Origin of the sequence: Paraburkholderia sp. BL23I1N1, from assembly GCF_003610295.1 — a bacterium.
GTDB lineage: Bacteria > Pseudomonadota > Gammaproteobacteria > Burkholderiales > Burkholderiaceae > Paraburkholderia.
Genome location: NZ_RAPV01000001.1, coordinates 6,608,031 through 6,664,848, shown reverse-complemented (window position 1 = coordinate 6,664,848; position 56,818 = coordinate 6,608,031). Strand labels below are relative to the sequence as shown.

General features: G+C 63.1%; 52 protein-coding genes and 2 pseudogenes (2 of these 54 only partly in view). 44 read left to right on the top strand and 10 right to left on the bottom strand.

The features are described from left to right. Window positions 1–7 carry the beginning of a heavy-metal-associated domain-containing protein gene (locus B0G76_RS31115; RefSeq protein ID WP_120295872.1) on the bottom strand. 191 nt of this gene lie to the left of the window's left edge, so the window shows 7 of its 198 coding nt (coding positions 1–7); its start codon is at window positions 5–7; its stop codon lies beyond the left edge, outside the window. 303 nt (window positions 8–310) lie between these two features. Here B0G76_RS31115 and B0G76_RS31110 point away from each other — a divergent pair, with 303 nt between their 5' ends. From B0G76_RS31110 to B0G76_RS31075, 9 genes are all read left to right on the top strand, one after another. After that, entirely contained in the window at window positions 311–1,279 is a 969-nt protein-coding gene (locus B0G76_RS31110) for a hypothetical protein (RefSeq protein ID WP_120295871.1), read from the top strand. Between the two features lie 201 nt (window positions 1,280–1,480). Further along, window positions 1,481–1,585 carry a potassium ABC transporter ATPase gene (locus tag B0G76_RS43365; RefSeq protein ID WP_220700782.1) on the top strand — a complete coding sequence of 35 codons (105 nt, stop codon included), beginning with the start codon at window positions 1,481–1,483 and terminating at the stop codon, window positions 1,583–1,585. Further along, complete coding sequence (gene kdpF, locus B0G76_RS31105; RefSeq protein WP_028193906.1) at window positions 1,582–1,677, top strand: K(+)-transporting ATPase subunit F; 96 nt, start codon at window positions 1,582–1,584, stop codon at window positions 1,675–1,677. Before B0G76_RS43365 ends, kdpF begins: the two co-directional genes overlap by 4 nt. Beyond that, window positions 1,674–3,482 carry a potassium-transporting ATPase subunit KdpA gene (gene kdpA, locus B0G76_RS31100; RefSeq protein WP_120295870.1) on the top strand — a complete coding sequence of 603 codons (1,809 nt, stop codon included), beginning with the start codon at window positions 1,674–1,676 and terminating at the stop codon, window positions 3,480–3,482. Before kdpF ends, kdpA begins: the two co-directional genes overlap by 4 nt. 13 nt (window positions 3,483–3,495) lie before the next feature. Further along, window positions 3,496–5,631, top strand: coding sequence for a potassium-transporting ATPase subunit KdpB (gene kdpB / locus B0G76_RS31095; protein ID WP_120295869.1), 2,136 nt, complete (start codon window positions 3,496–3,498; stop codon window positions 5,629–5,631). Between the two features lie 18 nt (window positions 5,632–5,649). Beyond that, window positions 5,650–6,231 carry a potassium-transporting ATPase subunit KdpC gene (gene kdpC / locus B0G76_RS31090; protein WP_120295868.1) on the top strand — a complete coding sequence of 194 codons (582 nt, stop codon included), beginning with the start codon at window positions 5,650–5,652 and terminating at the stop codon, window positions 6,229–6,231. A gap of 111 nt (window positions 6,232–6,342) precedes the next feature. Beyond that, entirely contained in the window at window positions 6,343–7,041 is a 699-nt protein-coding gene (locus B0G76_RS31085; RefSeq protein WP_120295867.1) for a response regulator, read from the top strand. Window positions 7,042–7,254: 213 nt separating this feature from the next. Further along, complete coding sequence (locus B0G76_RS31080; RefSeq protein WP_259460779.1) at window positions 7,255–7,584, top strand: hypothetical protein; 330 nt, start codon at window positions 7,255–7,257, stop codon at window positions 7,582–7,584. 120 nt (window positions 7,585–7,704) lie between these two features. Further along, window positions 7,705–8,121 carry a universal stress protein gene (locus tag B0G76_RS31075; protein WP_120296931.1) on the top strand — a complete coding sequence of 139 codons (417 nt, stop codon included), beginning with the start codon at window positions 7,705–7,707 and terminating at the stop codon, window positions 8,119–8,121. 43 nt (window positions 8,122–8,164) lie between these two features. Here B0G76_RS31075 and B0G76_RS31070 read toward each other — a convergent pair whose 3' ends face one another. Then, window positions 8,165–8,788: an ABC transporter ATP-binding protein gene (locus B0G76_RS31070; RefSeq protein ID WP_120295865.1), complete on the bottom strand. Its 624-nt coding sequence runs from the start codon at window positions 8,786–8,788 to the stop codon at window positions 8,165–8,167. 343 nt (window positions 8,789–9,131) lie between these two features. Here B0G76_RS31070 and B0G76_RS31065 point away from each other — a divergent pair, with 343 nt between their 5' ends. Then, a complete protein-coding gene (locus B0G76_RS31065) occupies window positions 9,132–10,454 on the top strand; it encodes an MFS transporter (protein ID WP_120295864.1) in 1,323 nt (440 codons plus the stop codon). Here B0G76_RS31065 and B0G76_RS31060 read toward each other — a convergent pair. Further along, window positions 10,372–11,493 carry an AraC family transcriptional regulator gene (locus B0G76_RS31060; protein WP_120295863.1) on the bottom strand — a complete coding sequence of 374 codons (1,122 nt, stop codon included), beginning with the start codon at window positions 11,491–11,493 and terminating at the stop codon, window positions 10,372–10,374. The two genes, B0G76_RS31065 and B0G76_RS31060, sit on opposite strands and share 83 nt — an antisense overlap. Window positions 11,494–11,627: 134 nt before the next feature. Here B0G76_RS31060 and B0G76_RS44280 point away from each other — a divergent pair, with 134 nt between their 5' ends. Together B0G76_RS44280 and B0G76_RS31050 are read left to right on the top strand one after the other, a co-directional pair. Next, window positions 11,628–12,071 (top strand): hypothetical protein, encoded by a 444-nt coding sequence (locus tag B0G76_RS44280; protein ID WP_259460778.1) that lies wholly within the window; start codon window positions 11,628–11,630, stop codon window positions 12,069–12,071. 561 nt (window positions 12,072–12,632) lie between these two features. Beyond that, entirely contained in the window at window positions 12,633–14,537 is a 1,905-nt protein-coding gene (locus B0G76_RS31050) for an AAA family ATPase (protein ID WP_120295862.1), read from the top strand. A 94-nt stretch (window positions 14,538–14,631) separates the two neighbouring features. Here the strand turns inward: B0G76_RS31050 and B0G76_RS31045 are convergent, their stop codons facing one another. Continuing rightward, window positions 14,632–15,426: a sulfite exporter TauE/SafE family protein gene (locus tag B0G76_RS31045; RefSeq protein WP_120295861.1), complete on the bottom strand. Its 795-nt coding sequence runs from the start codon at window positions 15,424–15,426 to the stop codon at window positions 14,632–14,634. A 189-nt stretch (window positions 15,427–15,615) separates the two neighbouring features. Next, window positions 15,616–16,800: an acyltransferase gene (locus tag B0G76_RS31040; RefSeq protein WP_120296929.1), complete on the bottom strand. Its 1,185-nt coding sequence runs from the start codon at window positions 16,798–16,800 to the stop codon at window positions 15,616–15,618. A 379-nt stretch (window positions 16,801–17,179) separates the two neighbouring features. On the opposite strand from B0G76_RS31040, the gene B0G76_RS31035 reads away from it, so the two are divergent. The 8 genes and pseudogenes from B0G76_RS31035 to B0G76_RS31000 all read left to right on the top strand — a co-directional run bounded on the left by B0G76_RS31035 (window position 17,180) and on the right by B0G76_RS31000 (window position 25,357). Beyond that, a complete protein-coding gene (locus B0G76_RS31035; RefSeq protein WP_120295860.1) occupies window positions 17,180–18,286 on the top strand; it encodes an OpgC domain-containing protein in 1,107 nt (368 codons plus the stop codon). Then, window positions 18,283–19,963 (top strand): annotated as a pseudogene (locus B0G76_RS31030) (tannase/feruloyl esterase family alpha/beta hydrolase). The gene B0G76_RS31035 and the pseudogene B0G76_RS31030 overlap by 4 nt, the downstream one beginning before the upstream one ends. A 139-nt stretch (window positions 19,964–20,102) precedes the next feature. Continuing rightward, window positions 20,103–21,029, top strand: coding sequence for an ABC transporter ATP-binding protein (locus B0G76_RS31025; RefSeq protein WP_120296928.1), 927 nt, complete (start codon window positions 20,103–20,105; stop codon window positions 21,027–21,029). Next, window positions 21,026–21,787 carry an ABC transporter permease gene (locus B0G76_RS31020; protein WP_120295859.1) on the top strand — a complete coding sequence of 254 codons (762 nt, stop codon included), beginning with the start codon at window positions 21,026–21,028 and terminating at the stop codon, window positions 21,785–21,787. The genes B0G76_RS31025 and B0G76_RS31020 overlap by 4 nt, the downstream gene beginning before the upstream one ends. A gap of 310 nt (window positions 21,788–22,097) precedes the next feature. Continuing rightward, the gene (locus B0G76_RS31015; protein WP_120295858.1) at window positions 22,098–23,132 is read left to right on the top strand and encodes an ABC transporter substrate-binding protein; all 1,035 of its coding nucleotides are present in this window, start codon (window positions 22,098–22,100) and stop codon (window positions 23,130–23,132) included. After that, entirely contained in the window at window positions 23,113–23,961 is an 849-nt protein-coding gene (locus B0G76_RS31010) for an ABC transporter permease (RefSeq protein ID WP_120295857.1), read from the top strand. The genes B0G76_RS31015 and B0G76_RS31010 overlap by 20 nt, the downstream gene beginning before the upstream one ends. Next, entirely contained in the window at window positions 23,949–24,812 is an 864-nt protein-coding gene (locus B0G76_RS31005) for an ABC transporter ATP-binding protein (RefSeq protein ID WP_120295856.1), read from the top strand. The genes B0G76_RS31010 and B0G76_RS31005 overlap by 13 nt, the downstream gene beginning before the upstream one ends. Window positions 24,813–25,066: 254 nt before the next feature. Then, window positions 25,067–25,357: a hypothetical protein gene (locus tag B0G76_RS31000; protein ID WP_120295855.1), complete on the top strand. Its 291-nt coding sequence runs from the start codon at window positions 25,067–25,069 to the stop codon at window positions 25,355–25,357. A gap of 75 nt (window positions 25,358–25,432) precedes the next feature. On the opposite strand, the gene B0G76_RS30995 is transcribed toward B0G76_RS31000, so the two are convergent. The 4 genes and pseudogenes from B0G76_RS30995 to B0G76_RS30980 all read right to left on the bottom strand — a co-directional run bounded on the left by B0G76_RS30995 (window position 25,433) and on the right by B0G76_RS30980 (window position 29,375). Continuing rightward, a complete protein-coding gene (locus B0G76_RS30995; protein ID WP_120295854.1) occupies window positions 25,433–26,293 on the bottom strand; it encodes an SDR family NAD(P)-dependent oxidoreductase in 861 nt (286 codons plus the stop codon). Between the two features lie 163 nt (window positions 26,294–26,456). After that, a pseudogene (gene ribBA / locus B0G76_RS30990) lies at window positions 26,457–27,533 on the bottom strand (bifunctional 3,4-dihydroxy-2-butanone-4-phosphate synthase/GTP cyclohydrolase II); the annotation flags it as partial. 67 nt (window positions 27,534–27,600) lie between these two features. Continuing rightward, complete coding sequence (locus tag B0G76_RS30985) at window positions 27,601–28,404, bottom strand: enoyl-CoA hydratase/isomerase family protein (RefSeq protein WP_120295852.1); 804 nt, start codon at window positions 28,402–28,404, stop codon at window positions 27,601–27,603. A 20-nt stretch (window positions 28,405–28,424) separates the two neighbouring features. Then, window positions 28,425–29,375 (bottom strand): alpha/beta hydrolase, encoded by a 951-nt coding sequence (locus B0G76_RS30980; protein ID WP_120295851.1) that lies wholly within the window; start codon window positions 29,373–29,375, stop codon window positions 28,425–28,427. Window positions 29,376–29,672: 297 nt separating this feature from the next. Here B0G76_RS30980 and B0G76_RS30975 point away from each other — a divergent pair, with 297 nt between their 5' ends. Next, window positions 29,673–30,854 carry a helix-turn-helix transcriptional regulator gene (locus tag B0G76_RS30975; protein ID WP_120296927.1) on the top strand — a complete coding sequence of 394 codons (1,182 nt, stop codon included), beginning with the start codon at window positions 29,673–29,675 and terminating at the stop codon, window positions 30,852–30,854. Window positions 30,855–30,937: 83 nt separating this feature from the next. Here B0G76_RS30975 and B0G76_RS30970 read toward each other — a convergent pair whose 3' ends face one another. Further along, window positions 30,938–31,288, bottom strand: a complete 351-nt coding sequence (locus B0G76_RS30970) for a VOC family protein (protein ID WP_120295850.1) — start codon at window positions 31,286–31,288, stop codon at window positions 30,938–30,940. Between the two features lie 307 nt (window positions 31,289–31,595). Between B0G76_RS30970 and B0G76_RS30965 the strand changes: the two genes are divergently transcribed. The 23 genes from B0G76_RS30965 to B0G76_RS30855 form a co-directional block, all read left to right on the top strand. After that, a complete protein-coding gene (locus B0G76_RS30965; RefSeq protein ID WP_120296926.1) occupies window positions 31,596–32,750 on the top strand; it encodes an LLM class flavin-dependent oxidoreductase in 1,155 nt (384 codons plus the stop codon). 147 nt (window positions 32,751–32,897) lie between these two features. Beyond that, on the top strand, window positions 32,898–34,091 hold the full coding sequence (locus B0G76_RS30960) for an acyl-CoA dehydrogenase family protein (RefSeq protein ID WP_120295849.1): 1,194 nt from the start codon (window positions 32,898–32,900) through the stop codon (window positions 34,089–34,091). Window positions 34,092–34,102: 11 nt separating this feature from the next. After that, a complete protein-coding gene (locus B0G76_RS30955; protein WP_120296925.1) occupies window positions 34,103–35,878 on the top strand; it encodes an FAD-dependent oxidoreductase in 1,776 nt (591 codons plus the stop codon). Further along, a complete protein-coding gene (locus B0G76_RS30950) occupies window positions 35,875–36,393 on the top strand; it encodes a flavin reductase family protein (protein WP_120295848.1) in 519 nt (172 codons plus the stop codon). The genes B0G76_RS30955 and B0G76_RS30950 overlap by 4 nt, the downstream gene beginning before the upstream one ends. A 16-nt stretch (window positions 36,394–36,409) precedes the next feature. Beyond that, window positions 36,410–38,107 (top strand): FAD-binding protein, encoded by a 1,698-nt coding sequence (locus B0G76_RS30945; RefSeq protein WP_120295847.1) that lies wholly within the window; start codon window positions 36,410–36,412, stop codon window positions 38,105–38,107. 20 nt (window positions 38,108–38,127) lie between these two features. After that, window positions 38,128–38,892 carry a glucose 1-dehydrogenase gene (locus B0G76_RS30940; RefSeq protein WP_120295846.1) on the top strand — a complete coding sequence of 255 codons (765 nt, stop codon included), beginning with the start codon at window positions 38,128–38,130 and terminating at the stop codon, window positions 38,890–38,892. 11 nt (window positions 38,893–38,903) lie between these two features. Continuing rightward, the gene (locus tag B0G76_RS30935; RefSeq protein ID WP_120295845.1) at window positions 38,904–40,049 is read left to right on the top strand and encodes a ferredoxin--NADP reductase; all 1,146 of its coding nucleotides are present in this window, start codon (window positions 38,904–38,906) and stop codon (window positions 40,047–40,049) included. 67 nt (window positions 40,050–40,116) lie between these two features. Continuing rightward, window positions 40,117–41,766, top strand: a complete 1,650-nt coding sequence (locus tag B0G76_RS30930; RefSeq protein WP_120295844.1) for a FadD3 family acyl-CoA ligase — start codon at window positions 40,117–40,119, stop codon at window positions 41,764–41,766. A 76-nt stretch (window positions 41,767–41,842) separates the two neighbouring features. Continuing rightward, on the top strand, window positions 41,843–42,739 hold the full coding sequence (locus B0G76_RS30925) for a VOC family protein (RefSeq protein WP_120295843.1): 897 nt from the start codon (window positions 41,843–41,845) through the stop codon (window positions 42,737–42,739). Between the two features lie 75 nt (window positions 42,740–42,814). Then, window positions 42,815–43,699: a CoA transferase subunit A gene (locus B0G76_RS30920; protein WP_120295842.1), complete on the top strand. Its 885-nt coding sequence runs from the start codon at window positions 42,815–42,817 to the stop codon at window positions 43,697–43,699. 10 nt (window positions 43,700–43,709) lie between these two features. Continuing rightward, window positions 43,710–44,507, top strand: a complete 798-nt coding sequence (locus tag B0G76_RS30915; protein ID WP_120295841.1) for a CoA-transferase subunit beta — start codon at window positions 43,710–43,712, stop codon at window positions 44,505–44,507. Between the two features lie 8 nt (window positions 44,508–44,515). Continuing rightward, window positions 44,516–45,421: an enoyl-CoA hydratase gene (locus B0G76_RS30910; RefSeq protein WP_259460777.1), complete on the top strand. Its 906-nt coding sequence runs from the start codon at window positions 44,516–44,518 to the stop codon at window positions 45,419–45,421. Beyond that, the gene (locus B0G76_RS30905; RefSeq protein ID WP_120295840.1) at window positions 45,418–46,500 is read left to right on the top strand and encodes a nitronate monooxygenase family protein; all 1,083 of its coding nucleotides are present in this window, start codon (window positions 45,418–45,420) and stop codon (window positions 46,498–46,500) included. Before B0G76_RS30910 ends, B0G76_RS30905 begins: the two co-directional genes overlap by 4 nt. A 156-nt stretch (window positions 46,501–46,656) precedes the next feature. Next, entirely contained in the window at window positions 46,657–47,475 is an 819-nt protein-coding gene (locus tag B0G76_RS30900; RefSeq protein WP_120295839.1) for an enoyl-CoA hydratase family protein, read from the top strand. After that, window positions 47,472–48,653 (top strand): acyl-CoA dehydrogenase family protein, encoded by a 1,182-nt coding sequence (locus B0G76_RS30895; protein WP_120295838.1) that lies wholly within the window; start codon window positions 47,472–47,474, stop codon window positions 48,651–48,653. The genes B0G76_RS30900 and B0G76_RS30895 overlap by 4 nt, the downstream gene beginning before the upstream one ends. Before the next feature lie 72 nt (window positions 48,654–48,725). Continuing rightward, the gene (locus B0G76_RS30890) at window positions 48,726–49,787 is read left to right on the top strand and encodes an acyl-CoA dehydrogenase family protein (protein WP_120295837.1); all 1,062 of its coding nucleotides are present in this window, start codon (window positions 48,726–48,728) and stop codon (window positions 49,785–49,787) included. Then, entirely contained in the window at window positions 49,787–50,938 is a 1,152-nt protein-coding gene (locus B0G76_RS30885) for an acetyl-CoA C-acetyltransferase (RefSeq protein ID WP_120295836.1), read from the top strand. Before B0G76_RS30890 ends, B0G76_RS30885 begins: the two co-directional genes overlap by 1 nt. Window positions 50,939–50,975: 37 nt before the next feature. Continuing rightward, on the top strand, window positions 50,976–51,851 hold the full coding sequence (locus tag B0G76_RS30880) for an SDR family oxidoreductase (RefSeq protein ID WP_120295835.1): 876 nt from the start codon (window positions 50,976–50,978) through the stop codon (window positions 51,849–51,851). Window positions 51,852–51,855: 4 nt separating this feature from the next. Continuing rightward, window positions 51,856–53,166 carry an acyl-CoA dehydrogenase family protein gene (locus B0G76_RS30875; RefSeq protein ID WP_120296924.1) on the top strand — a complete coding sequence of 437 codons (1,311 nt, stop codon included), beginning with the start codon at window positions 51,856–51,858 and terminating at the stop codon, window positions 53,164–53,166. Next, a complete protein-coding gene (locus B0G76_RS30870) occupies window positions 53,166–54,374 on the top strand; it encodes an acyl-CoA dehydrogenase family protein (RefSeq protein ID WP_120295834.1) in 1,209 nt (402 codons plus the stop codon). The genes B0G76_RS30875 and B0G76_RS30870 overlap by 1 nt, the downstream gene beginning before the upstream one ends. Continuing rightward, the gene (locus tag B0G76_RS30865; protein WP_120295833.1) at window positions 54,371–55,174 is read left to right on the top strand and encodes an SDR family oxidoreductase; all 804 of its coding nucleotides are present in this window, start codon (window positions 54,371–54,373) and stop codon (window positions 55,172–55,174) included. Before B0G76_RS30870 ends, B0G76_RS30865 begins: the two co-directional genes overlap by 4 nt. Beyond that, on the top strand, window positions 55,174–55,680 hold the full coding sequence (locus tag B0G76_RS30860; RefSeq protein WP_259460776.1) for a MaoC family dehydratase: 507 nt from the start codon (window positions 55,174–55,176) through the stop codon (window positions 55,678–55,680). The genes B0G76_RS30865 and B0G76_RS30860 overlap by 1 nt, the downstream gene beginning before the upstream one ends. Window positions 55,681–55,720: 40 nt before the next feature. Beyond that, window positions 55,721–56,818: the 5' portion of an acetyl-CoA C-acyltransferase gene (locus B0G76_RS30855; RefSeq protein WP_120295832.1), read on the top strand. 108 nt of this gene lie beyond the right edge of the window; only the first 1,098 of its 1,206 coding nucleotides appear in the window; the start codon lies at window positions 55,721–55,723; its stop codon lies off the right edge, out of view.

Sequence of the window (56,818 nt, the reverse complement as noted above, 5' to 3'; positions counted from 1 at the left end):
ATTTCATTTTCTGCCTCCAATGAGAAATCAGAACTTCAGCATGGAGCTTCCCACGGCGGGAAGGTCAAGCATATAGATCAATGTTTATGCAGTCGCTAACCGTAGCCTGGGTCATCAGGTGCCGAACCTGATCGGCGTGCGCAGCCAGGGGAAAGCTTACCGATCCTTTGTGCGCTAGCTCACCAAGACGAGCCAAACTTTACGTGACCGGATTTTTTGAGGTGCTATGCTGGGCCGTCCCTTCCGTCGCAGAAAACAGAGGTGCGAGGGCGTGCCATTTCAAAGAATACCTAATTAATTAGGAGTCGGCATGTTGAGAAAGGTGGTCGATCGGGCGAAGCAGATCCGACGCAGCGAAGGGTTCAAGCATTCCGTGGCCATGCCGCGCCGGATTTCACTTCATGCCAAACAACGTTTTAACAGGGGCGTTTTTTCCATCGAGATTCAGGAGAACTCCGGTTTTTTCTCCGTGATGCAGATGGTCCTGTTTATTCTGATGTATTGCGAAGAGAAATGCCTTACCCCGTGCATTAGCGCGCGCGGTGGGCTATATGGCGACGCCGAAGGGAAACTGAACTGGTTCTCGACTTTCTTCGAACCCGTGCACACCGCCTCGGTTGCCGCGATCACCCATAAGGTGAGAACGTCGACCGTTCGCGACCTGGTCCAGCTCGGCTTTCGTCAGCGCTATGAGGCCCGGCTTCGGCTTGCAAGCGCGAGCGAACTCTTCTTCGCGCACTATCGGCCGGCCGCGCATATTTACGAAGAAGTCGACGCGATCTGCCGGCAACTTGGGCTCGGCGCGTCGACCCTTGGCGCGCATTTCAGAGGGACGGACAAGTCGCTCGAAGCCATTCCGGTTTCATGGGGAAGTTTTTGCCGGGAGGTGGAATCCACGCTCGCGGAGAACCCGCACCTCACCACGATCTTCGTTTCGAGCGACGAACAGGCGTTTATCGATTTTTTTACCGCCTGGCCGTTCAACAAGCCGGTCGGGGTAGCTCCGGCAAAACACCTCGCATGTGGCAGCACGCCCATTCACTTCAGCGGCTATCCAGGACTCGAAATCGGCCGCGAGGCGCTGATTTCCAGCCTGCTGCTCGCCAATTGCGGGTTCCTCGTGAAGACGCCATCCTATCTGTCGGCATGGTCGAAGATTTTCAATCCCTCCCTTCCGGTGAAGCTCGTCTCGCCTCCGCGCCCGGACGCATTCTGGTTTCCCGATAGCCGCCTCTGGCTCGAACAGGCTGCGCAAGATAAGGCGGCTCGAGCTGCTTGAACTGCTTGAGCGACGTTTCGTTTCAAACGGCAGTACGAACACCTGAACATCTCCCAGCAAGACCATGCGCGCCGCGCCGGCCTGGCGGGTTCCTGCACCACGCCCCTCGTTTTTACGAAATCCCGCGAAGTATTAACGCTGTGTTTACGCGGATTTTCCTAAGTTTCACGGTGCAGGAGTCCCCCTGTGGGAGACCGGACCATGGATCTGCTTTACCTCATCGCAATCATTGCCTTCGGCGGTCTCGTCGTGGCCTTCGTCATGGGCTGCGACAAGCTTCGCCGCGCGCCGGGAGGCCGTCCATGACGACCTGGATGACCTGGCTCGCAGCGGCCTCAACGCTGATTCTGTTCGCTTACCTCGTGTATGCCTTGCTGCGCGCGGAGGCTCTCGAATGAACTTCAACAACCTGTTTCAGCCCGGCCTTTACATCGTCGTACTGATCGCGCTCGCCATCCCGCTCGGCCGTTACATGACCGGCGTAGTGGACGGCTCTTCGGTCGTCGTGCGCCGGATAGGGCGGCCGATCGAAACCGTGCTCTACAAGCTCGCCGGGGTCGACCCCAGCGCCGAAATGTCATGGAAGCACTATGCGCTGGCCGTGCTGGCGTTCAATACGCTCGGTGTGCTCGCGGTGTATGGATTTCTGCGTTTGCAGCAATGGCTGCCCGCGAACCCGCAGGGCTTCGGACCCATGACGCCCGACGCCGCCTTCAACACCGCAATCAGCTTCGCGACCAACACGAACTGGCAGGACTACACGCCGGAATCGACCGTCAGCTATCTGACGCAGATGGCCGCGCTGACGGTGCAAAACTTCTTCTCCGCTGCCACCGGCATTGCCGTCGTGGTCGCGCTGATTCGCGGTTTCGCGCGGCATACAACGGCGACGATCGGCAATTTCTGGGTCGATCTGACGCGTATCACGCTGTATATCCTCGCGCCGCTCGCGACGGTCATCGCGCTCGTCTTTATTAGCCAGGGCGTGATCCAGAACTTCAAGTCATACGAAGACGTGCCCACGCTGCAGGTGACGACGTATCAAACGCCGAAGACCGACGCCCAGGGCAATCCCGTCAAGGATGCCAAAGGCAATCCGGTGATGGTGGACAACAAGGCCGGCAAGCAGACCATCGCGATGGGGCCGGTTGCGTCGCAGGAAGCGATCAAGATGCTCGGCACCAACGGCGGCGGCTTTTTCAACGCCAATTCCGCGCATCCGTATGAGAACCCGACGCCATTCGCCAACTTCGTTCAGATGATCGCGATGCTCGTCATTCCCGCTTCGTTGTGCCTGGTGTTCGGCCGGATGGTGGGCGACCAGCGTCAGGGCTATGCGGTGCTTGCCGCAATGACGATTGCTTTCGCCGTTGCCTGCTGGGGCGAAATTTCGTCGGAGCAGAACGGCAATCCACTGTATACGTCGCTGCATGTCGATCAAACGGCATCGGCCATGCAACCCGGCGGCAACATGGAAGGCAAGGAAACCCGCTTCGGCATCGCGCAGTCCGGGATATTCACCGTGGCGACCACCGCCGCATCGTGTGGCGCGGTGCTCAACACGCACGATTCGTTGACGCCGATGGGCGGCTTCGTTCCGCTCCTGCTGATCGAGCTGGGTGAAGTGATCTTCGGCGGCGTTGGCTCGGGTCTGTACGGCATGCTCGTGTTCGCCTTGCTCGCGGTGTTCGTAGCGGGCCTGATGATCGGGCGAACGCCGGAATATATCGGCAAGAAGATCGAATCGTACGAGATGAAGATGGTGTCGATTGCCGTGCTGCTCACACCGCTGCTTGTGCTGGTCGGCGCGTCGATCGCCGTGCTGACGGCGGCGGGTGTGGCGGGTGTCGCCAATCCCGGGCCGCACAGTTTCTCCGAAATTCTCTACGCGTACAGTTCGGCCGCGAATAACAACGGCAGTGCGTTCGCGGGCCTCTCAGTCAATACGCCGTTCTACAACAGCACGCTGGCCGCCGCCATGTGGTTCGGCCGCTTCGGATCGATTGTGCCGGTGCTGGCGATCGCCGGATCGCTGGCCGCCAAGAAACGCATTTCCGCTACCGCCGGCACGCTGCCGATGCACGGCCCGTTGTTCGTCGTGCTGCTGCTCGGCACCGTGGTGCTGGTCGGCGCATTGACGTACGTGCCTGCATTGGCGCTCGGCCCTGTCGTCGAGCATCTGATCATGGTCGCGGGACATTGACTGAGAGGACAGCATGACTAACGGACTCCAACCACCGGTTCATCAGCCGGGCAACATCGGTCAGGCACGCAACGCCGCGCGCTCGATGTTCGACCCGGCGATTGCCCGGCCGGCGCTCGTCGATTCGTTCAGGAAGCTCGCACCACGCCATCAGCTGCGTAACCCGGTGATGTTCTGCGTCTACATCGGCAGCATTCTGACGACCATACTCTGGATTGCCGCGCTTGGCGGTCAGGCCGAAGCGCCCGCCGGTTTCATTCTCGCGATCGCGCTCTGGTTGTGGTTTACCGTGCTGTTCGCCAACTTCGCGGAGGCGCTCGCCGAGGGCCGCTCGAAAGCGCAGGCGGCTTCGCTGCGCGGCGCGAAGCACAACGTGATGGCGAAGCTGCTGCAGGGAGCGCATCCCAAGTCGCCGATCCGCGTCACGACAGCGACCGAACTGCGTAAAGGCGATGTCGTGCTGGTCGAAACCGGCGACGTGATCCCGGCCGACGGCGAGGTGATCGAAGGTGTCGCCTCGGTCGACGAATCGGCGATTACGGGCGAGTCCGCGCCGGTGATCCGCGAGTCGGGCGGCGATTTTTCGTCGGTGACGGGTGGCACGCGCGTGCTGTCGGACTGGATTGTCGTGCGGGTCAGCGTGAACCCGGGCGAGGCCTTTCTCGACCGCATGATCGCGATGGTGGAAGGCGCGAAGCGTCAGAAAACGCCGAACGAAATCGCGTTGACGATTCTGCTGGTCGCGCTGACGCTCGTGCTGCTGTTCGCCACCGCGACGCTGTTGCCGTTCTCGATGTTTTCGGTCGAAGCTGCGAAAGCAGGGCACGTCGTCACGATTACCGCATTGGTCGCGCTGCTGGTGTGCCTGATTCCGACCACCATCGGTGGCTTGCTTTCAGCCATCGGTGTGGCCGGCATGAGCCGGATGATGCAGGCGAACGTGATCGCCACCTCGGGCCGCGCCGTGGAAGCCGCTGGTGACGTCGACGTGTTATTGCTCGACAAGACCGGCACGATCACGCTCGGCAATCGCCAGGCGTCGTCTTTCACGCCGGCGCCGGGCGTCACGGAGGAACTGCTCGCCGACGCCGCACAGTTGTCTTCACTTGCCGACGAAACACCGGAAGGGCGCAGCATTGTGGTTCTCGCCAAGCAGCGCTTCAATATCCGCGAACGCGACATGCACGAGTTGCAGGCCACTTTCCTGGCGTTTAGCGCGCAGTCGCGCATGAGCGGTGTCGACCTGCCCGATCGCGAGATTCGCAAGGGCGCGTCCGATGCGATCAAACATTATGTCGAGGCGCACGGCGGTCGCTTCCCCGCGGAGTTGACGACCGCGGTGACGGAAATCGCCCGGCGCGGCAGTACACCGCTGGTTGTCGCGCAGCACATCCGTGGCGAGAGCGCTGCGCGCTGCATGGGCGTGATCGAGTTGAAGGACATTGTCAAGGGCGGCATCAAGGAACGCTTCGCCGAACTGCGCAAGATGGGCATCAAGACCATCATGGTGACCGGCGACAACCGGCTGACAGCCGCCGCGATTGCAGCGGAAGCCGGCGTCGACGATTTCCTCGCCGAAGCCACGCCGGAAGCGAAGCTCGCCACGATCCGCGCGCACCAGGCCGAAGGGCGCCTGGTTGCGATGACCGGCGACGGCACCAATGACGCCCCCGCGCTCGCGCAAGCGGACGTGGCGGTCGCGATGAACACCGGCACGCAGGCCGCGAAAGAAGCCGGCAACATGGTCGACCTCGATTCGAATCCGACCAAGCTGATCGAGATCGTCGAAATCGGCAAGCAGATGCTGATGACACGCGGCTCGCTCACCACGTTCTCGATCGCCAACGACGTCGCCAAGTACTTCGCCATCATCCCGGCGGCTTTCGCGACGACCTATCCGCAACTGCGTGTGCTCGACGTGATGCATCTGAGCTCGCCGTCGTCCGCGATTCTGTCGGCGGTGATTTTCAACGCGCTGATTATCGTTGCGCTGATCCCGCTTGCGCTCAAGGGCGTGAAATACCGGCCGCTTGGCGCGGCGTCGCTATTGCGCCGCAATCTGCTGGTCTACGGGCTGGGCGGGATACTGCTGCCGTTCCCGTTCATCAAGCTGATCGATATGGTGCTGAACGTGTTCGGCTGGGTTTGAGCCAATAGAGTGAACATCATGAAAACGCTGCTTCGTCCGCTATTGGTCCTGTTCATCCTGATGACAGTAGTCACCGGAGTGATCTACCCGATCGTTGTGACCGCAATCGGCCATACGGCCTTCGCGCACCAGGCGAACGGCAGTCTGCTCGAACGGAACGGCAAGGTGGCCGGCTCCGCGCTGATCGGCCAGCAGTTCGATGCGCCGTTCTATTTCTGGGGACGCCTGTCGGCCACCAGGCCCCAGCCCTATAACGCGCAGAACTCAGGGGGGGCGAACCTCGGTCCGACCAACCCCGCGCTCGCCGACGAAATCAAAGGCCGTCTCGATGCCTTGAAGGCGGCGGGTAACGACATGTCGCAACTGGTGCCAGTGGATCTGGCGACGTCGTCGGGCAGCGGGCTCGATCCGGAGATCAGTCCCGCGGCTGCGGCCTGTCAGGCGGAGCGCGTGGCGAAGGCCCGCGGCCTGCCGGTCGATCAGGTCACCAATCTGATTGCGAGTAACACGTCGGGGCGGCAGTTCGGCATTTTCGGCGAGGCACGCGTGAACGTGTTGAAGCTCAACGTGGCTTTGGACGATCTCAAGCCGATGCATTGACCCTGGTGTTCTACCGGCGCGCGCATGAAGCGCGCTTGTCCAGCAATCTATGGAGACCCCGCCTGAACGTTGGCCGCGACCTCAGCGGGGTGCTGCCGACGTGGCGCATTCATGAGCGACCCCACCGTAACAGTCGTTGTGATCGACGCTGACAAGGCCATCCGCCGCTTCATTCGTACGTGCCTCGAAGAAGCCGGTATGAGCGTCTTCGAAGCGCAGACCGGCGCGCAAGGGCTGGCGCACGCTGCCACGCGGCTGGCGGATCTCGTCATTGTCGATCTGAGTTTGCCGGACATGGACGGCATCGAGGTAATCCGTGAGTTGCGGGTTTGGTCCGCCATGCCGGTCATCGTCCTGTCGGCGCGAAGCCGCGAGGAAGACAAGGTCGCCGCGCTCGACGCCGGCGCCGACGACTACCTCACCAAGCCGTTCGGACTCCCTGAACTCAGTGCGCGGATACGCGCGCATTTGCGCCGGCAGACGGGTGGCGGCAGGGTCGGCGTACCTCAGGTCCAGTTCGGCCTCGTCACGATCGATCTCGGCGAGAGGCGGGTTGTGCGCGGCAGCCGGATTGTCCATCTCAGCCCCACCGAATATCGCCTTCTCTCCGTGCTGGTGCGCCATCCTGGGCGCGTATTGACGCATGAACAACTGCTCGGCGAAGTATTGGGCCCCTTGCAAACCGACAACCACCACTACCTGCGAATTTACATGGGGCATCTGCGGCACAAGCTCGAACGCGATCCGGCGCATCCTGAACACATCGTCACCGAAGCGGGAGTGGGCTACCGGCTGGTTGGCGTGCGCTGATTTTCACGGAATTTTTATGTCGACGGCGGCAATTGTTTCCCGGCCTTTATGGTGCCGTTCGTATAGTTTGAATCTGGCGTTCCGCCGCAAGAAAAGTTCGCGATTGGCTGGAGAGTGTATGGCATTCAAACAAACAAAGGGCAACGTGGCCGTCGAGGCCTGCGCGTTTCCCGTTCCGGGTTTCGACCTCCCATGACGCCCTCGAAACCCGCCATGATATTCAGAGGGATGTGCAAGGTCGTCGCCATCGCCTTCGTCACCAATCAGGTGCTCACGACTATTTTTACGTACGTCGCGCAGCAACTCGATGCAGCGCTGCCTCATGAAACGATCTGGCTCTTCAGTTGCGTGACATGCGGGCTGCTCACGCTGTGGCTGCAATCCGATGCGCGGCGCGCGTTCGGTTTCGCGCGTGAGAAGGGTTTTGTGAAAACGGTTGGCGACGGGAAGCAGGATTTGCAGATTGCCGAGGATTGCCCGAAGCGGTGGCTGGTGATTTTGCATATCGAACTGAATCCTGCCGCGATACAGGCATCATCGTGAGTGCGCTTTGCGCCGTTACGGAATGTGTCTGCACGCAGCAAAAAACAGCGGTGTTTTTTACGTAACGTTAACGCCGCATCGCCTAAGCTAAAAGTACAGAGTACCTGCATGGAGTTTTCGATGATACGAATGCTGATTCCTGTTCTCGACCACGGCGGCGCGGTAGAAGCCGCGCGCTACGCGGCCTTCATGTTCCTGGAGCGCGGCGTCACTGAAGTCGAATTGCTCGAAGTACTCGAGCCCGTCGATCAGGGGCGCGCGGCAGCCTTCCACACCCGAAGCTCACTGGTGCGAATGGAAAAGAACGCCATGCTAAAAGCGCTGATCGATGCTCGCACCGTTCTCGAAGAAGCCGGCGTGCCGTACCACTGGAAGCGGGTATTCGGGCATCCCGCGAAAGCGATTGCTGCCTACGCGGCAACGACCCAGCCCGATGTCATGGTGATCGACGCGAGCCGTATGAGCCTGTTTAGAAGACTGGCGATGTTCGCCGCGCTGTCAAGTCGAACGCCCACGCCCGTGACCATGGTTCATTGAATCTTCCTACGGTTTATCGGCAAGTACGGCGCGCAAATGCCTTCTAGCCGCGCATACCCAGATCCGCAAAATCGATGGTTCGCGCCCCGCATGCTTGCGTAAACGCGGAGTCGTAGCTCGAGAAAAAGACCGTGCGGGTTTCAGCCAGCGTTTTAAACAGATCGACCAGCACCGCGCGCGCCGAGGCGTCGAGTCCGCCGACCGGTTCGTCCGCGATCGCAACTTTCGTCTCGCCGAGTACAGCGCCGGTCAGGAAGAATTTCTTGCGGGTGCCAAACGACATCTGCTCGAAGCGCTTGTCGAGATGCGGTTCGAGGCCGAAGCGATTGGCAAGATCGAGCGTATCGCTGTCGACCACCGTCTTTCTTTCCGACGCCACACGATCCAGATACGCACGACCCGTCTGGTCCGGATACGTCATGCAGTCTTCCGGCACGTACGTAAGCACGGATTTCGCCTCATGCGGCGCGCTGCGCAGCGAATGACCGCCGAGCCACACCTCGCCGGCGTCGGGGTCGATCGTGCCAGCCAGGATGCCAAGCAAGGTCGACTTGCCGCTGCCGGATTCATCGTTGAGCGCCACGCACCCCGCTGCCGTGTCGTAATGCAGTCCCTGAAAGATGATGCGGTCGTTATAGCGCTTGGCGAGGTTCTCGAATCGAAGCATGGCGTGCGGAGTGTGTCAGTCGAAGAAGGCGCCGTGCGACGCTCGCGCCGAGTGCGATCAGCACGATGCCGGGCGGCGAACATTCTTCGGGAAGTTGGCGGTCTGGAAGTGTAGCAGCGCGCTCAGATGCTTTCCCAGGCGTCTAACAACGACGGCATTCGCCGTCCACCTACGCAACACGAACTCTGCGTGCCCAGTGTAAAGTTGCGTCTCTTTGCGCCGTTAAAGAATAGAACGGCGAAACGAGCTGCAAACAGAGCTGCAAACAGAGCTGCAAACAGAGCGGCGCCCCCATCCTGCCAACTCCCTGAATACCTCGACGCTCCTTCGTCGACCGCAATCCATGCAAACTGCTGCCCCGAAAGCGGCTCAACCGTCCCCCGCAGAACTCAGGCGTATCGTCACGGCCATTGTTATCGGTAACGGTTTCGTGGCGTATGACTTCACCGTCTACAGCTTTTCCGCCGTCATCATCGGCAATCTGTTCTTTCCATCGAGTAATCCCGCGTCTTCGCTGTTGCTCTCGCTTGCCACCTTCGGCGCGGGCTTCGTGATGCGCCCGCTTGGCGCGATCATGATCGGCCATATCGCCGACAGTCGGGGCCGCAAGGCCGGCCTCACGGTATCGCTCATCCTCATGACCGTGGGTACATGGCTGATCGCGTGCCTGCCGGGCTATGCGTCGATCGGCCCTGCGGCGGCGGTGTTGATGGTGCTCGCGCGCCTGATGCAGGGGCTCGCGGCAGGCGGGGAGATCGGGCCGGCGTCGGCTTCGCTGATGGAGTCGATTGCCTACCGGCACCGGTGTTTCATGGTGAGCTGGCGCGGCGCGAGCCAGGGAGCGGCCGCCTTCGCCGCCGCACTGGTCGGGGCGAGCACGACGGCGCTGCTGTCGCCCACTGCGATGCATGACTGGGGATGGCGCGTTCCGTTCGTGCTAGGCGGGCTGATTGGGCCGGTTGGCTGGTATTTGCGCCGCCGGATGCCGGTGGACGCGCCGCTGCAGCGGGCGAGTTTCAGCCCGAAATTCGGCCCGCGGCGCATCTTTACCGAGCACCCGCGTGCCTTCGTCTGTGGCCTCCTGATGATGGCGGCGCCTTCAGTGGGCATCTACCTCACTGTCTTCTACATGCCGGCCTATCTGGTTCGCACGCTGCATCGGCCGGCGGCAATCAGTCTTTTGACGGCTTGCCTGTCCGGCCTCGTGATCCTCGTGGTGACGCCGCTCGTGGCGCGCGCGGCCGACCGTTGCGCCAGCCGCAAGACGCTGCAATACGTGGCGCTCGCGGCCTCGCTCGCGGCCGCATGGCCGGCATTCTGGGCGCTGACCCATGGCGTGGGCGATGTCGCCGCGCTGATTATCATCACGGCGTATGTGGCGCTTGCAGTCAACAACGCCGGCCCGAGTTCGGTGCTGATGATGGAAGCCTTTCCAGCGCATCGGCGTGCCGCCGGAATTTCAGTGATTTACAGCTTCGGCGTTGTTCTGTTCGGTGGATTTTCGCCGTTCCTCGTGACGTGGCTGATCACCTGGACGGGCGATCCGATGATTCCCGCGTGGTATCTGATGGCCGCGACCCTGCTCACGCTTGTTGCGCTGAAGGCATTTCCCGAGGCCAAAGCGCCGGATGCGCGCCTTGCCGGTGCCCCGCAGCCGCCGACGTAAGCTTCTCCGCATGTCGGTACTGCAGGTCCAATGCGCGCATCCGCATATCCTGCGGGCTCATGTCGAAAGCACGGCGAAATGCGCGGGTGAAATCGGATGCGCTCTGGAAACCGAGTCCGTAGGCGATTTCCGTCACCTGGAGATGCGGGAAACGGACTAGCTCGTCCGCCGCTTCCCGCAACCGGCGATTGCGGATGTAGGCGCCAAGCCCGCCGTCATGCTCGAACCAGCGATAGATCGTGGCGCGTTTGAGCTGTAACGCCTGCACCACGCTGGTCGGCGTGAGGTCGCCCTGGTGCAGATTGGCATCGATGTAGCGCCGCACCTGTCCCATTACGGCAGCCTGCAGCGCCGCCCGGCTCGCGCCTGCCAGGCGCGCCTCCTTGCGGAAGGTGGCGATCAGCAACTGGGCGCCGGCATGCAATGCGTCTGCCGCGGCGTCCGGGCCGAGCGTGGGGATTTCTCTCGCGACCGCCACCAGGTGGTCGAGCACGAGGCCGGTCAGCGGCGAACCCTGCTGGATAATCCGGCCGTGAAGCGCGGCGCCGTCGCCCAATGCCTCGTCCACGATCGTGGACGGCACGAACAGGCTCAGAAGCCGGCATTCGGGGCGCTCGGCCCGGAACGGCTGGTTCAGATCGAACGCGACGATGCCCTGCACCGAGCCCGTCGCACTGCGTTTCTTGCGCATCCCCGTCACATGGCCGACTTCGCCTTCCACGAACAGTTGGAAGACGTAGTCGCGCCGCGAGTCGGTCGAGACGCGCGCCACCGACCGTTCCAGCAGCATGGCGTCGGTGCTGCAGTCCGTAAACACCATCCCGCCGACCGCATACAGGTCGATCTCACCGCGAAATCCCCTGGCGATCCGTTCCTTCGACGGCGGCGCGTCGACCACGTGGCCCACGCGCTGGCGCCAGGCCAGAAATTGTTCCTCGGCTGTGAGCGCATGCGTGCTGAAGCGGCTCGCGGAAATGACGGAGCGCGATTCGGCTGCGGCTGCAGCGGCCAGGTGCGGCGGCAATGTGCGCTGATTCATGGATGGGTTGCTGCGAACGGGGGACGCGGTTCTGGTGAAGTAGCGATGGTAACCAGATATTTAAGATGCCGTCGTCCGAACTGAGACGTACGGTAAAGCGTATCAAAAAAGCTGCGGTATCGTCGGATGATTAGATGCAGATCGCTTTCGTCGACTGGCCAATAAATCCGTTCAAAACAGGCCCCGTTCTGGAAAACGCAACTGCGCGCAAAAAGAGCGCTGCCTGGCAGTCGCGGTGCAATGGGTGCGAGGCCCAGGTTTTTGTCGGTGGCCAATTTACGGGGTATCGAAAGATGAGCGGCACGAACAAACAACCGACCGCCCAGCGCGGCGGGAGGCGTCCGGCCAGTCTGGTGGATAGCCAACTGGAGCATCTTGAGAACATGGTTCAGTACGTGACGCGTGGGGACGCGGTGAGCGTGCTGGTTCCGCTAGACCATGAGTATTGGGAAAAACGCATTCGCGTGCTGGAAGAAACTTACGAGTTGATTGCCAGCCAACGCAAACGCGTCATCAAGCTTCTCGACCAGCTCGGGAGTGAAGCGCAGGTGAAGCCGGGGCAGCGCACCGCTGCCTGAGTCTGAATCTGTCGAAGGAAAGGTTGCGAGGATCGGGGGTAGTGGCGGGAGAGTAGACCGGTGCCATCAGGTACCGGCAATAAAAAAGTAGGACCTGAGAGTGCGGCGAGTAGCGGACGGGCCCATAGAGGCCCGCCGCTCGGCTGCGAAACCGTTGGGCGTCTTCGCATATTCCACGATTTTTTCCGCGATTTACCGCAATTCTGAGCGCGTTTTAATAGGGCGCAAGTCCTTTCACGTCTGCAGAATACGCAGCGAATAGAGCGCTGCTAAACTGTGCGCCGGAGCAGCGGGCATCGTTTCAAGGCGCCGATCGCTCCCCCAAATTCGACGATGTCAACCGCCGGATAGACGGTAGAAACAGGCCTTTTCTGCACGATGGAAAGCGCGGCCACCCGGCATACTGGCCGGTGTGCGCGCTGCTAAAAGGGACGAATGATTGGGTGTCCTTCTTTCCACGCATGCATGGTGTCGCGTCAGCCGATTCCCTCCCGCCAGCCTCTACCACCTCATTTTGACCTGTATCGAGGGCCTGCCTTGGCCTGTTTTTGGAAGTAACTCATGAAGCCGGGAAAGAACTCGCTTGAGAAAAGACGTGCACGCAAGATCGCCGTTGGGGGCGGTGCTGTACTCATCGCGGTGTTGCTCGCGTTGAGCCTGTGGTTTTATCAGCAGCATGAGGAGCAGGCGAACCCGGCGCTGACCGGTATCGCCAGTCAGATGCGCCACGATCCCTCGGCGTGGGCGCGCGACGAAAAAGACGCGTCGCAAATGTTGCGCGACATTCAGGACGCCAACGTGGCCGCGATCGGCGTGAGTCCCAACGCGATTCTGGTGTCGACGCGCGACGGCGCGAAGTACTTCGTCACCGACCATAACGCGACGTTTTCACACGCACTGCTGCTTGGCGAACCCAAAGCCGGCCAGGCCGCGCCCTATCAACTCGTATGGCTGCCCGACGCCGATATCCGCACTGGCGCGTCGCGTTGGGTTCCGCTATTCGGCTTCGTGCGCGACACGATCGGCCTGCTGTTGCCGCTGCTGCTGATCGGCGGCATGGTGTGGTTCATGCGCCGCGAGATGAGAGGCGGCGCGTCGCTTCTCAGCAAGGCGCCCACGCTGAGTTTCGATGACGTGATCGGCGCGGGTGAAGCAAAGGCGGCGCTCGCCGACATCCGCGGCTATCTGGCCGATCCGAAACAATTCACGTCGATGGGCGTGCGTGCACCGTGCGGGATTCTGATGGTCGGCGGACCCGGCGTCGGTAAGACGCGGCTGGCCCAGGCGCTCGCCGGCGAATGCGGCGCGAACTTCATTTCGCTCACCGGCAGCTATTTCAGCGCGAAGTACTACGGCGTCGGCATCCAGAAGGTCAAACACCTGTTCGAACTCGCGCGCAAGAATGCGCCCACGGTCATCTTCATCGACGAGGCCGACGGCCTCGCCAAGCGCACGGATACCGGTGGCGGTCCCGTTGAAGCCGAGAGCAACCGCATCATCAATCAGTTGCTGGCGGAAATGGATGGCTTTGCTTCCAACGAAGGCGTAATCATCGTTGCGGCGACCAACCATCCTGACAATCTGGACGAGGCGTTGAGGCGGCCTGGCCGCTTCGATCGCACGGTGCAGGTCCGCTTGCCCGACCGCGAAGACCGCGCAAAAATTTTCCGCTTCTACGCGGAGAGGCTGAAGTCGAAGGCCGCGGACATCGACTACGACCAGCTTGCTCGCCTGACCACGGGCCTGTCTCCGGCAACCGTCGCCATGGTCGTGAATCAGGCCGGGCTGGTCGCGCGCAAAGCCGGCGAGACGGAAATCGCTTCGAAGCATTTCATGGAGGCGATCAAGATTGCGCGCATCGGCGACGTCAGCGGCGCCGAACGGGCACTGAGCGAGGACGAACGCACGCGTATCGCGGTGCATGAAGCGGGGCACGGTCTGGTTGCCGCGCTGCTCGGTACCGGCGTACTGGAAGAAGTCACGATCCTGCCGCGTGGCGGCGCATTGGGTGTCGCGCTCATCACGAAGGCGCAGGACAAGCACCTGTACCGTGAGACTGAAATTCGCAACGAAATTCAGGTTTTGCTCGGCGGACGCAACGCGGAAATTCTCACGTTCTCCGAAGCGTCGAGCGGCGCTGCGTCGGATCTGCAGGAGGCGTCACGCATCAGCCTCGACATGGTGTCGAAGTTCGGCTTCAATCGCGACGGCAATCTGTTCAGCCTCGCGGCATTGCCGTCGCAGTACGCAGGCCTGCAAATGAAGAGCGCGATCGAACACGCCAACGTGCTGCTCAAGGAGTTGAACGAGCTGTGCTACGGCTTGCTGCACGCTTATGAGCCTGTCTTGCGCGCCATTGCCGATGAACTGCTCGAACTGGAGACTGTTCCTGGTGAAACCGTTTACCGGCTGATCAAGGAACATAAGAGCGCGCTGAAGATCGTGCATGAGCCGGCTGCGGCCTGATCCACTTTGCGGCCGCGCGCGAGAGCGCTAAAACGCGCCAACGCACGCATGCGTTCCTCACTCAGGATTGACAGGCACGCGCAGCGCCAGGCCTTTATAAAATCCCCGATTTCCAGACCATTTGCGCAGCGGCCGCCAGAACGAACAGCAGAACCAGAACCCGAAACGCCGCCGGCGGCAGCCGGTCCCTAAGCGGCCGCACGAGTAGCATTCCCGCGATCACCGGCACGCTCGCACAAGCCGAAATGACGAGATCGCTCAAGCTGGCGTGCGCACCGCCACTAAACGTGGCAACCAGCGTGATGATCGAAACCACCAGGATGATCGCGATCTGCTTCGTAAAGGCTTTCCCCGTGGCGCCCGTGGCGATCAAATACATCGCCAGCAAAGGCCCGGGCACTGAAGCGATGCTCTCCATCAACGCGGCACCGAATCCCAACACGAAGCCCGCTGGTTTGGCCCACGCCGATGACAACGTAAGGCGCGGCGAAAGCAGCAGGAGCAGGGCTGCCACGATCAGCAACGCGCCCGCGGCGGCCTGCGCACGATGCGGCGCCAGCGAAATCAATACGCTCACGCCGATGATATTGCCGATCACCGTGCCGATCAGCGGTGCGGCAATCCGCCGGACCGTCGGCAGCATGTCGCCGCCTTCCAGCGCCTGGGGAATATTGCCGAGAATGATCGGCATCGACAGCAATAGTACGGCCTCTTTGATCGGCATGAACTGGCTGAGAATCGGCATTGCCACCAGCGGTACGCCGATACTGACTACGCCCTTGACCATCCCGCCCAGCAACAGCGCGGCAATGATGCCAAGCAGCGCGTAAAGGCTGAGCGTCTGCAGGCTCGCGCCGAGCACGCCGTTGGCGAAACTGAAATGAAACATCGTTGAGGTCCGCGAGCCAGCCGCGTGGACTCAATGGACGAGCGCGCGCGGGCAATGGCGTTTTTTTATCGTTCGGCCTGTTCAGTGCCCGCGTGTCGCGCAAGGTTCGAAGCAGCCGGCTAAGTGAGGCCGCATGATACCGTGCCCGCGCTCAAGCCGTCTGAAGGCGTAACGTAAGCTTCACTGCCTTCAAGTGGCATCTGAAGCGGCGCTTTCCTTTCTCAATGCGCGCTCGTTGCGAGCGACAAACGGAGGCGCTGTTTGCGGGGCAATCCGACTCGTCGTGTCAGCCTGCGCGCGCCGTGTCTTCAAGCGAAGAATCGGCGCTTCGATCAACCGCCAGGACAGCATGGCCATCGTCAGCGAAATCAGGAACGACGCGACGATCCCGGCCACGTGTGCCCACATCGGGACGGTGCCGCCGAAGAACGCCATGGCGTGGCGGTTGCGGGTCAGGTCTGGAATCAGGTTGTGATAGAGATAAAAGCCGTAGCTGATACGCCCCAAATTCACGAGCCAGCCCGTTTCGAGCAGACCGATGACGACCGCGTTGCGGCAGCACGCAATCGAACACACAAGCGCCGCGATAGCGACGCCATACAAGGCGTTGACCGTCGTGAAGGCAAGCGGATTGTCTAACTGACTCCACGTCGACGCAGTCGCGCAAAACCCTAGAAGACAAAGACTCAGCACGAACAGCGTCATGCCATGTCCGAGCATGTTGCGTAAGCGGCTCTCTTTCCCGGCGATCATCAGGCCGCCCATTCCGCCCAACGCCAGCAGCCAGAAATTGGTCAACGGATGCGTATAGACGGTGACGTCCTGCCAGTGTGCCGCACGCATCGCCAGCAGCGAAAGCAGTCCAACCGCGACGATCACAAGACACACCGCGCGATGCCACCGCGCCGCAACCAGCAGCAATAACGGCGCAAACACGAGATAAAACTGCTCCTCGATCGCAAGACTCCAGAGATGCGAGTAACGCCCGGGCCAGTAATGCAGTACGGAGCCGATCCAGAAGTTCGACAGATACGCGAAATGAAACGGCATGCCGCTCGCTAATTCAGGGCTCGCCATGCCGAACGCCATGAGCGCGCACATCACCACCAGCATCAGGTAGTACACCGGAAATATGCGCAAGGTGCGGCGAAACAGAAAGCGCTTCAGTTCAGCGCCAAACCGGCTGCCGTTTTGTTCGATGCGCGTGCGTTGCGCGGACAGAATGCCGATAATCAGAAAGCCGCTCAGCGCAAAGAAGATCCATACACCGAGGTGGCCGATCTCGCCAATGTCACCAAATAGACGGTGCTGAATAAAGACCATCAGGACCGCAATCGCGCGCAATCCGTCGAAGCCTGCAATCCTGTTGTTCATGTGCGTGTCTTCCAACGGGCGTGCATGAATCCATCCTACGATGAAAAAAAGCGAAAAAAATCGCGAGCCGGAATGCATGATTTTTTTCAGTGGCCTTTACCGATCGTGCCCGCGCCGGATGCAATAAAAGCCGCAAAACTTGCCGCAAGACTTTCCGCGTAGCCGAGGCGCGACGACGCAGTATTACGGCACTCCGACATCTGAATTTCAGATTGCTGCCGCTTTGCATGCTTTTAAAGGGCGGTTGTCAGCGCGCGCCGGCGTGGCGCACGGTCTCGATGGGAACGTTTTATTGTTATGGAGTTCCTACTGAGAACACTGGCGTATGACCGCTTTTCATGGCGCATTGGCATGCTGGCGCTATCTTGCGAGAACCTGAATGGACACCCGTCGCGGACGCTCGATCGAAGTGGATTTCTTCCGCGGCGTCGTGTTGATCGTCATCGTGCTGGACCACATTCCCGGCAGCACGCTGTCGCATCTGATGCTGCACGCGTACGCCCTGTGCGACTCGGCGGAAGTGTTCGTGTTCCTCGGCGGCTATGCGTCGGCGGCAGCGTATACGGCGGTACTCGCGGGCCGCGGCGAGAGTGCGGCGGCGATGCGCTTCGTCAGGCGCTGCTGGGAGATCTATCGCGCCTATCTATTGACGGCCGTCTTGACGCTGCTGTCCGGCGCCGTGCTCGCGCTATTGCATCTGAATCAGCCGATGGTCGACCTCACCGGCTGGCAGCCGTTCGCGGTGCAGCCGCTGCGCGAGGCGTTCGATATTGCCGTGCTGCGGCGCCAGCCGTATCTGTCGAGCGTGCTGCCCATGTACGTGATCTTTGCGCTATGCGTACCGTTCGTGGTGCCACTGGCGCGCCGTTCGTCGCTCGCGGCGCTGGGCCTGAGCATGGCGGTCTGGTTGCTGGCCCGGCCGCTGGCCGCACTATTCAGCATTGACGACGTGGCCGACTGGGCTTTTAATCCGTTTGCGTGGCAATTGATGTTCGTGCTCGGCATTCTGTGCCGGGTGCAGCCTATCAGCGAGCGCTTTCATGCCACCCGCACGGCGCACTGGTTCACGCGCGTGGCGGTGGTCGCGGTGCTGGCGTTCGCCATTGTTAAACTCTTTGTGCTGACGCAGCCGTTGCCCGGCCTGCATAAACAGAACCTTTCAGTGGAACGCGTGATCAACTTTATCGTCGTCGCCTGGCTCGCCGCGCAGTTCGTGCGGGTGGGCAGCATCGCCTGGCTCGCGAAACGGTTGCCGGCCGTGGTGACGGTCGGCCGTACCGGGCTTGTGTGCTTCGTCACCGGCACGTTGGTGTCGTTGATCGTCGATACCGCGACGCCGCATACGTTCCATGGTTTTCGCGGCACGCTCGTCGGACTCGGCGGCGATCTGGTCGCGATCGGCGCGGTACTCATGATCGCGCGCGGCTGGAACGACTGGAAAGGGCAGCAGTCGCACGCGGCTGCCAACGGCGCGGGTTACGGATGAGGGCGCGTGTGCGCCGGATGCGCCATGCGCATTTGACGCGACATTCGCGCACGCTCGGCATGATCCTCGGCGCGCTGCTGGGGCTGAACGCCTCAGTGGCATGGGCCGCGGCCAAGGAAGCGGCGCTCGCCATGCATTGCGCGGAGTTCGCGGGCGCGGTGTTGCCCCCGGAGCTGATCGCCTTGCCCACGGCCGGCGTGCAGATCGAAAATGCGACGATGGTGGCGGCTACCGCGCCCGGCAATCAGCAAGGCGGCGAATATTGCCGTATCACCGGCCGCATCAAGGCGCTCAAGGCCAGCACGCCCGATATCCGCTTCGATCTGAATCTGCCGCGCCGCTGGAACGGCCGCGCGCTGCACATCGGCGGCGGGGGCTATAACGGCGTGGTAGTGAGCGGTACGGGCGTGATGCCGTTTTCGCCGGATCGCGCACCGCTCGCGCAAGGTTATGCGACCTTTGGCGACGACTCGGGACACGTGGGCAATTCCGCACTCGCAGTCTTCGGTCTCGTCGATGAAGCGGTGACGAATTTCGGCTACGCGCATCTGAAGAAAACGCACGACACCGCGCTCGCACTCATCACACGCGCTTATGGCCGGCCGCCGGAGCGGATGTATTTCGCCGGCGGCTCGACGGGCGGTCGCGAAGGCTACACGGTGATGCAGCGCTATCCCGACGACTACGACGGCGTGATCGCCAATTCGCCCGCGCTCAATTTTTCGGGCGTGCGGTTGATGGGTGTGAAGCTCGGTCAGGCGGAATACGCGACACCCGGTGGCTTCATTCCGCCGCCGTTGCTCGAGTACGTGGTTCAACGCACGCTCGCGGTCTGCGACCGGCTCGACGGCGTGGCGGACGGCATCGTCAGCGACGTTGCCGCGTGCCGGGAACACGAAGCGGACATCATCGCCTCGTTACGCTGCGCCGGACGCGCGCCTTCGCACGACGCGTGCCTCACCGACGCGCAACTCTCCACCTTGCTGGTGATGCGCGACGGCCTGTCGTTGCCCTACAAGCTGGCGTGGGGCGTTACCGGCTATCGCGGCTACAACGTTTTTCAGGGCACGCATCTGACCGGCCTGCTCGGGCTCGCGCATCAACCCGAGCGTTTGCCGGTGCCGACCTTCTTCGCCAACGGCTACCTGTTCGCGCAGGGCGACGGCTACGTCCGCTATTTCGTGACGCAGGACGCGGCGTTCGACTCGCTCAGGTTCGACCCGCTCCATCCCGGCAAATATCGCGGACAACTGATTGCGCTGTCGCAGACAATCGGCGCGATGAACCCCGACCTTGCACGCTATATCGCGCACGGCGGCAAGCTCATCACGCTGCAAGGCCTCGCCGACGAAGTCATCAGCCCGAACCAGACGATCGCCTACTATGAAGCGCTGATCGATCGCTTCGGCGTCGACCAGGTCGATGCGTTCATGCGGCTCTACATGGTGCCGGGTTTTCAGCATGGCAGCGGGGTGTTCATCCCATCCGTGGACCTACTGGGGCGCGCTCGACAATTGGGTGACGCGTAGCGTATCGCCCGAAACCTTGACCGCGACGGATATTGCGGCCGCAACCAACGGACGCTCACGTCCGTTGTGCCGTTACCCGCTGTTTCCCCGCTATAGCGGTAAGGGCAATGTGAATCTCGCCAGCAGTTTCGCGTGCGCCGAACCGTGACAGGCTCCGGCCTGCCGGCTTCTACAGAATATCGGGGTTGTGCTGCACGCTTTCTCACTTTCAATTACATTGCGGGTGCGGCCGCGCATTCGCGCCGCCTCCTACCAACCCAATGCCGGTGTCTGCCATCGTCGAATCCATGCAGCCTATCGTCTCAGTCACGAATCTGTCGAAAACCTATGCCACGGGTTTTCATGCACTCAAAAACATCAATCTGGCGATCAACCGCGGAGAAATCTTCGCCTTGCTGGGCCCGAACGGTGCGGGCAAAACCACCCTCATCAGCATCATTTGCGGCATCGTCAATGCGAGCGTTGGCAGCGTGATGGTGGACGGCCGCGACATTGCGAACGACTATCGCGGCGCACGCTCGCTGATCGGCCTCGTGCCGCAGGAGCTCACCACCGATTCGTTCGAAACCGTCTGGGCGACCGTCTCGTTCAGCCGCGGGCTATTCGGCAAGCCGAAAAACCCCGCCTATGTCGAAAAGATCTTGCGCGATCTGTCGCTGTGGGAAAAACGCAATAGCAAGATCATTACGCTGTCGGGCGGCATGAAGCGCCGCGTGCTGATTGCAAAGGCGCTCTCGCACGAACCGCGCGTGCTGTTTCTCGACGAACCCACGGCGGGTGTCGACGTCGAGTTGCGCCGCGATATGTGGAAGCTGGTGCGCTCGCTGACCGCCAGTGGCGTGACGATCATTCTCACCACGCACTACATCGACGAAGCCGAAGAGATGGCCGACCGCATCGGCGTGATCAATGCGGGCGAGATCATGCTGGTGGAAGAGAAGACGGAGTTGATGCGCAAGCTCGGCAAGAAGCAGTTGACGCTGCAACTCGATAGTCCGCTCGCGGAGGTGCCGCCGGCATTGGCCGGCTATGGGCTGGATGTCGCCAAGGGCGGCAACGAGTTGATCTACACGTATGAGGGCGAGGGCGGACGCACCGACATCATTGCGCTGCTCAAAGCGCTCGACGACGGCGGCATCCGCTTCAAGGACCTGCATACGACGCAAAGCTCGCTCGAAGACATCTTCGTCAGTCTGCTCCGAGGTAATCAATGAACATCTACGCAATTCGCGCGATCTATAAGTTTGAGATGGCGCGCACCTGGCGCACCCTGATGCAAAGCATCATTGCACCGGTGATATCTACGTCGCTTTACTTCGTCGTATTCGGTGCGGCCATCGGTTCGCGTATCAAGGAAGTGGACGGTATCAGCTACGGCGCGTTCATCGTGCCGGGTCTGATCATGCTGTCGCTGCTCTCGCAAAGCATTTCGAATGCGTCGTTCGGCATTTATTTTCCGCGTTTTACCGGCACGATTTATGAGTTGCTGTCGGCGCCGGTGTCGTATCTGGAGATCGTCGTGAGTTATGTGGGCGCGGCGGCCACCAAATCGATTCTGCTCGGATTGATCATTCTGGCAACCGCTGGCCTGTTCGTGCCGCTGCAGGTGCAGCATCCGTTCTGGATGATTCTGTTTCTGGTGCTCACCGCGGTGACCTTCAGTCTGCTCGGATTCATTATCGGTATCTGGGCGGATAGCTTCGAGAAATTGCAGTTCGTGCCGCTCCTGATCATCACGCCGCTCACGTTCCTCGGCGGCAGTTTCTATGCAGTGAATATGTTGCCGCCGTTCTGGAAGGTCGTGACGCTGTTCAATCCGATCGTCTATCTGGTCAGCGGATTTCGCTGGAGCTTCTATGGTCTCGCCGACGTGGATGTCGCGGTCAGCCTCGGCATGACCGCGTTGTTTCTGGCGGTGTTTCTCGTGATTGTCGCGTGGATCTTCAAGACCGGATATCGGCTCAAGAGCTAACCGCTTTGAGGCGAACCGGCTTGCGCCGGTTCACTGCCGGCTCGCGCCCTTGCAGTCACGCAGCGGCGCAGATTCCACTGTGTTTTCCCCTGCATAACTTAAAACTATATTCAGGCAAGGAAAACAATTTTTGACCGATGATGGCGCGGCGCTACGCTGTGTGCGTCACTCATCGTTCATGCCGAGTACGGCTCATGATTCAGGTACGAAGGAATCTTGAGCGATTCGCAATTCCGGTGCAAGGCTGGTGCTGAGTGGTGCATCCGCACGCGGTGCGTGCGGTCATCGATTTCCGTTCAAGGACCCGCTCATGTTCAACGCACTGACACGCCGCGCCGCGGCAACGGCTGCCGGCACGCTGCTTTCAACGACAATCGCGGTCTTCGCCGCGTTCGCCTCGCCGGTCGCCAATGCGCGAACGCTCACGATTGCCCACACCACCTGGGTCGGCTACGGCACGTTGTACCTCGCGCGCGATCTCGGCTACTTCAAGCAGGAAGGGCTCGACGTCGACCTGAAGACGATCGACGATGCCTCGATCTACATGGCGGCGCAGGCGTCGGGCAAGATCGACGGCTCCGCCTCGACGGTGGACGAGGTGATGAAATTCCGCTCGCCGAATTTCTGCTTCAAGAGCGTGATCGCACTCGACGAAAGTTACGGCGGCGACGGCGTGCTGGTGGGCGACGGCGTGAACAGTTTCGCGGACCTGAAGAAGCAGCCGATCGCTATGAGCGAAGGTTCGGTATCGCAATTCTGGCTGGCGTATCTGCTGAAACAGCGCGGCATGTCGATCAAGGACGTGACGATCCAGAACATGAGCGCCGACGACGCGGCGAGCGCTTTTATCGCCAAACGCGTGCCGGCCGCGGTGACGTGGGAACCGCATCTGAGCTTCGTGCGTGAGCACAAGCAGGGCAAGGTGCTGATCGACAGTTCGGCCACGCCGGGCGTGATTGTCGACGTGGTGACCCTGAATTGCGACATCATCAAAAACCGCCCGAAGGACGTGCAGGCGCTGGTGGACGGCATCTACAAGGCCGTGGCTTACACCCGGGCCAACCCTGAGAAAGCCTACGCGATCATGGCGAAGGGCGTAGGCGGCTATCTGGCCGATCCGAAAGCGTTCGCCGAGGCCGCCAAAGGCGTGCGTTTCTACGATCAACCGATGAACGTCGGCCTGCTCGGCACCGCGGCCAAGCCGGGTTCGGTCGAGAAGGTCATCACGCTCGCAGCAGCATCTGGAGCGATCTGGGCAAACAGAAAGTCGCCGTCGACTACAACATGCTCGTCGATCCGACCTTCGCCAGCGCCAAGGTGCCGCAATGAGCACGACCCTGCCTAACCCTGCGAAAGCGCCACCTGCGGCACGGCGGCGCGGGCCTTCATTGCTCGACGTTTGCCTGACACCCAAGGCCGACGTGCCGCGTTCCGTGTTGCTCGCGGTCGGCATCGCCGTGTGGCTGGCGGTGTTGGCCGGCTGGTCGCTGCTGACCTACGGGAACCTGATTCCTTCGATGTTCCTGCCGTCGCCGGGGGCGGTGCTCGATGCCGCACAACGGCTATACGCGGATGGCACGCTCGGCGAGCACGTGTTCGCCAGTGTCCGCGTCGTGCTGATCGGCTTTGCGATTTCGTCTTTGCTGGCGATTCCGATCGGCATGTTGATGGGCACGTTCCGGATCGTTCAGGGCGCGCTCGAACCGATCGTCAACTTCATGCGCTATCTGCCGGTTACGTCCTTCGTGCCGCTGTTCATTCTGTGGATCGGCATTGGGCTGGAGCAGCGCGTGACGGTGATCATCTTCGGCACGTTCTTTCAGCAACTGGTGATGGTGGCCGATGTGTCACGCGGCGTCTCGAAGGAATTGCTCAATGCGTCTTACACGCTGGGCTCGTCGCGCCGTGACGTGCTGCTCAACGTGCTGACGCCGGCCAGTGTGCCGGGCATTCTCGACACCTTGCGCGTGACGATGGGCTGGGCATGGACCTACCTCGTGGTCGCCGAGTTGGTGGCAGCGTCGAGCGGGCTCGGTTATCTGAGCATGAAAGCGATGCGCGGCTTTCAGGTCGACGTGATTTTCATGGCGATCGGCATCATCGGGCTGCTCGGTCTTATCACCGATCAGGCGTTTCGCATCCTCAAACTGAAGGTGGCTCCATGGGCGCAATAAGTGCATTGGCGAGGCGGACTGAGGCCGTAGGCCAGCCTGGGCAAGTGGAACCGTTGCACAAGCCCGTGCCCGAAGCGAAATTGCGGGCGATCGATGTCGACCTGCACTACCCGAACGGACACGGTGGCACGACGATCGCGCTCGACAAGGTGTCGCTCGATGTGCCGGAGAAAGAGTTCGCGGTGATCGTCGGGCCGTCCGGTTGCGGCAAGTCCAGCTTGCTATATCTGGCAGCGGGGCTGGCGCAGCCGACCGCGGGCGAAATCGTGGTGGGCGGGCGTACGGTTACGCAGCCGGGCGCGGACCGCGGCATGGTGTTTCAGTCGTACACACTGTTTCCGTGGCTGACGGTGCGGCAGAACGTCGAATTCGGTTTGCGGCGGCGACGTATGCCCGCAAAAGAGCGCGCCGAAATCGTCGCGCATTACATCGACGAAATCGGTCTCAGCCATTTTGTCGATGCCTATCCGAAGCAGTTGTCGGGCGGCATGATGCAGCGGGTGGCGATTGCTCGCGCGCTCGCCAACGATCCCGAGGTGCTGTTGATGGACGAGCCGTTTGGCGCGCTCGACAGTCAGACCCGTGCGCAGATGCAAAAGCTGTTGCTGCGGGTCTGGGAGCGCACGCACAAGACCGTGCTGTTCGTTACGCACGATATCGACGAGGCGATCCTGCTCGGCGACCGCGTGTACGTGATGTCGGCGCGTCCCGGGCGCATCAGGGAGCGGCTGGAAATCCCGATCGAGCGGCCGCGTTCGCTCGAGATGGTGATGGATCCCGGCTTCATCGCGATCAAGCGGCGCGTGTTGAGCCTGCTGCACGATAGCGACGCTGACGACGAAGAAGCCTGACGCATCCGTATCGGGTAATCCCTCATGCAACCCGTGATGCGACCCGTGATGCAACCCCTCCGGCAATCCCCTTAGTCCATCCGGACGATGCCCGTACGCGTCCAATCGCCGTGAATGACGGTATGAACCTGGAACGGCGCGACAAGGTTTTTTGTCCGCCGTATCGAGGCGCACAGCCGCGCGGCAGGCGTTGGAGCCGCGTACAGGGATGGGGACGAGCGGGATGAGGACGGTGTGATGCCGGAGGGTTGCAGATGAAAACCAAAGTTCAGCGGGATGGACTGATTGCCGGCTTGCTGGTGGCGATCGGCGTGGTCGGCGTATCCATGCGCCAGCTTTACGAATGCGCGTGGAACGATGAGTTTCCCGGCATGGTGTGTACGGCCGGTTCGTCGCTGTCGTTGTTTCTGGGGATCACCGGGCTGGCTGCGCTGGCTGGAAGAGTCTGGGCGCGCCGCTCGGGTTCGGACGAACAGTGCTTCACCTTCCTTGGCGCGGTGGGCGGTGCGGCGCTCGTGTATGCGTTGGTGGTGAGCGGTTTCTAGTTGGCCGTACCGCAGGATCGGATACGAAGCGGCGCGGCGATTCGAGCCGCCGCGCCACACGTGCCGCGCCGCGTATCAGGCCACGATCGCCGGGTGCGCCTGCACCGGCCCGCCCAGCGCCTCGCGATGCGAGGGCGGCTGGCGGCCGTCGAGTTCGGTAATGCCGTACTCGTGCGCAAGCTCCGCGCCGACCAGCACGAGACCGGATTTCTGCTGACGCTGCGGGTCGCGATACAACGCGTCGATCAGGCGTCCCGTGAATTGCGGCGTTTCCGCGAGTTCGCTGAAGCCCGCATATTGTTCGGGGTGCTCGGCAATCACACGCGCGGTGCGCTCGGTTTGCAGCATTCCCATCCAGATGGAGACCGCCGCGACGCCAAACGGTTTCAGATCGACGGCCATGTCCTTGGCGAACTTGTCGACCCCTGCTTTCTGCGCGCCGTACGCCGCGCCGTGCATATAGCAACTCGCGCCGAAAGAGGACGTGAACGCGATTAGCCCGTCGCCTTGCCCGGCCATCATCTGCGCGGCATGCCAGCTCGCGACATACGCGGAGCGCAGGCCGACATCGAGAATATCCACGAGGGCCAGCGGCTTTTCCCAGAACGGCGCCGGACGAATCAGTTCATCGTGCAATACCGTGGCATTGTTGATGAGGATGTCGAGGCGCCCGCTGTTGTGACGGATGTAGTCGAACACTTCCGCTACTTGCCGGTCGTCGGCGTGATCGCAGGTGAGGGCGATACCTTTGCCGCCGAGCCTGTCGATTTCGATCGCCGTCGCGTGCACCGTGCCGGGCAAGGGTGCGTCGCCCTCGCGTTGGGTACGCCCGGTCACGTAGACAGTCGCGCCCGTCGCGGCGAGGGCGAGGGCGATACCTTTACCGGCGCCGCGCGAGGCGCCAGTGACGAGGGCTGCATAGGGTTTTTGAGTCATCGGGAGTTCACCATGAAGAGGCTTCGAGTTCGTATGACGCGGGCGGAGCGCTTGCCGGCATCGCCGCGGCGGACCGAAGCGGTGTGGAGCCCAGCGGCGCGGGGATCCTCGGCGTGGCCGGCGCGCGTTCGAAGGCGTGAGGATTGTCCAGATCCGCTTCGCCAAGCGGAATGAACGCCATGATCTCCAGTTCGTGCCCGGAGAGCGCCGGCAACCTGAATGGACTCGACAGCACATTCAGCCGACGCACGCCCAGGTCGCGCAGAATCTGCGAGCCAATCCCGGAGAGCCTGCCGTCCTTGCGAACCGGCGTGCCGTTGCCGGTGCTGGTGTGGTTCATCGCATCGGCGCGCATGTCGCAGTCGAGCAGGACCGCTACGCCGCATCCGGCCGCGTCGATTTTTTGCAGCGCCGCGTGCAGCGGCCACGAATGCGCGGACGGTTCGGCATCGAGCAGATCGAGCAGCGAAAAGCATTCGTGCACGCGCGTGAGCACCGGCACATTGGGCATGGGATTGCCGCGCACCAGCGCCAGATGCGTGGAGTGGCGCACGGTGTCGCGATACTGAATGGCGCGAAACGGTCCCCACGGCGTGTGCAACGGTCGTTCTCCTACACGTTCGACGAGCGATTCGTGCGTGCTGCGATAGTGGATCAGATCGGCAATCGTGCCGATTTTCAGGCCATGGTGTTCGGCGAATTCGATCAGTTGCGGCAGGCGCGACATCGTGCCGTCGTCGTTCATGATTTCGCAGATCACCGCGGCCGGCGTCAAGCCTGCCAGTGCGGTGAGATCGCAACCGGCTTCGGTATGCCCGGCACGCACCAGCACGCCGCCCTGGCGCGCCGCGATTGGAAACACGTGACCCGGCTGCACCAGATGTTCGGCGCGCACATCCGGCTGGATCGCCGTGCGGATCGTGTGCGCGCGGTCGGCGGCGGAGATGCCCGTGGTGACCCCTTGCGCCGCCTCGATGCTGACCGTGAACGCGGTGCCGTACTGCGTGCCGTTCTGTTCCGCCATCGGCAGGAGCTTGAGGCGTGCGCAGTGTTCGGCGCTCAGCGTCAGGCAGACGAGGCCGCGGCCAAAGCGCGCCATGAAGTTGATCGCTTCGGGCGTGACTTGGTCGGCGGCAATCAGCAGATCGCCTTCGTTCTCGCGATCTTCTTCGTCGACCAGAATGATCATGCGGCCAGCTTTCAGTTCGGCGACGATTTCGTCGGTAATGGCGAGTTTCATGGGTTGATTCCTGGGCTACTGCTTGTTGCTTGTGCTGTTGCTGCAAACAGGAACAGCGGAAAAGCGCTTAACGTGCGCTGGAACCGAATACGGGCGCGCGCTTATCGAAGAATGCGTCGATGCCTTCGCGGAAATCGTCGCCCGCCGCGCAGTGCAGAAAGCTGCGCTGCTCCGCGTACAGATGCTCGGCGAAGCTGCGCTCGGGTGCGTGCAGAAGCAGATTCTTGGTTTGCGCGAATGCGTCCGGCGAGAGGGCGCCCATCCGCTTTAACAGCGAGCGCGTTTGCGCGGCGAGTTCGTCGTCCGGTATGACCCAGTTGACGATCCCTGCTCGCAGGGCCTCGTCGGCCGTATGCCGCTCGTCGAGATACATGCATTGCGCGGCCTGCTTGGCGCCGAGCGCGCGCGGCAGCGTATAGGTCTCGCCGCCATCCGGGGAGGTGCCGATGCGGCCGTACGCCGACGTGAACGTCGCGCTCTTTGCGGCGATAGCCAGATCGCAGGCCGCGACGAGGCTCAGGCCGAAGCCTGCCACGGCGCCGTTGATGCTGGCGATCACCGGCTTGCGCGAGCCCGTCACGGTTTCGACGACGGTTTGCGCGAGCCGCACGAGTTTGCCGATCGAGCGGTCGCGCACTACAGGTTTGGTGTCGAGTGCGGCGCGCATGGTCTGCAAGTCGCCGCCCGCCATGAAGGCGTGGCCGGCGCCGGTCAGCACGATCGCACGGATCTCGCCGTGGTGCGCGAGGCGTGCGAGCTTGGCGTTCAGTTCGTTTGCCATCGCTTCGTTTAGGGCGTTCAGTGCCTCGGGGCGGTCGAACGTGAGCGTCGCGATACCGTCTTCGGCCGCGAGGCGAATCAATGCAGTCATGTCTTTTTTAGTAAGCGGAGTCAGGTGTTTTGGACGTGCAGCGCAAGGCGTAAAGAGCGTGCGGCTAGCGTGAGTGCGTGGTCGGCTGCATCGAGCGCGCCGAGCAAACTGGCGAAGCCGTGTATTTGACCCGGCCAGCGCAGATGGGTCGTGAGCACGCCTGCTTGCGCGAGACGCGCGGCGTAGTGCTCGGCCTCGTCGCGCAATGGGTCGTATTCGGCGCTAATGACGGTGGCGCTTGCCACGCCCGAAAGATCGGCCGCGGCAAGCGGGCTGGCGCGCGGATCGGCACGATCGGCGCCTTCCGCGAAATACTGGTCTTTGAACCAGCGCATCATGTCCGCCGACAGGAAATAGCCGTCGCCCATCGATTCGTATGAAGGATGCTCGGTGGCGCAATCCAGCACCGGATAGAACAGCACCTGATGCGCGATATTCACGCCGCTATGACGCATGTGCTGCGCGACGACCGCTGCAAGATTGCCGCCTGCGCTGTCGCCTGCTACAGCAAGCGCGCCGGGGCGCACGCGCAAGTCGCCCGAGTTGGACGCGGCCCAGCGCACGGCGTCGCACGCATCGACCGCGGCGGCCGGAAAACGCGCTTCCGGCGCGAGCCGGTAATCCACTGATAGCACGACCGTTCGCGCCCGTTGCGCGAGGCAGCGGCACAGGTTGGCATGCGTATCGAGTCCGCAAGCAACGAAGCCGCCGCCGTGAAAGAAGACAGTAAGCGGTAGGAGAGCATTTTTATCGCCACCTTCAGCCACCGGCCGGTAGAGTCGCGCGGCAATCGGGCCGCTTGCGGTGGAAATCATCAGATCTTCTTCCGCCGCGATGGCGTCGCCGGGCGCCAAAGCGCCACCCGCGGCAAGCATCGCGCGGTAAGCCGGTGCGGTGAGTTGCGCGAAATCGAGTGGGGGCATGCCGGCGAAAGCGGCGAGCAGGGCCTGCGCCTGGGGATCGAGCGCCATCGGGTCTCCTGAGAAAACAGTCATGAAAGCGGCTATACCGGGTATTAGCGATGCGGCCGCGCACGACGCGGATCGGGCCGCAAAACAGGCCGAAAAACGAGCCATTCAGCGCGCACGCCGCAACACTGAAAGCATTGAATCGCGGCGGCTTTATGGGGGCATCGTCCGATTGGACGAGAGTTCGTTCGCACGCTCAGCGAAACTTGTGTCAGCTAAGTACTTCCCCCGATGCCGGCAAACAGATCGGCCCTTAAGCTTGGCGACGCGATGCGAAATCGCATGGAGGACGGAGTGTTGATGGAGACGAAATGGGCCCCAGAAGAGGGTCAGGCCATGAGTGAACTGGCCGAAGTGAGTGTCGCGCAATTCAGCGAACTGGCCGCGCGCATTTATCAAGGGGCGTTGGAAAGCACGCCGTGGGCCGGTGCGCTCGAGTTGATCCGCACCTCGCTCGGTGCGAGCTATGTCACCCTGATTCTGCGTTCGCCTTCGAGTGACCGGCGCGGCTTGATGGTGCACGCGTCAGAAATGGGGTCGGGCGTGCCGGGCGAAGCCTCATACAACAACTACTACTATTCGCTCGACCCGTTCGTCGGGTTGCCGGCGGATCGCGTGGTCACGGTCGACGAAGTATTCGGCGACACGGGTTGGCTCACCAGCGAACTCTACAAGCAGTTTCTGAAGCCGGCTGACATTCGCTACATCATGGGCGCCGACCTTCGTACGGAGTCCGGCGTCGAATGCCGGTTTCGCGTGTGCCGCGGTCACGCCGCGAAGCATTTTTCCGCACGCGACAAGGCGTTTTGTGCGTTGCTGCTGCCGCATTTGCGGCGCGCGGTCGAACTGCATTCGCGGCTCGATATCGTGGAGTCGGAGCGCACGCTCTATGCGAGTGCGATTGACCGGATGCTGGTGGGTACGGTGACGCTCGACGAGAGCGGTGCGATCATGCGCACTAACAGCGTGGCCGACGAGATTCTCGCGCAGGGCAACGGCTTGCGTGTCGTGCACGGCAACATCGAGGCGACGGACACGCAGGAGAATCGCAATCTGCAACGTCTGGTGCGCCATGCACTCATGGGACACTTCGGCACCGCCGCACCGATTGTCGAAGCCATGCCGATCACGCGGGGTTGCGACAAGCCGAAACTCGGCGTGCTGGTCCGCACGATTCCGCTATCCGATTGGTCCGAGGACAACAAGCGCCGCCCGGCAACCGTGCTATTTCTGCGCGATCCCGATCGCAAATCGCAGGGCTCGCAGGAGATCGTGCGCAAGCTGTTCGACCTCACGCCCGCGGAGACTTCTCTTGCCTTGCTGTTGACCAATGGGTTGACGCTTGAAGAAGCCGCCGACGAGCTGGGCATCAGCAAGAACACCGCGCGGGCTCATCTGCGGGCGATTTTCTCGAAGACGGGTGTGACGCGTCAGGCCACGCTTGTGCGTATTCTGCTGGGCAGTGTGGTGCCGCTTGGCTGAAATCAACTGAACGGGCGCGTGCCCGAAGTGCCGTACGTGCCTTGTACCGCGCCTGGTTCGGGCGTGGTACCCCCTCCAACACCTTAAACCGCGCGCTTTTGCGACAACACCAGCAGCGCGCCGTTCTTGTCCTCCAGCACCGCGCGCCATTCGTGCGGCCCTTGCTGCACCGGCACGCGCACTGACGCACCCGCCGCTACCACCCGCGCCATTGCGGTATACAGGTCGTCGTTTTCGTCGACCCGGAACACCAATGCCGCGCGTTCCACGATCCGTTCTTCTCCCGCCACCAGCGCAATGGTCAGCGCGCCGCCATCGAGCGCGCAATAGCGTTCGCCGTCGCGGAACTTCACCGCCAATCCCAGCCCGTCGACAAAGAGCGGCAGCGCCGCATCGATCGTGTCGACGGGGTACAGCATCATCGAAGCCTTCATTGCATTGCACTCCCATCAGTTGAGCCGCGTTGTATGGCGGTTCGATCGTAGCGTCACGAACGATGGCCGCACGAGGTCCAATCGGACTAGCCGAAGCATGAAAAGCACGGCGAAAATCGCGGCAAAAACCCCCTTCGATCAAAGCTTCTACGCCAAAGCGCGCACCGTTAATCCAAATAGACGATGCCGGGCCGCACGCGCGAACTGAAACTTCATTCCGTGGACCGTCACGATCATCGTAGGAATCGGTGTGTCGGGAGCGGACCGCCCGTTTCAGCACAGTCCAAAATTCATGGAGACGCACGCAATGAAGTTTTCTCTGATTTACGAAGCCCAGACCACGGACGCTTCGCGGGAAGGCGATCACCGGGTATTCAAGGAGACCGTCGAGCAGGCGTTGCTCGCCGAACAGATGGGTTTCGATACCGTCTGGTGCGTCGAACACACGTCGCTGACGAACTACGCGCATATGAGCGCGCCGGAAACCTTCCTCGCCTATCTGGCCGGCCGCACGACCCGCATTGGCCTCGGCCACGGCGTGATCTGCCTGCCGCCCGCGATGAATCATCCGATCAAGGTGGCCGAACGCGTGGCCATGCTCGACATCCTGTCGGGTGGCCGCGTGCACTTCGGCGTCGGCAAAGGCGGCAGCCAGCAGGAAGCGGGCGCATTCGGCTACGACCTCGCCGAGCTGCAACCGATGATCGACGAATCGATGTACCTGGTGCCGAAAATGTTCGTGCAGGACGAGATCGAGCACGACGGCAAATACATCAAGTTTCCTAAACGACCGATTCACCCGAAGCCGTTCCAGGACCCGCATCCGCCGATGTACATGGCCTGTACCAACAACGACGGCTTGCTGCGTGCCGGTCAACGCGGCTTGGGCGCCTTGGTGCTCGGTTTCGGCGGCCCCGATGAAGTCGCGAAGAAAAACGCGCTGTATCGCGAAGCATGGGCCACGCGCAAGGCGGAGGATCAGGTTGGCTTCCGTCCGACGCAGCATCTCGCGGCCCTGTGTCCGACCGTGGTGCTGAACGACGGCCAGCAGGCCCGCAAGATCGGCATTCGCGGCCAGCGCTATTTCATGGAATCGCTCGCTTACTGGTACACCGGCGGCGAGCGTCCGAACCCGGATAGCTGGGGCGATGACCTCGTGAAGGGCAATACCGGCGAAATGGTGATCCGCTCGCGCTTCGCGTCGGAAGAGGTGGTGGTCGATTTCAGCGACCCGGCGCTGTCGATGATGAACCCGAATCACGCTTACGGCACCGTCGACGATTGCATCGGCTATGTGGGCCGTCTGATGGAAGCCGGTGTGGATGAAGTGCTGTTTCTCTGCCAGATGGGCACGGTGTCGCAGGAAGCGCAGCTCGAAACGATCCGCAATATCGGCGAGCACGTGATTCCGTACTTCAATCGACTGAAGGACGAAAAGCAGAAGGCGCAAGCCGCCGCATAAGGTCGATGCGGTTGCTGCGGCCGTTGCAAAACAGCGGGCGAGGCGGGCGTCGCTAGTCTCTTCAGACGATGCGACGCCGCAGCCGGCGCTCGAAGATGAACCCAACAAAATAGGCGCGACACCCCTCGCGCGACACAGGAGACAGCCGTGCATCGCGACAACGATTCGAACGCCCTTGCAGCCGAACTGATCGCCCGCGCCGAAGCGCTCGCGCCGGTCCTCGCCGGGCGCGCCGCGCAAGCCGAGGCGAACGGGCGGATTCCCGCTGAAACCGTGGCCGATTTTCAGGCGGCCGGTTTCTTCAAGGTGCTTCAGCCGAAGCGCTATGGCGGCTACGAACTCGATCCGCAAACCTTCTTCGAGATTCAGATGGCGGTGGCGCGCGGCTGTATGTCGACCGCCTGGGTGTACGGCGTGGTCGGCGTGCACAACTGGCAACTGGCACTGTTCGACGAGCGCGCGCAGCAGGACGTGTGGGGCAAGGATCAAAGCACGCTGATCGCGTCGACCTATATGCCGGTGGGCCGGGTGACGCCGGTTGAAGGCGGCTTCCGTCTGTCCGGGCACTGGAAATTTTCGAGTGGTAGCGAACTCTGCGATTGGGTCTTTCTCGGCGCGCTGGTGCCGCCGGCGAGAGAAGGCGAGCCGCCGGAATACCGTACCTTCCTGCTGCCGAAAACCGATTACACAATCGAACAGGATTGGGACGTGCTGGGCTTGCGCGCGACCGGCAGCCACGACATCGTGGTGAACGATGTATTCGTGCCGGACTATCGCACGCACAAGGCGATCGACGGCATGATGGGCACGAGCCCAGGTCTCGCGGTGAACGATGCGCCGCTGTTCCATCTGCCGTTTGCGCAGATCTTCGTGCGCGCGGTGTGCACGGCGTGCATCGGCGCACTGGAAGGCGCGCTGGATGACTTCACGTCCTACGCGGCCACGCGCATTAGCGCCAACAGCGGCGCGAAAACCACCGACGACACCGGCGCGCAAACCGCCTGCGCCAATGCGGCGGTCGCGATCGACGAAATGAAAGTGCTGCTGATGCGCAACTTCGCAGAACTGCTCGCGGCGGCCCATGGCGGCCCGGCGGTATCGATCGAACGGCGCGTGCACTTCCGTTATCAATCCGCGCAAGTGGCCGAACGCTGCGCACAGGCCGCCAACGCGTTGCTGCGCTACGCGGGCGGCAACGGCATTTACAACCGCAATCCGTTGGTGCGGTGCTTTCTCGATCTGCACGCGGCGCGCGCGCACTACGCCAACAACCTCGATCGTTTCGGCCAGAATCTCGGCGCCGTGATGCTCGGACGCCCGAACACCGATTTCTTCGTCTGATGGATGCCGCCATGAGCGAACAGCAACCGCAGAACTACGTGTTCGACGTCGTGGTGGTCGGCTCCGGCGCGGGCGGCATGCTGGCCGCCTGCCGCGCGGCCGATCGCGGCCTGTCCGTCGCCGTGCTCGAAAAGAGCGATGTGTACGGCGGGACCTCGGCGGTGTCGGGTGGCGGAATCTGGATTCCGTGCAACCACCATATCGCCGAACTGGGCGCCACGGATACGCGCGAGGCCGCACGAACCTACCTCGACGCCTGCACGAAAGGCGTGACCGCGAGCGAGCGGATCGACGCCTATCTTGACGCCGCGCCGGAGATGTTGCGCTATGTCGAGGCGAATACGCCGGTGCGTTATGAAGCGTTGCCGAAGTACGCGGACTACTTTCAGGATCTGCCTGGATCGATGCCGGGTTACCGCGCGCTCGATCCCTTGCCGGTGGACGGTGCGTCGCTCGGTGCGGAATTCGCACGGTTGCGCCTGCCTTCACCCGGGACACTGATCGGCGGGCGGGTCGCGGTGACGTCGAAAGAGGCGCACGTGCTTCTGTCGAAAGCACCGGGCTATATCGCACTCGCGCTGAAGCAATTCGGCCGCTACTGGTTTGATCTGCGCGCACGCAGCCGCTCGCGGCGCGATCGCCGCCTGACGCTCGGCAATGCGTTGGCGGGTGGCCTGCGCCGTGCATTGCTCGATCGCGACATTCCGTTATGGCTCAACGCGCCGATGAGCGGATTGCTCGAAGCAGACGGACGCGTGACGGGTGTCGTGGTGGAGCGCGGGGGAGAGACAGTGCGTGTGCTCGCGAAGCGCGGCGTGATTCTCGCGGCCGGCGGTTTCGAACGCAATCAGGCGATGCGCGAACGCTATCTGCCGCGACCCACGCAAGCGCAGTGGAGCGCAACCCCGCCGAACAATACGGGTGACGCGATTGCAGTCGGCCAGCAATTGGGCGCCCAAATTGCATTGATGGAACACGTGTGGGGCGCGCCGACAGTTCACGTCGATCACGAGGAAAAGCAGCGTGCGCTGTTCGTCGAGCGAAATCTGCCGGGTTGCATGGTGGTCAACGGGCTCGGCAAGCGCTTCGTGAATGAGGCCGCGCCGTATTCGGAGTTCGTGCCGGCAATGTATCGCGACCATGCGAAAACCGGTGCGTGCGTACCGGCCTGGATGGTGTTCGACGCGCAGTTTCGCAAGAAGTATCCGTGCGGGCCGATCATGCCCGGCGCGATGATGCCGGACGCTCGCATCCCGGCGGCATTTCGTTCGTTGCTCTACAAGGCCGATTCGCTCGAAGCGTTGGCCGCGCGAATCGGTGTCGACGCGCAGGGCTTGCGCGGCACCGTGGAAAAAATGAATCGCTACGCCGCGACCGGTATCGACGAAGAATTCGCCAAGGGCGGCAATGCATTCGACACCTACTACGGCGACCCCAGCGTCCAACCAAATCCGTGTCTGGCGGCAATCGAGACTGGACCGTTCTACGCCGTGCGTATCGACGCGGGCGACATCGGCACCAAAGGCGGTTTGCTCACCGATTCGCGCGCCCGCGTCCTGCACGGCGACGGCACGCCGATTGCCGGACTCTATGCGATCGGCAACACCAGCGCGTCGATGATGGGGGCGAGCTATCCCGGCGCTGGCTCGACGCTCGGCCCAGCCATGACCTTTGGTTACATTGCCGCGAATCATCTCGCCGACGGTGGCGATGATCGCGACGGCAACAGCAGTCCTTCAGAACCAGCACGCGCTGCCGGCATCGAACTTCGCGGAGTCACATCATGACCGAACTCACTTCTCACCCGTTGCGTGCCGACATGCTGCTGGCCATGCGCCGCCTCGCGCGCTCGGTCGCTGTCATCAGTTGCTGCGACGGCGAACGTCGTTATTCGATGTCGGTCACCGCGGTCGATTCGCTCTCGACCGAACCGCCCTCGCTGCTGATCTGCATTAACCGTACGTCGTCGATTTTTCCGCCGCTCGACCAAGGCGCGGCATTTTGCGTGAACGTGCTCTCGGCGCAGCATCAGCACATTGCGATCGATTGCAGCGGGCGCCTCAAAGGCGAAGAGCGCTTCACGACCGGTAACTGGCAGCGCTCGGAGCATGGCGTGCCGTATTTGCACGATGCACAGGCGAGCCTGATCTGCACGCAGGACGGCCGCTTCGATTACGGCACGCATGCGATCTTCATTGGCCGCGTCGAGCAGGTGCTGATCAGTGGCGAGGTCGATCCGCTCGTGTATGTGGACGGTGTTTACACAACTTCTACGGCGCCCGTGCGCTGCGCAGCGGCCTGACCGGACACGTGGCGTGATGCGAAGCCCAACGTCCGCAGAGCAGGGATCGGCCACGCCGGTCGACATGCCGCTCGTCGTCGACGATCCTGCCTGCGTGCGCTGGGACGACGTCTGCGACGTACTGGTGGCGGGCTTCGGCGCGGCGGGCGCGTGTGCCGCGCTGGAAGCCGCGGCGGCCGGCGCGAAAGTGCGGATCGTCGAGCGATTCGAGGGCGGCGGCGCGAGCGCGAAAAGCGGCGGCGTGGTCTACGCAGGCGGTGGCACACGCTATCAGATCGAAGCGGGCTACAGCGACACGCCCGAGGCAATGTTCGCGTACCTGCAGCAGGAAGTGGGCGACGCGGTGTCCGCGGCGACGCTCAGACGTTTTTGCGCAGGCAGCGCCGACATGTTGCACTGGCTCGAACGCCTCGGCGTGCGCTTTGCCGCGTCGGTGCCGCCGCGCAAGACGTCGTATCCGCAGAACCGCTACTACCTGTATTACTCGGGCAACGAGGCGGCGGGCGACGCCGTGCGCGAACACGCGCCGGCACCGCGCGGGCATCGGGTGGTCGGCGACGGCATGTCGGGGCGCGTGCTGTACGACACGCTGCGGCGCGCGGTGAAGGCGCAGCCCCTCGTCGACACGATGTGCCAGGCAAGCGTACGCAGATTGGTCACCGATCGCAGCGGGCGCGTGATCGGCGCTCAAATCTGGCAGGTGGCGCCGGGCGGTGCGCAGCGCAGCCATCGGCGGCTCGCTCGCTGGGCTGAGCGCCTGCATAACGGCATACCGGCATGGGCCGACCGGTTGCGCGCCGCGCTGTATCGGGTCGAACAGAGCGAAGGCCGGCTCATCACGATCAAGGCCGACGCGGTGGTATTGAGCACCGGCGGCTTCATCTTCAACCGGTCGATGGTGGCGCACTACGCGCCACGTTATCTGCCGAACTGGCGTCTTGGCACCACCGGTTGCGACGGTTCAGGCATCCGGCTTGGCTTATCTGCCGGTGCCATGGCGCAGCGGCTCGAACGTGTATCCGCGTGGCGCTTCATCAATCCGCCTTATGCATGGGCGCAAGGCTGCGTTGTGGATCGCTACGGCGAGCGCTTTTGCAACGAGGAAGTCTATGGCGCCGCGCTCGGCCACGCGATGTGTGAAACCCGCGAAGGGCACGTCTGGCTGATTCTCGATGCGCGGCTCGTCAAGCTCGCGCTCACGGAATGTTTGCGCGGCAAGCTGTGGGCGTTCCAGAGCGTGCCCGCGATGCTGTTGATGCTGGCCGGCCGCAAACGCGCACGCTCGCCGGCTGATCTGGCGGCACGCATCGGCTGCGATCCGGCCGTGCTCGAGCGGACCATCAATGCTTACAACCTGGGCGCGCTCAACGGCATCGACCGTGCGTTCGGAAAAAGCGCCGCGATGTTGCAGCCGCTCATGCAAGGCCCTTACTACGCGATCGATATTTCATCGGACAGCCGCGTGTTCCCGTGCCCATCGATCACGCTGGGCGGCTTGCGCGTCGACGAGACGAGCAACGCGGTGCTGTCGGCGCAGGGCTCGCCGATCGAGGGCTTGTTCGCCGCCGGCCGGGCCGCTTGCGGCCTCGCATCGAATCATTACGTGAGCGGCCTTTCGCTCGCGGACTGTATCTGGTCCGGCCGCCAGGCGGGCCGGGCCGCAGCGGGCGTGGTTCTCGCGAACGCCGCCCATTCCCTGACTGAAACTGACTGACACTGAAAGAGAGAACGAAGATGGGAGACAGACTCAAAGGCAAGATCGCCGTCGTGACGGGTGCTGCGAGCGGCGTCGGCAAACAGGATGCGTTGCTGTTCGCCCGTGAAGGCGCGCGTGTCGTGCTCACCGATGTCAACGAGGAAGCCGGCCGCGAAGTGGCCGCGCAGATCGGCGACGCCGCCCTGTTCGTGCGCCATGACATCTCGTCGGAAACAGGCTGGAACGATGTGTTCGGCGCCGCGCAAACGACGTTCGGCACGCCGGATGTGCTGGTCAACAACGCCGCGGTGCTGTTGCTCGGCAGCATTGAGGACACCACGCTCGAACAATGGCAGCGCGTACTGCGCATCAATGCAGAAGGCTATTTTCTCGGTTGCCGCACAGCGGTGAAGGCGATGAAAGAGAAGGGCGGTTCGATCGTCAACATGTCGTCGGTGGCGGCGTTGGGCGGACTCGGCATGTTCTGCGCCTATTCGGCCAGCAAGGGCGCGGTGACGGCAATGACGCGCGCGATCGCCGCGCACTGCAAGCAGCAGGGCTACAAGGTCCGCTGCAACACGATTCATCCGGACGGCATTCTCACGCCGATGACCGCGCCGTTCTTTGGTGCAGCCGAAGAAACCCGTGAGGCGCTCACGCGGTCGGTCGACCCGCATTCGCGCATGTGCTTGCCGGAAGACATCGCGAATCTGGTGCTGTTCCTTGCGTCCGACGAATCTCGCTTCATCAACGGCAGCGAGTATCGGATCGACAATGCGCAGATGATCATGGGCATCGCCTGAGTTCGCCCGCCATGGCCGATTCGCGTTTTCACCGGCTCAAAGTGGCGGACGTGATCACGGAGAGCGCCGACGCGCGCTCTTTCGTGTTCGATCTGCCGCAGACGCTGCACGATGCCTTCAGCTATCGCCCGGGGCAGTTTCTCACGCTCAAGGTGCCTTGCGCGGATGCTGTCGTGCAGCGCTGTTATTCATTGTCGAGCGCGCCGGGCATCGACCGCGCGCCGAAGATCACCGTCAAGCGGGTACGCGACGGGCGCGTGTCGAACTGGATGTGCGACAGCATCCAGCCCGGTGACGAGCTCGACGTGATGGCGCCCGCCGGTGTGTTCACGCCGCGTTCGCTCGACGGCGATCTGCTTCTGTTCGCGGGCGGCAGCGGTATCACGCCGGTGCTGTCGATCCTCAAGTCCGCGTTGGTGAACGGGCGCGGCATGCTGACCCTGATCTACGCGAATCGGGACGCGCAGTCGGTGATTTTCAGCGAAGAATTGCGGCAGCTCGGGCAGCGGCACGCGGGACGATTGCGCGTGATTCACTGGCTCGATAGCGTGCAGGGCATTCCGCAGCAGCGTCATCTTGAAGAACTGGCGCGGCCGTGGAGCACGCAGGAATGCTTTATCTGCGGGCCCGCGCTGTTTATGGAGAATGCGTTGGCGGCAATGCTGGCGCTGGGGTTGCCGCGAGCGAAGGTGCATGTGGAGCGGTTTGCTTCGCTGCCGGATTTGCCGGCTGCGCCTGGCGTGAGCGGCCTGCCTGGCACGCGCGGAGCGACTGACACGACTGGAGCAACGGGCGCGCCGGAAGCGCGCACCGCATCCGCAGCACCAGAACTACCTGACGTACCCTCAGCCGCGGACTCGACCGATACAAGCTCCGTCACCAACGCTGCAATCGAAACCGTGCTCGATGGCAACACCTTCACCTTCATCTGCGAAAGCGGTGAAACCCTGCTCGACGCCATGCTGCGCGCCGACGTGCCCGCACCCAACTCGTGCCGCAGCGGTCTGTGCGGCGCCTGCATGTGCCGGGTCGAAGCCGGCAGCGTGAACCTGAACGCCAACCATGTGCTCGATGCGGCCGATCTGACGGACGGCTGGACGCTTGCCTGTAGTGCGACACCTGCCAGCGCGACGCTGCGCGTGGTTTTCCCCGACTAGGTTCGCGGTTCGCACGCGCGACCCTCGCGTGTTGCGCTTGCCGCGAACCCCACCCATCGAATTCACCATGACGCTCAACCACATCCTGACGACGCCCGCGCTGATCGCGCGCGGCGCCGCGCGCTACGGCACGCGCATCGCGATCGAAACAGCCCAGGGCGACCTGAGCTATGCGCAACTGGACGCGGCGCGGATCGGAGCGGCGCGCGCGTTGATGAGCTGCGGCATCCAGCCGGGCGAGCGTATCGCGATCTGGGCGCCGAACATAGCTGAATGGATCGTGGCGGCGCTCGCGATTCATAGCGCGGGAGCAGCGCTGGTGCCGATCAATACCCGCATGAAAGGCCTGGAAGCCGCGGCGATTCTTGAGGACAGCGGCGCGCGGCTGCTGTTCTGCTGCGGCACCTTCCTTGGCGATTCGTATCCGGCCATGCTGGCCGCACACCGTCCGGCGACGCTTGAACGCATCGTGGTGTTCGACGGCCCGGCAACAGAAACGGAATCGGAAGCGAGCGCCCACGACGAGACTTGGGACGCGTTCCTGCTGCGCGCGGCAGGCACCTCGATGGACGCGTTCCGTGCTCGCGAGGCGGCGGTGCGTCCCGACACGCTGATGGACATCATGTTCACGTCCGGCACGACGGGCCGTCCGAAAGGCGTCATGACCACGCACGGCCAGAATCTCCATGCGGTTCACGATTGGGCGCAGATCGCAACGCTGCGCGAAAGCGATCGCTATCTGATCGTCAACCCGTTCTTTCATGCGTTCGGCTACAAGGCTGGCTGGCTCGCGGCGTTCGCGAGCGGCGCGACCGTGCTGCCGCATCTCGTGTTCAACCCGGAGCGTGTGCTCGAACGCATCGTGAGTGACCGTGTGTCCGTCTTGCCGGGGCCGCCGACGCTGTATCACGCGCTGCTCGACATGCCGGACCTGGCCACGCGCGACCTGTCGTCGTTGCGCGTCGCGGTGACCGGCGCGGCGGCGATTGCGCCGAGTCTCATCGAAAGGATGCGCGTGCAACTGGGTTTCGAAACGGTGCTGACGGGCTATGGCCTCACGGAGTCATGCGGTTTTGCCGCGCTATGCCGCGGTGGCGACGACGCCGAAACCGTCGCTCACACCTCGGGCCGTGCAATGCCCGGCGTGGAGATTCGGATTGCCGACAGCAGCGGCGACGCGGTTGCCACCGGCGAGACCGGTGAAGTGCTGATTCGCGGCTACAACGTGATGCAAGGCTATTTTGGCCAGCAGGACGCCACCATCGACACCATCGACGATGAAGGCTGGCTCCATACCGGCGACCTCGGCACACTCGACGAACGCGGCTATCTGCGTATCACCGACCGTATCAAGGACATGTTCATCGTCGGCGGCTTCAATTGCTATCCGGCGGAGATCGAGCGGCTCTTCAGCGCGCATCCCGCGGTGGCGCAGGTCGCGCTGGTCGGCGTACCGGACGAACGGCTCGGCGAGGTGGGACATGCGTATGTGGTGCTGCGCTCGGGCGAGCACGCGAGCCCGGAAGAACTGACCGATTGGGCTCGCAAGAACATGGCGAACTACAAGGTGCCGCGGCATCTCACGCTAGTCGATCAGTTGCCTGTCAGCGCGGCGGGCAAGGTGCTCAAATACCGCTTGCGCGAGGCCGTCAAAAGTGACGTCGAAAGCAGCGCCGAAAACCAGGAAAAATCCGCTGAAAACACCGCCGCAAGCTAGTCTCAACAGACGATGTTAGCCGCCCCCCCGACCGCCAGAATAAGCCTGACAACAACAGGTTCTGGAGGAGTCGGAGATGATCGATGTACGGGCTTTAGGCTACGTTGTCGTGCAGTCGGCGGATGTCGGCACATGGCGCGGCTACGCGGAAAACGTGCTGGGCATGCAGACGCAGGACGCCACGGACGGCGCGCTGTACGTGAAGATGGACGAGCGCGATTTCCGCTACCTGATCGTGCCTGGCGACGCCGATCGCTATTTCGCGTCGGGTTGGGAACTGGCCGACGCGGCCGCCTTCGACGACGCGATCCGCACCCTCGAGCAGGCCGGCGTGGAAACGATCCGCGCCAGCGCGAAAGACGCCGCGCTGCGCCGCGTGCAGGCGATGGCGTGGTGCACCGATCCGTCCGGCAACCGGCATGAGTTCTTCTGGGGCGTGCGCGCCGATTTCCGGCGTTTCGCTTCGCCGCTCGGCGTGAGCGGTTTCGTTACCGGCGCGATGGGTCTCGGTCACGCCGTGCTGCCCGCCCCGCATTTCGACGCCACCGACGCATTCCTGCGCGACGTGCTCGGCTTCGAACTCTCTGACATCTTCCGCGTGCGCTTCACCGACGATCCCGCCGAACCCGAGAAGCGCATCCACTTTCTGCATTGCAAGAACGCGCGCCATCACAGCCTCGCGATCATGGACCTCGCGGTGCCGTCCGGCTGCATCCACGTAATGGCCGAAGTGAACTCGATGGACGAAGTGGGCCGCGCGCTCGACCGGGTCGCCACGCACGGCGTGAAGCTCTCCGCCACGCTCGGCCGTCATTGCAACGACCACATGATTTCGTTCTACATGAAAACGCCGGGCGGCTTCGATCTCGAGTATGGCTACGGCGGCTTGACGGTCGATTGGGCGCAGCACAGCGTCTACGAGGCGACCCGCGTGAGCCTGTGGGGCCACGACTTCAGCGTTGGATTCCGTTAGGCCCTGATTGGCAACCCCACAGAATATTCGCAGAGAGCACGCAGCAAACCCGCAGCAAGTACGCAGGAATACCGCATGAAACAACTCGACAAAACACTCAGCGCACGCGATGCCGTCGCGCAACTTTCCGACGGCATGACGATCGGCATCGGCGGCTGGGGTCCCCGCCGCAAACCGATGGCACTCGTGCGCGAAATTGTCCGCTCGAATCTGAAGGACCTCACCGTGGTCGCGTATGGCGGCCCTGACGTCGGGCTGCTGTGTGCCGCAGGAAAAGTCCGCAAGCTCGTGTTCGGCTTCGTTTCACTCGATGTGATTCCGCTCGAACCGCATTTTCGCCGGGCGCGCGAACAGGGCGCGCTCGACGTGTGGGAACTCGACGAAGGCCTGCTGCAACTCGGCCTGCGCGCCGCGGCGGCACGTCTGCCGTTCTTGCCGACGCGTGTCGGGCTGGGCACCGATCTGCTGAAACACGCACCGCATCTGCGCACCGTGCAATCGCCCTATGGCGGCGAGACGCTGCTGGCGATGCCGGCGCTCGAACTCGACGCCGCGCTGCTGCACGTGAACGCCGCGGACCGGATGGGCAATACGCGCATCGACGGTCCGGATCCTTTCTTCGACGCATGGTTTGCACGGGCTGCGGCGAAGTGCTTCGTCAGCAGCGAAACGCTGGTCGAAACGCTGGCGAGCAACGACCTCGATCTCGCGCGCCGCAACACCTTCGAGCGATCGCTTGTAAGCGGCGTGGTGCACGCGCCGTGCGGCGCGCATCCCACATCGTGCGCGCCTGCCTATGGCTGGGATCTGCCGCATCTGAAGGCATATTGCGCGAGCGCGGAAGACGTGCAACAAACAGCGGCTTACCTGAGTGAGGTAGTAGGCGCCGACGAACCGGGCTATCTGCAACGCGCAGGCGGCCGGTCCCATGTAGCGGCGTTGCCGTTGCCGATTCTGTAATGGAGCGCACATGAGCGACTCTCTCGACTATTCCCTCGCCGAATTGATGATTACCGCGGCGGCGCGCGTCTGGCGCGATGACGGCGAAGTGCTGGCCACCGGCATCGGTACGGGCCCACGTTTGGCCGCTGGTCTTGCGCGCCTCGCCTACAACGCGGGTTTGATGCTTACCGATGGCGAAGCCTATCTCGTCGAAAGCCCGGTGCCGCTCGGACCGCGCGAGGCGGGTTATCGCCTGCAGGCGTCCGGCCTGATGACCTACGAGCGCGTGTTCGATTGCGTGTGGCATGGCAAGCGTCACGCGTTGGTGATGCCCACGCAGATCGACCGTTTCGGTCAGGCCAATATCTCCTGGCTCGGCGACGACTATGCGCGCCCGAAAACGCAACTACTCGGCGCGCGCGGTTTTCCGGGCAACAGCATCAATCACGCGAATTCGTTTTTCGTCTCCGGCCATAGCAAACGTGCGTTCGTTGCCGGTGAAGTCGACATGGTGTGCAGCGTGGGCTACAACCCGGCACGCGAAATCCCCGGCATGCGCGCGTTCACCGATCTGCGCAGCGTGATTACCGATCTGTGCGTGATGGACTTTGGCGGCGCGAATGATGCGGTTCAGGTGCGCTCGCTCCATCCTGGTGTGAGCTTCGACGAAGTGCAGGACGCGACCGGATTCGAGTTGCGCGCGCATCCCGACATGCACGTAACGCCACCGCCAGGCGCCGACGATCTTCGGATCGTGCGCGCGCTCGACCCGCATAACCTGCGTGCGAGTGTTGTGCGCAATAACCCCGCGCCGCGCCGCGTGTGAGGGACATTATGCAAGCCACCCACGAAAGCGTCGTCGACTATAACGTGAGCGACGGCATTGCCACGATCACGATGAACCGCCCCGAGTATCACAACGCGCAGAACTCGAAAATGACGTATGCGCTCGACGCCGCGTTCAAGCGCGCGTCGAACGACGATGCGGTGAAGGTCATCGTTCTTGCGGGCGCGGGCAAGCATTTTTCGGCGGGCCACGATATCGGCACGCCGGGCCGCGACATCGACCAGTCGTTCGAGCGCGCCTCGCTCTGGTACGACCATGTCGGCAAGGAAGGCGGCGAGTTTCTGTACGCCCGCGAACAGGAAGTCTATCTCGGCATGTGCCGCCGCTGGCGCGATCTGCCCAAGCCGACCATCGCGATGGTGCAGGGCGCGTGCGTGGCGGGCGGCCTGATGCTGGCGTGGGTGTGCGACCTGATCGTAGCATCGGACGACGCGTTCTTTTCCGATCCGGTGGTGCGCATGGGCATTCCAGGCGTCGAGTATTTCGCGCATGCGTATGAACTGAATCCACGCATCGCCAAGGAGTTTCTGTTTCTCGGCGAACGGATGGACGCGGCGCGCGCGTATCAGATGGGCATGGTCAACCGCGTCGTGCCGCGCGAGCGCTTGCAGGACGCCACGACGGAAATCGCCGCGAAGATCGCGCGCATGCCGCGCCTCGGCTTGACGCTGACGAAGCAGGCCGTGAATCACGTCGAAGAATTGCAAGGCAAGCGCGCGGCGATGGATGCGGCATTTGCCTGGCATCACTTCGCGCATGCACACAACGAGCTGGTGAGTGGCGACAAGCTGGGGGGGTACGACGCCCGCAAAATGGCCGAATCGCAACGGCCCGCTGCGGCCACATCTGCCGCCACGCAAGAGAACGGAAAGGCCGACGGAGAAGCCGCATGAGCACGACGCTGCATACGCCCTTGTGCGATCTGCTCGGCTGCCGCTATCCGATCGTGCAGACGGCCATGGGTTGGGTTGCCGACGCAAAGCTCGTCGCCGCAACCTGTAATGCGGGCGGCTTCGGTTTTCTGGCTGGCGCGACGCTCGAGGCCGAACGCGTGGAAGCGGAAATCCTGCGCGTGAAGGAACTGACGGATAAGCCGTTCGGCATCAACTTCCATATGTTCCAGCCGAACGCGGCACAGGTGGTCGATCTGGCGATCAAGCACCGGCTGCGTGCAGTGAGCTACGGACGCGGACCTGACGCGAAGACGATCCACCGCTTCAAGGACGCGGGCGTGTTGTGCATCCCCACCGTGGGCGCACCGAAACACGCGGCTAAGGCGGTCGAACTGGGCGCCGACGCGGTCACCGCGCAAGGCGCGGAGGGCGGGGGCCATACCGGGTCGATGCCGACCACGCTGCTGTTGCCACGTGTGTTGGATGCTGTGAACGTGCCGGTGATCGCCGCAGGCGGCTTCTTCGACGGACGCGGTCTCGCGGCGGCGCTCGGCTACGGCGCGGCAGGCATTGCCATGGGCACGCGTTTTCTGATGGCGGAAGAGTCGCCCGTGCCGCGCTCGACGCTCGAACGCTACGTGGCGGTCAACGACCCGTCGCAAATCCGTGTATCCGCGGCGCTCGACGGCTTGCCGCAACGCATGATCGACAACCCTTATCTGCTGCGTCTCGAAGCTTTCGGCCCATTACGCCGCACGCTTTTCGCGTTGCGCACAGCTGAAGCGTGGCGTCGCCAGAGCGGCATGACTTTCGCACAGATGGCGTCGCTCGGTCAGAAGGCACTGCGCGATCACAGCTACACCGCGAGTCAGACGCTGATGGCGGCGAACGCACCGTTTCTGATTCAACGCGCCATCGTTGACGGTAAGCCGGACGAGGGCGTATTGCCGAGCGGCCAGGTCGCCGCGGTGATCGGCGCGATCGAGCCGTGCGAGACCTTGATCGCACGCATTGTCGACGATGCCGTGGCGCGGCTCGATGCGCTTGCGGCCATGCGCGGCGTGCCGGTTCACGTGTGAATCAAGCCATGACGCCGACGCCACGCACGCTCCAACGTATGCGCCGCTGCATGACGTCAGGCGTGACCCAACACGCGACACGAGGCATGACACAACGCATAACTGAACGCATGACCTCATAAAGCAAACCCACAAACATTCACCAGGGACGGAGACATGACAGAACCCATCAATAGCGTCCGCGCGCTGCCGTTCAGGATCGAACGCGAAGGCGGCATCGGCGAACTGGTGATCGACCAGCCGCCGGTCAATGCGCTCGATGCGCGCGGCTGGCAGGCGCTGGCCGACGCAATCGACGCGCTGGGTCGCGACGACAGCGTCCACGTGATCGTGCTGCGTGGCGCGGGGCGAGGCTTTTGCGCGGGCGTCGATATCAAGGAACTGGCGGCGCATCCCGAACGGATCGTCGCAGTCAACGCCGGCAATTACGCGACCTTTCGCGCGGTGCACCGCAATCCGAAGCCGGTGATCGTCGCGGTGCATGGCTTCGTGCTGGGCGGCGGCATCGGCATTTGCGGCGCGGCGGACGTGATCGTCGCCTCCGACTGCGCGCGCTTCGGCGTGCCTGAGATCGACCGTGGCGCAATGGGCGGTGGCGCCCACCTGCAACGGATGTTCGGCGTGCAGAAAGTGCGCGCCATGTATTTCACGGGCGACATGGTCGACGCCGCAGAAGCCTACCGGCTCGGCGCGGTCGAGCGCGTGGTGCCGCGCGAACAACTGCGCGAGGCGGCGTTCGAGATTGCCCGCAAGATCGCCTCGAAGAGCCCCGCGATGCTGCAACTCGCGAAAGAAGCGCTGAACGGTGTCGAAGACGGCGACCTCGAAGACAAATATCGCTGGGAGCAGGGCTTAACGTTGCAGGCGTATATGACGAACGATTCGGCGGAAGCACGCTCGGCCTTCATCGAAAAACGCGACGCGCAGTTCGATGGCGCCCACGACGCCGAACGTCAGGCCGGAGGGCGCACATGAAGCTTGACTACACGCCGGCGCAACGCGCATTTCGCGCGGAAATTCGCAGCTGGCTCGCGCGCCATGTGCCGCGCGAACCGCTGCCGAGTTTCGACACCGAAGCGGGCTTCGGCGCGCATCGGGAATGGGAGCGCACGCTGCATTCCGGCCGCTGGAGCATGGTGACGTGGCCGCGCGAACTGGGCGGACGCGGCTGCGATCTGATCGAGTGGCTGATCTTCGAAGAAGAATACTGGCGCGCCGATGCACCGATGCGCGTGAATCAGAACGGCATCTTCCTGCTCGGCCCGACCTTGATGGACTTCGGCACGGACGAACAGAAGGCCCGTTTTTTGCCGGCCATGGCGGCGGGCGAACACGTGTGGGCACAAGGCTGGTCCGAGCCCAACGCCGGCTCCGACATGGCGGCGATCCGCGCGAGCGCGATCCGTACCGACGGCGGCACGGGCGGCGAATACATTCTGAACGGCCAGAAGATCTGGTCGACCCGCGCGGTGTGGGCCGACTGGCTGTTCGGCCTGTTTCGCAGCGATCCGCAATCCACGCGCCATCACGGCCTGACTTTCCTGATGGTGCCGCTCTCGACACCGGGCATCACCGTGCGGCCGATCCGTCAGTTGAACGGCCAGACGGGTTTCGCCGAGATTTTCTTCGACGACGTGCGCGTGCCGGTCGAAAACCGTCTCGCCGGTGAAGGCATGGGCTGGCAGGTCGCCATGGCAACCGCCGGATTCGAACGCGGCCTGATGCTGCGCTCGCCCGCACGTTTTCAACGCACTGCCGAAGCATTGCGCGCGCTCTATCTGGCGCATCGCGCAGAAGCCGACCGCGATCCGACTTTGCGCGACCGGGTGATCGGCGCGTGCATGGATGCGCAGGCCTACGCGCTTTCCACCTACGCGACCGCGAGCCGTTTGCAGAAGGGCGGCCACATCGGCGCGGAGTCGAGCACGAACAAGGTGTTCTGGTCCGAACTCGATCTGCGCATGCATCAAACCGCGCTCGACATTCTCGGCGCACGCGCCGAGGTCCTGCCGCAAACGCACGAGCAACACGCGGCGCTCGGCACCTGGCTCGACGGTTTCCTGTTCGCGCAGGCCGGCCCGATCTATGCGGGCACCAACGAGATCCAGCGCAACATCGTCGCGGAACGGATGCTGGGAATGCCGCGTTCGTGATGCCGGTGCTGCAAGCAGCATGCAACCCGCTGCAGCCCGCATTCAGACGCTTAAAGGATTGAGCGAGGAACTATGGATTTCGTATTCAACGAAGATCAGGAAGCATTGGCGAGCAGCGTCAAGCGCTTTCTGATGACGGAGATGACGCCGGAGCTGATCCGCGAGTTGTGGAACACGCCCACGGGTCGCTCGGAGCGCATGTGGGATATGTTCGCCTCGCAGGGCTTAACGGCCGTATCGGTGCCGGAAAGTCACGACGGCTTGGGGCTCGGTGACGTGGAGTGGGCGCTGCTCGCGCAGACCTATGGCTATTTCGGGGGACCCGAGCCGTTACTCGATACGGCGCTCGTGGCCGTCGGCATGCTGGAAGGCTTGCCCGCCAGCGCGCAACGCGACGCGCTGTTGCGCGATATCGCGTCGGGGTCGGCGCGCGTGGCGATTGGGCATCCGGTGAATCCGTATGTTAGCGACGCGCACGTCGCACGGGTTCTGTTGTGCGAGCGGGACGGCGAATTGCATTGGCTCACGCCCGGCGCTTACCGATTGAATGCGGTGCAGAGCGTCGACCCTTCGCGCCGGCTGTTCGAACTCGTGTGGCAGGCAACGCCCGCCACACGGGTGGCAACGGCCGCCGAGGCGCAACCGTTGCTGGCGCGCGCACTCGATCAGGGCGCGTTCGCCGTCGCCGCGCAATTGCTCGGCCTCACGCAGCGCGTGCTCGACGTCGCAATCGATTACAGCGCGCAACGCAAGCAGTTCGGCAAGCCGATCGGCTCATATCAGGCGCTCAAGCATCTGCTCGCCGACGTCGCGATCCGCTATGAGTTCGCGCGGCCGGTGGTGTATCGCGCCGCCTGCGCGATCGCCGACAACGACCCGCAGCGCGCGCTCTACGTCTCCCACGCAAAGCTCGCCGCCGCCGCAGCAGCGCAGCTCGCCGCACGCCACGCGATGCAGGTGCACGGCGCGATTGGCTACACGTGGGAGCTCGATTTGCAGATCTTCATGAAACGCATCTGGGCGCTCTCGGGTAGCTGGGGCGACACGACGTTTCACAAGAACCGTGTGGCCGACGCGCTGATCGAGTCATGCGCGCCGATCGGACCGGCCCGTACTTTCGAACGGGACTCCTAATGAAACAGGCTTATATCGTCGATGCGTTGCGCACGCCCACCGGCCGCCGCAAAGGCGGACTCGCGCAGGTGCATGCCGCGGATCTCGGCGGCTTTGTGCTGAAGGAACTGGTCGCCCGTAACGGCATTCCCGCCGATGAGTACGACGACGTCGTGTTCGGCTGCGTCGATACGATCGGTCCGCTGGCGGGCAATATCGCGCGCACCTGCTGGCTCGCCGCGGGCTTGCCGCTGACGGTGCCCGGCGTCACGGTGGACCGTCAATGCGGTTCGTCGCAGCAGGCGGTGCATTTTGCCGCGCAGGCCGTGATGAGCGGCACGCAGGATGTGGTAGTTGCGGGCGGCGTGCAGACCATGACGCAGATCCCGATTTCGTCGGCGATGACGGCGGCCGAGCCGCTGGGTTTCACCGATCCGTTCTCGGGCAGCATTGGTTGGCGCTCGCGGTTCGGCGATGCGCCGGTCTCGCAGTTTCATGCGGCGCAGCGGATCGCGGATCACTGGAATCTTTCGCGCGAAACGATGGAGCAGTACGCGCTGGAGAGTCACCGGCGCGCGCTGGCGGCAATCGAAGGTGGGTACTTTGCGCGCGAAATCGTGCCGGTCGCCGGTGTGGTTCACGACGAGACCCCGCGCAAGGACACGACGCTCGCCAGGATGGCTTCGCTTGAACCGCTGATGCCCGGCGGCGCGCTGACGGCGGCTGTTTCGAGCCAGACCTGCGATGCGGCGGCCGCGCTGCTGATCGTCTCCGAAGAGGCGCTCAAACGTTACGGCCTCACTCCGCGCGCGCGTATTCATCACCTGAGCGTGCTCGGCGACGATCCGCTGTGGATGCTCACCGCGCCGATTCCCGCGACACGTCACGCATTGAAGAAGACCGGCCTTTCGCTCGACGCCATCGACGTGGTGGAACTGAACGAAGCGTTCGCCTCGGTGGCGCTCGCGTGGCTGGCTGAGACGCGCTATCCGCACGAGAAGACCAATCCGAACGGCGGCGCGATCGCGCTTGGCCATCCGCTCGGCGCAACCGGCGCGCGGCTGATGACGAGCCTCTTGCACGAGCTTGAACGCACGCAAGGCCGCTACGGATTGCAAACGATGTGCGAGGGCGGTGGGCTTGCCAACGTCACGATCATCGAGCGCCTGTAAGCGCAAATAAGCGCATCACTGTCTACGAGGATCAAGCATGGAAATCTGCAACGAACGCACCGTGATCGTTACCGGCGCGGGTGGAGGGTTGGGCCGCGAATACGCGCTGGCGTTTGCCGCCGAGGGTGCGGCGGTGGTGGTCAACGATATTCGTCAGGAGGCCGCACAAGCTGTCTGCGACGAGATCGTGCGAGCCGGCGGCCGGGCACTGGCGAATGCCGACGACATTACGCGCATCGATACCGCGCAACGCATCATCGACGCTGCGCACGCGGCCTTCGGCGAGATTCATGTGCTGGTGAACAACGCGGGCATCTGCCGCGACCGGATGTTCACCAGCATGACCGAAGCCGATTGGGACGACGTGATGCGGGTCCATCTGCGCGGACATTTCTGTCTTTCGCAACTGCTGGCACGCGAGTGGCGCGATGCCGCGAAGGCGGGGCGCGAGGTGGATGCGCGCATTGTCAACACCAGTTCGGGGGCGGGTCTGCAAGGGTCGATCGGCCAGGCGAACTATGGCGCGGCCAAGGCGGCCATCGCGGCCTTGACGTTGATGCAGGCCGCGGAATTGCAACGCTACGGCGTTCGGGTGAACGCGTTGGCGCCGGCGGCGCGCACCTCGATGACCGAAGGCGTATTCGCCGAGATGATGAAAAGGCCGGCCAATGGCTTCGATTACTTCGATCCGGCCAACGTTGCGCCACTGGTCGTCTGGCTCGGCAGCGTGCAATCGCGCGACGTGACGGGGCAGGTATTCGAAGCGGCGGGCGGCATGATCTCAGTGGCCGAAGGCTGGCGAACGGGGCCGCGCATCGACATCGGCGCACGTTGGCAAGTCAATGCGGTGGGCGGCGCGGTGGCGGCGCTGGTCGCGGAGCGTGAGCCGGCGCAGCAAGTGTACGGAAGCTGACGCAATGAACCTCGCTCTCTCCGAAGAACAAACCATGATTCGCGATTCGGCGGCTGACGTGCTGGCGGAGCGCAGCGCATCGGCGGCGGTGCGGCAGGCGATCGAACACAGCGCGGGCCGCGACGATGCGCTGTGGCAGACGCTCGCCGGCGAACTCGGCTGGTGCGCGCTGACCGTGCCGGAAGCAGCGGGCGGCGCGGGCCTGGGCGCGACGGAACTGGTGTTGCTGATGGAACAGATGGGGCGGCGTCTTGCCTGCGTGCCTTATTTCAGCACGGTATGCCTGGCGGCGACGGCGCTGGCGCAGTGCGAATCAGCGGCGGCTCGTGAATGGCTCTCGCGGATCGCGGGCGGCGAGGTGAGCGCAACGCTCGCCTTACAAACAACGGCCGGTTTCGAGGCAAGGACGGGTTCTGTTTATGCAGCGGCCGTCTTCGATGCACGTAAGGTTGCGTTTTACGCGGAAGAGACGGCTCACGGCTACCGTTTGTCTGGGACGTTGGCACAAGTTGTCGACGGTACGAGTGTCGATCTGTTGTTGGTGCCCGCATTGATCGCGAACGAAGCGCAGACCATCGCGCTGTTCGAACTGAACTGCGCCGATCTTGCGGGCCTGACCTGCACGCCGCTCATCACGCTGGATTCGACGCGCCCGTTGGCGCGTGTCGAGTTGGATGCGGTCGATGTGCAGCGTAACGCGCTGCTGGCATGTGGCAGCGAGGCGCAACGTGCGCTGTCCGTCACCGTGTGGTTTGCCGCGCTGGCGCTGGCCGCCGAACAACTCGGCGGCGCGCAGCAGTGCCTTGACCTCACGCTTGCCTACACGGCAGAGCGCGTGCAATTCGGCCGTGCGATCGCGTCGTTTCAAGCGGTCAAACATCGTTGCGCGCAGATGATGGTCGACATCGAGGCAACGCGTTCGGCCGTTCTCGGCGCGGCGCTGGCTTGGGATCACGCGCGGAATCAATTGCAGACTCAGGCACCGGACCCGATGCGCAATCAGGCCGGCGCTTCGTTACCGACGGAAGTGCTCACCGATATCGCCACAGCAAAAGCCACCGCCAACGAAGCATTCCGCTTCTGCGCTCAGGAAGCGATCCAGTTGCACGGCGGCGTCGGCTTCACATGGGAATACGACCCGCAACTCTATTTCAAACGCGCTCAGGCTTCTAGCGCGCAATTCGGCACGACCGCGCAGATGCTGTCGTTTATCGCGGACCAGGTGGTCGATCGCAGCGAGCCTTTGGGCGCGAGCTTGTCCTTGCCGCTGGCCCATGCCGACCACGTGCAAGCCGTCCTCGCGGGAGTGCTTTGATGAACAGCGAAACGAACAGCGAAACGCAACAGCAACGCTTGCGTGTGGAAGTCGCCGAGTGGATGAGCACGCACCTAAGCGGCGAATTTGCCTGCCTGCAATACCGCGGCGGTCCCGGCGACGAGGAAGCGTATCCGGCGCTGCGCAAGAAATGGGAACGTGAACTGGCAAGCGGCGGCTGGACGGGCCTCGGCTGGCCGAAGGAGCAAGGCGGCCGTGCGATGTCCGTCGCCGACCAGGTGATCTTCCACGAGGAATACGCCCGGGCCGGCGGTCCAGGGCGCATGGGCCATATCGGCGAGGGTTTGCTTGGACCGACTCTGATCGCATGCGGCACCGAAGACCAACGCAAGCGTTTTCTGCCTGGCATCCTGAACGGCACGCAGTTTTGGTGCCAGGGCTATTCGGAACCAGGCGCGGGATCGGATCTCGCGAACGTTCGCACACGTGCGGTCCGCGAAGAAAACGGCAATTGGCGCGTGCGTGGCCAGAAAGTCTGGACCTCGCTTGCGCACGATTCCGACTGGATCTTCATGATCGCGCGCACCGAACCGGAATCGAGGGGCAATCGCGGATTGTCGTTCCTGTTGATGCCGCTCGATCAACCCGGCATCGAGATTCGTCCGATCAAACAATTGAACGGCGGCGCGGAATTCAACGAGGTGTTCTTCGACGGCGCGCTTGCCGCCGCCGAAGACCTGGTCGGCGCCCCCGGCGACGGCTGGCGTATTGCGATGTCGCTGCTCGGCTTCGAGCGCGGCATGTCCACCCTCGGTCAGCAGATGCAGTTCATCCGCGAACTCGAATGGGTGGTCGACGCGGCGCATGAAGCGGGGGTTGCGAACGACTCGCTGATTCGCCAACGGATCGCGAGGGCGTGGGCGGGTTTGCGCGTGATGCGTTACAACGCGCTGCGCATGCTGGCCGGTGCTGACGCCGGCGAGAACGGCGGCGCGTTGGGCCGTGAAGCGCTGATCTACAAATACTACTGGTCGAACTGGCATCGCGAACTCGGCCAACTGGCAATGGACGTGCTCGGTCCCAACGCCAATCTGATCGACAGCGCCGATGCGAAGCGCACGCGCCTGCAGGGCGTGTTCCTGTTCTCACGCGCCGACACGATCTACGCGGGCACCAACGAAATCCAATTGAACATCATGGCCGAGCGCGGGCTCGGCATGCCGAGAGAACCCCGAGGAACACTATGAACGAATCCCAAACGGTGCGGAGCGCGCCTGCCTATGTGCCGGGCCATCAACTGCTGGCGGGTAGATCCGTGCTGATTACGGCGGCCGCCGGTGCGGGCATCGGTTTCGCCGCCGCCAAACGCAGCGCGGAAGAGGGCTGCCGCGCGCTCTTCATCTCCGACATCAACGAAAAGCGCCTCGCGCAGGCGGTCGAGACGTTGCGCGCTGAAACCGGTTTGCGGGCAACTTACGGGCGTTTGTGCAACGTCTCGGTGGAAGAGGAGGTACGCGCGCTGGTGGCGGACGCCGAAGACAAGATGGAAGGCGTCGACGTGCTGATCAACAACGCCGGGCTCGGCGGCGCGCGTCGCATCGTCGAAATGGACGATGCCGAATGGTCGCGGGTGATCGACATTAGCCTTACCGGCACCTTCCGCATGACGCGGGCGATGTTGCCCCATATGCAGCAGCGTGGCCGTGGCGTGATCGTGAATAACGCGTCGGTGCTCGGCTGGCGCGCACAGGCGGAACAGGCGCACTACGCGGCGGCGAAGGCCGGCGTGATGGCGCTCACGCGCTGCGCCGCGCTCGAAGCCGCGCCGTACGGCGTGCGGATCAATGCGGTGGCGCCGAGTATTGCGCTGCACGATTTTCTGAAGAAGTCGGCTTCGGCCGATCTGCTCGATCAACTGGCGTCGCGTGAAGCATTCGGACGCGCCGCCGAAGTGTGGGAGGTAGCGAACGTGATGGTCTTTCTGGCAAGCGACTACGCGTCGTATATGACCGGCGAAGTGCTGTCGGTCAGCAGTCAGCACGCGTGATGGACAGTGTGATGATGGAAGCGCGGACTGAACCACTCGGCAACCCGCTGCCGGCTCGCGTGTTCGCTCATCCGGACGAACTGATTGCGGCGGTCGGCGAACGGCTCGGCGAAAGTGCGTGGATGCAGGTCGAACAGGCGCGCAGCGCGCTGTTCGCGGACGCCACGCTGGATCATCAATGGGTGCATGTGGATGAGGAACGCGCGCGGCTCGGTCCGTTCGGCGCCTGCATTGCGCATGGCTTCCTGACCCTTTCGCTCGTCAATTTCTTTCTGCCGCAAATCGTGCGTATCGACGGCGCGCGGCTCGGCGTCAATTACGGCTGCGACAAGATCCGCTTTCCCGCACCGGTGCGAGCCGGCGCGCGCATTCGCGGCGTCGGCCAGTTGCTGCGCGCCGAAGCGATTGAAGGCGGCGTGCAGGCCTGGATTCGCGTGGCCGTGGAAATCGACGGCGAGACTAAACCCGGTTGCGTGGCCGACACCATCAGCCGCTACTACCTGTAGCACCCCGAAGAAAGCTGTAGCACCCGTAGAGGAATATTTCATGAACGAAGCGGTCATCGTCTCGGTTGCGCGCACACCGATCGGCAAAGCGTATCGCGGCGTGTTCAACGACACCGAAGCGCCCGCACTCGGCGGCCACGTGGTGCGCGCCGCGGTCGAGCGCGCACAACTCGACCCCGCCGATATCGACGACGTGCTGATGGGCTGCGCCGCGCAACAGGGCACCCAGGGCTACAACATCGGCCGGCTCTCGGCGGCCGCGGCGGGGTTGCCGGCTTCGGTGCCGGGCATGGCGATGGACCGGATGTGCTCGTCGGGCTTGATGACGATCGCGACGGCCGCGCAGAACATCCTGTGCGGCGACGCGCGGATCGTGGTGGCGGGCGGCGTGGAGTCGATCACGCTGACGCAGAACAAGCACAAGAATGCCTACCGGGCGCGTTCGGACGCGGTGCTTGCGCACCAACCGGCCGCGTACATGGCGATGATCGAAACGGCGGAAATCGTCTCGCGCCGTTACGGCATTTCGCGCGAGGCGCAGGACGAATACGCGCTGACGAGCCAGCAGCGCACGGCCGCGGCGCAAGCGGCGGGTCGCTTCGACGAAGAGATCGTGCCGTTCGATGCGCAACGCGCGCTGTTCGATAAGGAAGGCAAACCAACCGGCAGCGAAAGCGTGCGAGCCACGCGCGACGAATGCAATCGCGCCGATACAAGCGCGGCCAGTCTGGCGGCGCTGAAGCCGGTCTGGAGCGGTGGTGAGGCGATCGCGCAGGGCGAGTTCATCACGGCGGGCAATGCGTCGCAATTGTCCGACGGCGCGGCGGCGGTAGTCGTGATGAGCGCAGTAGAAGCGAAGCAACGCGGCTTGAAGCCGCTCGGCATCTATCGTGGCATGGCGGTGGCGGGCTGCGGTGCCGACGAAATGGGCATCGGTCCGGCGCTCGCGGTGCCGAAACTGCTGGCACGTCATCGACTGACGATGAACGACATCGGCCTGTGGGAAATGAACGAGGCGTTCGCGTGCCAGGTCATTTACTGCCGCGATCAACTGCATATTCCTGCCGATCGCCTGAATGTGAACGGCGGCGCGATTTCGGTCGGCCATCCGTTCGGAATGTCCGGCACCCGAATGACG

Excerpts from the sequence above, each read along its gene's own strand:
- B0G76_RS31110 (WP_120295871.1), top strand. The coding sequence starts at position 311 with ATGTTGAGAAAGGTGGTCGATCGGGCGAAGCAGATCCGACGCAGCGAA.
- B0G76_RS43365 (WP_220700782.1), top strand. The coding sequence starts at position 1,481 with ATGGATCTGCTTTACCTCATCGCAATCATTGCCTTCGGCGGTCTCGTC.
- kdpF (WP_028193906.1), top strand. The coding sequence starts at position 1,582 with ATGACGACCTGGATGACCTGGCTCGCAGCGGCCTCAACGCTGATTCTG.
- kdpA (WP_120295870.1), top strand. The coding sequence starts at position 1,674 with ATGAACTTCAACAACCTGTTTCAGCCCGGCCTTTACATCGTCGTACTG.
- kdpB (WP_120295869.1), top strand. The coding sequence starts at position 3,496 with ATGACTAACGGACTCCAACCACCGGTTCATCAGCCGGGCAACATCGGT.
- kdpC (WP_120295868.1), top strand. The coding sequence starts at position 5,650 with ATGAAAACGCTGCTTCGTCCGCTATTGGTCCTGTTCATCCTGATGACA.
- B0G76_RS31085 (WP_120295867.1), top strand. The coding sequence starts at position 6,343 with ATGAGCGACCCCACCGTAACAGTCGTTGTGATCGACGCTGACAAGGCC.
- B0G76_RS31080 (WP_259460779.1), top strand. The coding sequence starts at position 7,255 with ATGATATTCAGAGGGATGTGCAAGGTCGTCGCCATCGCCTTCGTCACC.
- B0G76_RS31075 (WP_120296931.1), top strand. The coding sequence starts at position 7,705 with ATGATACGAATGCTGATTCCTGTTCTCGACCACGGCGGCGCGGTAGAA.
- B0G76_RS31070 (WP_120295865.1), bottom strand. The coding sequence starts at position 8,788 with ATGCTTCGATTCGAGAACCTCGCCAAGCGCTATAACGACCGCATCATC.
- B0G76_RS31065 (WP_120295864.1), top strand. The coding sequence starts at position 9,132 with ATGCAAACTGCTGCCCCGAAAGCGGCTCAACCGTCCCCCGCAGAACTC.
- B0G76_RS31060 (WP_120295863.1), bottom strand. The coding sequence starts at position 11,493 with ATGAATCAGCGCACATTGCCGCCGCACCTGGCCGCTGCAGCCGCAGCC.
- B0G76_RS44280 (WP_259460778.1), top strand. The coding sequence starts at position 11,628 with ATGCAGATCGCTTTCGTCGACTGGCCAATAAATCCGTTCAAAACAGGC.
- B0G76_RS31050 (WP_120295862.1), top strand. The coding sequence starts at position 12,633 with ATGAAGCCGGGAAAGAACTCGCTTGAGAAAAGACGTGCACGCAAGATC.
- B0G76_RS31045 (WP_120295861.1), bottom strand. The coding sequence starts at position 15,426 with ATGTTTCATTTCAGTTTCGCCAACGGCGTGCTCGGCGCGAGCCTGCAG.
- B0G76_RS31040 (WP_120296929.1), bottom strand. The coding sequence starts at position 16,800 with ATGAACAACAGGATTGCAGGCTTCGACGGATTGCGCGCGATTGCGGTC.
- B0G76_RS31035 (WP_120295860.1), top strand. The coding sequence starts at position 17,180 with ATGGACACCCGTCGCGGACGCTCGATCGAAGTGGATTTCTTCCGCGGC.
- B0G76_RS31025 (WP_120296928.1), top strand. The coding sequence starts at position 20,103 with ATGCAGCCTATCGTCTCAGTCACGAATCTGTCGAAAACCTATGCCACG.
- B0G76_RS31020 (WP_120295859.1), top strand. The coding sequence starts at position 21,026 with ATGAACATCTACGCAATTCGCGCGATCTATAAGTTTGAGATGGCGCGC.
- B0G76_RS31015 (WP_120295858.1), top strand. The coding sequence starts at position 22,098 with ATGTTCAACGCACTGACACGCCGCGCCGCGGCAACGGCTGCCGGCACG.
- B0G76_RS31010 (WP_120295857.1), top strand. The coding sequence starts at position 23,113 with ATGAGCACGACCCTGCCTAACCCTGCGAAAGCGCCACCTGCGGCACGG.
- B0G76_RS31005 (WP_120295856.1), top strand. The coding sequence starts at position 23,949 with ATGGGCGCAATAAGTGCATTGGCGAGGCGGACTGAGGCCGTAGGCCAG.
- B0G76_RS31000 (WP_120295855.1), top strand. The coding sequence starts at position 25,067 with ATGAAAACCAAAGTTCAGCGGGATGGACTGATTGCCGGCTTGCTGGTG.
- B0G76_RS30995 (WP_120295854.1), bottom strand. The coding sequence starts at position 26,293 with ATGACTCAAAAACCCTATGCAGCCCTCGTCACTGGCGCCTCGCGCGGC.
- B0G76_RS30985 (WP_120295852.1), bottom strand. The coding sequence starts at position 28,404 with ATGACTGCATTGATTCGCCTCGCGGCCGAAGACGGTATCGCGACGCTC.
- B0G76_RS30980 (WP_120295851.1), bottom strand. The coding sequence starts at position 29,375 with ATGGCGCTCGATCCCCAGGCGCAGGCCCTGCTCGCCGCTTTCGCCGGC.
- B0G76_RS30975 (WP_120296927.1), top strand. The coding sequence starts at position 29,673 with ATGGAGACGAAATGGGCCCCAGAAGAGGGTCAGGCCATGAGTGAACTG.
- B0G76_RS30970 (WP_120295850.1), bottom strand. The coding sequence starts at position 31,288 with ATGAAGGCTTCGATGATGCTGTACCCCGTCGACACGATCGATGCGGCG.
- B0G76_RS30965 (WP_120296926.1), top strand. The coding sequence starts at position 31,596 with ATGAAGTTTTCTCTGATTTACGAAGCCCAGACCACGGACGCTTCGCGG.
- B0G76_RS30955 (WP_120296925.1), top strand. The coding sequence starts at position 34,103 with ATGAGCGAACAGCAACCGCAGAACTACGTGTTCGACGTCGTGGTGGTC.
- B0G76_RS30950 (WP_120295848.1), top strand. The coding sequence starts at position 35,875 with ATGACCGAACTCACTTCTCACCCGTTGCGTGCCGACATGCTGCTGGCC.
- B0G76_RS30945 (WP_120295847.1), top strand. The coding sequence starts at position 36,410 with ATGCGAAGCCCAACGTCCGCAGAGCAGGGATCGGCCACGCCGGTCGAC.
- B0G76_RS30940 (WP_120295846.1), top strand. The coding sequence starts at position 38,128 with ATGGGAGACAGACTCAAAGGCAAGATCGCCGTCGTGACGGGTGCTGCG.
- B0G76_RS30935 (WP_120295845.1), top strand. The coding sequence starts at position 38,904 with ATGGCCGATTCGCGTTTTCACCGGCTCAAAGTGGCGGACGTGATCACG.
- B0G76_RS30930 (WP_120295844.1), top strand. The coding sequence starts at position 40,117 with ATGACGCTCAACCACATCCTGACGACGCCCGCGCTGATCGCGCGCGGC.
- B0G76_RS30925 (WP_120295843.1), top strand. The coding sequence starts at position 41,843 with ATGATCGATGTACGGGCTTTAGGCTACGTTGTCGTGCAGTCGGCGGAT.
- B0G76_RS30920 (WP_120295842.1), top strand. The coding sequence starts at position 42,815 with ATGAAACAACTCGACAAAACACTCAGCGCACGCGATGCCGTCGCGCAA.
- B0G76_RS30915 (WP_120295841.1), top strand. The coding sequence starts at position 43,710 with ATGAGCGACTCTCTCGACTATTCCCTCGCCGAATTGATGATTACCGCG.
- B0G76_RS30910 (WP_259460777.1), top strand. The coding sequence starts at position 44,516 with ATGCAAGCCACCCACGAAAGCGTCGTCGACTATAACGTGAGCGACGGC.
- B0G76_RS30905 (WP_120295840.1), top strand. The coding sequence starts at position 45,418 with ATGAGCACGACGCTGCATACGCCCTTGTGCGATCTGCTCGGCTGCCGC.
- B0G76_RS30900 (WP_120295839.1), top strand. The coding sequence starts at position 46,657 with ATGACAGAACCCATCAATAGCGTCCGCGCGCTGCCGTTCAGGATCGAA.
- B0G76_RS30895 (WP_120295838.1), top strand. The coding sequence starts at position 47,472 with ATGAAGCTTGACTACACGCCGGCGCAACGCGCATTTCGCGCGGAAATT.
- B0G76_RS30890 (WP_120295837.1), top strand. The coding sequence starts at position 48,726 with ATGGATTTCGTATTCAACGAAGATCAGGAAGCATTGGCGAGCAGCGTC.
- B0G76_RS30885 (WP_120295836.1), top strand. The coding sequence starts at position 49,787 with ATGAAACAGGCTTATATCGTCGATGCGTTGCGCACGCCCACCGGCCGC.
- B0G76_RS30880 (WP_120295835.1), top strand. The coding sequence starts at position 50,976 with ATGGAAATCTGCAACGAACGCACCGTGATCGTTACCGGCGCGGGTGGA.
- B0G76_RS30875 (WP_120296924.1), top strand. The coding sequence starts at position 51,856 with ATGAACCTCGCTCTCTCCGAAGAACAAACCATGATTCGCGATTCGGCG.
- B0G76_RS30870 (WP_120295834.1), top strand. The coding sequence starts at position 53,166 with ATGAACAGCGAAACGAACAGCGAAACGCAACAGCAACGCTTGCGTGTG.
- B0G76_RS30865 (WP_120295833.1), top strand. The coding sequence starts at position 54,371 with ATGAACGAATCCCAAACGGTGCGGAGCGCGCCTGCCTATGTGCCGGGC.
- B0G76_RS30860 (WP_259460776.1), top strand. The coding sequence starts at position 55,174 with ATGGACAGTGTGATGATGGAAGCGCGGACTGAACCACTCGGCAACCCG.